55 protein-coding genes (1 of these 55 only partly in view) are annotated in these 57,671 nt (G+C 36.6%); 15 read left to right on the top strand and 40 right to left on the bottom strand.

Features of this window, described 5'->3' with window-relative positions; all coding sequences use genetic code 11:
* A protein-coding gene (locus AC1PU0_RS03160; RefSeq protein ID WP_479998688.1) for an HAD family hydrolase crosses the window boundary here: on the bottom strand, positions 1-46 show its beginning. It extends 620 nt beyond the left edge of the window; the window shows 46 of its 666 coding nt (coding positions 1-46); its start codon is at positions 44-46; its stop codon lies beyond the left edge, outside the window.
* 194 nt (positions 47-240) lie between these two features.
* On the opposite strand from AC1PU0_RS03160, the gene AC1PU0_RS03155 reads away from it, so the two are divergent.
* Positions 241-1,593, top strand: a complete 1,353-nt coding sequence (locus AC1PU0_RS03155; protein ID WP_069653931.1) for an aspartate kinase — start codon at positions 241-243, stop codon at positions 1,591-1,593.
* A 273-nt stretch (positions 1,594-1,866) separates the two neighbouring features.
* On the opposite strand, the gene AC1PU0_RS03150 is transcribed toward AC1PU0_RS03155, so the two are convergent.
* The 4 genes from AC1PU0_RS03150 to AC1PU0_RS03135 all read right to left on the bottom strand — a co-directional run bounded on the left by AC1PU0_RS03150 (position 1,867) and on the right by AC1PU0_RS03135 (position 5,189).
* Positions 1,867-2,385 carry a pyrophosphohydrolase domain-containing protein gene (locus AC1PU0_RS03150; protein WP_069653932.1) on the bottom strand — a complete coding sequence of 173 codons (519 nt, stop codon included), beginning with the start codon at positions 2,383-2,385 and terminating at the stop codon, positions 1,867-1,869.
* Positions 2,386-2,590: 205 nt separating this feature from the next.
* Positions 2,591-3,430: a Cof-type HAD-IIB family hydrolase gene (locus tag AC1PU0_RS03145; protein ID WP_479998687.1), complete on the bottom strand. Its 840-nt coding sequence runs from the start codon at positions 3,428-3,430 to the stop codon at positions 2,591-2,593.
* 41 nt (positions 3,431-3,471) lie between these two features.
* Positions 3,472-4,305 carry a DUF72 domain-containing protein gene (locus AC1PU0_RS03140; protein WP_479998802.1) on the bottom strand — a complete coding sequence of 278 codons (834 nt, stop codon included), beginning with the start codon at positions 4,303-4,305 and terminating at the stop codon, positions 3,472-3,474.
* Positions 4,306-4,430: 125 nt separating this feature from the next.
* The gene (locus tag AC1PU0_RS03135; protein ID WP_069653934.1) at positions 4,431-5,189 is read right to left on the bottom strand and encodes an acyl-ACP thioesterase domain-containing protein; all 759 of its coding nucleotides are present in this window, start codon (positions 5,187-5,189) and stop codon (positions 4,431-4,433) included.
* 419 nt (positions 5,190-5,608) lie between these two features.
* Between AC1PU0_RS03135 and AC1PU0_RS03130 the strand changes: the two genes are divergently transcribed.
* The 3 genes from AC1PU0_RS03130 to AC1PU0_RS03120 all read left to right on the top strand — a co-directional run bounded on the left by AC1PU0_RS03130 (position 5,609) and on the right by AC1PU0_RS03120 (position 8,355).
* Positions 5,609-6,454, top strand: coding sequence for a helix-turn-helix domain-containing protein (locus AC1PU0_RS03130; RefSeq protein ID WP_206849158.1), 846 nt, complete (start codon positions 5,609-5,611; stop codon positions 6,452-6,454).
* 236 nt (positions 6,455-6,690) lie between these two features.
* The gene (locus AC1PU0_RS03125; protein ID WP_069653936.1) at positions 6,691-7,275 is read left to right on the top strand and encodes a lytic polysaccharide monooxygenase; all 585 of its coding nucleotides are present in this window, start codon (positions 6,691-6,693) and stop codon (positions 7,273-7,275) included.
* A 30-nt stretch (positions 7,276-7,305) separates the two neighbouring features.
* Entirely contained in the window at positions 7,306-8,355 is a 1,050-nt protein-coding gene (locus AC1PU0_RS03120) for a chitinase (RefSeq protein WP_206849159.1), read from the top strand.
* Between the two features lie 62 nt (positions 8,356-8,417).
* Here the strand turns inward: AC1PU0_RS03120 and AC1PU0_RS03115 are convergent, their stop codons facing one another.
* From AC1PU0_RS03115 to AC1PU0_RS03090, 6 genes are all read right to left on the bottom strand, one after another.
* On the bottom strand, positions 8,418-9,038 hold the full coding sequence (locus AC1PU0_RS03115; protein WP_206849160.1) for a DUF7317 family protein: 621 nt from the start codon (positions 9,036-9,038) through the stop codon (positions 8,418-8,420).
* Positions 9,039-9,081: 43 nt separating this feature from the next.
* Positions 9,082-11,223, bottom strand: a complete 2,142-nt coding sequence (locus tag AC1PU0_RS03110; protein WP_479998686.1) for a peptidase domain-containing ABC transporter — start codon at positions 11,221-11,223, stop codon at positions 9,082-9,084.
* Between the two features lie 12 nt (positions 11,224-11,235).
* Positions 11,236-12,060, bottom strand: coding sequence for a lanthionine synthetase LanC family protein (locus AC1PU0_RS03105; RefSeq protein WP_479998685.1), 825 nt, complete (start codon positions 12,058-12,060; stop codon positions 11,236-11,238).
* A complete protein-coding gene (gene lanM, locus AC1PU0_RS03100) occupies positions 12,018-14,348 on the bottom strand; it encodes a type 2 lanthipeptide synthetase LanM (protein ID WP_479998684.1) in 2,331 nt (776 codons plus the stop codon). Before lanM ends, AC1PU0_RS03105 begins: the two co-directional genes overlap by 43 nt.
* Positions 14,349-14,453: 105 nt before the next feature.
* Positions 14,454-14,675: a mersacidin family lantibiotic gene (locus AC1PU0_RS03095; RefSeq protein ID WP_206849165.1), complete on the bottom strand. Its 222-nt coding sequence runs from the start codon at positions 14,673-14,675 to the stop codon at positions 14,454-14,456.
* 122 nt (positions 14,676-14,797) lie between these two features.
* Positions 14,798-17,545 (bottom strand): SpaA isopeptide-forming pilin-related protein, encoded by a 2,748-nt coding sequence (locus AC1PU0_RS03090; protein WP_479998683.1) that lies wholly within the window; start codon positions 17,543-17,545, stop codon positions 14,798-14,800.
* Between the two features lie 219 nt (positions 17,546-17,764).
* On the opposite strand from AC1PU0_RS03090, the gene AC1PU0_RS03085 reads away from it, so the two are divergent.
* Complete coding sequence (locus tag AC1PU0_RS03085; protein ID WP_206849168.1) at positions 17,765-18,637, top strand: helix-turn-helix domain-containing protein; 873 nt, start codon at positions 17,765-17,767, stop codon at positions 18,635-18,637.
* Between the two features lie 22 nt (positions 18,638-18,659).
* Here AC1PU0_RS03085 and AC1PU0_RS03080 read toward each other — a convergent pair whose 3' ends face one another.
* From AC1PU0_RS03080 to AC1PU0_RS03055, 6 genes are all read right to left on the bottom strand, one after another.
* Entirely contained in the window at positions 18,660-20,900 is a 2,241-nt protein-coding gene (locus tag AC1PU0_RS03080) for a vWA domain-containing protein (protein ID WP_479998682.1), read from the bottom strand.
* 31 nt (positions 20,901-20,931) lie between these two features.
* Entirely contained in the window at positions 20,932-21,597 is a 666-nt protein-coding gene (locus AC1PU0_RS03075; protein ID WP_479998681.1) for a hypothetical protein, read from the bottom strand.
* 16 nt (positions 21,598-21,613) lie between these two features.
* Entirely contained in the window at positions 21,614-22,477 is an 864-nt protein-coding gene (locus AC1PU0_RS03070) for a BsaA family SipW-dependent biofilm matrix protein (protein ID WP_206849171.1), read from the bottom strand.
* Positions 22,478-22,522: 45 nt separating this feature from the next.
* Positions 22,523-23,269, bottom strand: a complete 747-nt coding sequence (locus tag AC1PU0_RS03065; RefSeq protein ID WP_479998680.1) for a hypothetical protein — start codon at positions 23,267-23,269, stop codon at positions 22,523-22,525.
* A gap of 35 nt (positions 23,270-23,304) precedes the next feature.
* On the bottom strand, positions 23,305-24,354 hold the full coding sequence (locus AC1PU0_RS03060) for a BsaA family SipW-dependent biofilm matrix protein (protein WP_206849173.1): 1,050 nt from the start codon (positions 24,352-24,354) through the stop codon (positions 23,305-23,307).
* A 91-nt stretch (positions 24,355-24,445) separates the two neighbouring features.
* On the bottom strand, positions 24,446-25,198 hold the full coding sequence (locus AC1PU0_RS03055) for a signal peptidase I (protein WP_479998679.1): 753 nt from the start codon (positions 25,196-25,198) through the stop codon (positions 24,446-24,448).
* A gap of 454 nt (positions 25,199-25,652) precedes the next feature.
* Here AC1PU0_RS03055 and AC1PU0_RS03050 point away from each other — a divergent pair, with 454 nt between their 5' ends.
* Positions 25,653-26,222 carry a recombinase family protein gene (locus AC1PU0_RS03050; protein WP_479998678.1) on the top strand — a complete coding sequence of 190 codons (570 nt, stop codon included), beginning with the start codon at positions 25,653-25,655 and terminating at the stop codon, positions 26,220-26,222.
* A 202-nt stretch (positions 26,223-26,424) separates the two neighbouring features.
* Here AC1PU0_RS03050 and AC1PU0_RS03045 read toward each other — a convergent pair whose 3' ends face one another.
* From AC1PU0_RS03045 to AC1PU0_RS03035, 3 genes are all read right to left on the bottom strand, one after another.
* Positions 26,425-26,739 carry a DMT family transporter gene (locus AC1PU0_RS03045; protein ID WP_111246873.1) on the bottom strand — a complete coding sequence of 105 codons (315 nt, stop codon included), beginning with the start codon at positions 26,737-26,739 and terminating at the stop codon, positions 26,425-26,427.
* Positions 26,736-27,071 carry a DMT family transporter gene (locus AC1PU0_RS03040; protein ID WP_069653950.1) on the bottom strand — a complete coding sequence of 112 codons (336 nt, stop codon included), beginning with the start codon at positions 27,069-27,071 and terminating at the stop codon, positions 26,736-26,738. Before AC1PU0_RS03040 ends, AC1PU0_RS03045 begins: the two co-directional genes overlap by 4 nt.
* Before the next feature lie 707 nt (positions 27,072-27,778).
* Complete coding sequence (locus AC1PU0_RS03035; RefSeq protein WP_206849178.1) at positions 27,779-29,107, bottom strand: C1 family peptidase; 1,329 nt, start codon at positions 29,105-29,107, stop codon at positions 27,779-27,781.
* A gap of 144 nt (positions 29,108-29,251) precedes the next feature.
* Between AC1PU0_RS03035 and AC1PU0_RS03030 the strand changes: the two genes are divergently transcribed.
* From AC1PU0_RS03030 to AC1PU0_RS03020, 3 genes are all read left to right on the top strand, one after another.
* Positions 29,252-29,626 (top strand): GntR family transcriptional regulator, encoded by a 375-nt coding sequence (locus AC1PU0_RS03030; protein WP_069653952.1) that lies wholly within the window; start codon positions 29,252-29,254, stop codon positions 29,624-29,626.
* A gap of 14 nt (positions 29,627-29,640) precedes the next feature.
* Positions 29,641-31,029: a DUF5808 domain-containing protein gene (locus AC1PU0_RS03025; RefSeq protein ID WP_206849180.1), complete on the top strand. Its 1,389-nt coding sequence runs from the start codon at positions 29,641-29,643 to the stop codon at positions 31,027-31,029.
* 167 nt (positions 31,030-31,196) lie between these two features.
* On the top strand, positions 31,197-31,676 hold the full coding sequence (locus AC1PU0_RS03020; RefSeq protein WP_206849182.1) for a GNAT family N-acetyltransferase: 480 nt from the start codon (positions 31,197-31,199) through the stop codon (positions 31,674-31,676).
* A gap of 134 nt (positions 31,677-31,810) precedes the next feature.
* On the opposite strand, the gene AC1PU0_RS03015 is transcribed toward AC1PU0_RS03020, so the two are convergent.
* The 14 genes from AC1PU0_RS03015 to AC1PU0_RS02950 all read right to left on the bottom strand — a co-directional run bounded on the left by AC1PU0_RS03015 (position 31,811) and on the right by AC1PU0_RS02950 (position 43,050).
* Complete coding sequence (locus tag AC1PU0_RS03015) at positions 31,811-32,011, bottom strand: cation transporter (protein ID WP_069653955.1); 201 nt, start codon at positions 32,009-32,011, stop codon at positions 31,811-31,813.
* A 31-nt stretch (positions 32,012-32,042) separates the two neighbouring features.
* A complete protein-coding gene (locus tag AC1PU0_RS03010) occupies positions 32,043-32,489 on the bottom strand; it encodes a CopY/TcrY family copper transport repressor (protein ID WP_206849184.1) in 447 nt (148 codons plus the stop codon).
* Positions 32,490-32,691: 202 nt separating this feature from the next.
* Positions 32,692-33,231, bottom strand: coding sequence for a dihydrofolate reductase family protein (locus AC1PU0_RS03005; protein WP_206835057.1), 540 nt, complete (start codon positions 33,229-33,231; stop codon positions 32,692-32,694).
* A gap of 129 nt (positions 33,232-33,360) precedes the next feature.
* Positions 33,361-34,041, bottom strand: coding sequence for a uroporphyrinogen-III synthase (locus AC1PU0_RS03000; protein WP_206849187.1), 681 nt, complete (start codon positions 34,039-34,041; stop codon positions 33,361-33,363).
* Positions 34,038-34,946, bottom strand: coding sequence for a hydroxymethylbilane synthase (hemC, locus tag AC1PU0_RS02995; protein WP_206849189.1), 909 nt, complete (start codon positions 34,944-34,946; stop codon positions 34,038-34,040). The genes AC1PU0_RS03000 and hemC overlap by 4 nt, the downstream gene beginning before the upstream one ends.
* Positions 34,947-34,993: 47 nt before the next feature.
* The gene (locus AC1PU0_RS02990) at positions 34,994-35,779 is read right to left on the bottom strand and encodes a formate/nitrite transporter family protein (protein WP_206849191.1); all 786 of its coding nucleotides are present in this window, start codon (positions 35,777-35,779) and stop codon (positions 34,994-34,996) included.
* 132 nt (positions 35,780-35,911) lie between these two features.
* Positions 35,912-36,892, bottom strand: a complete 981-nt coding sequence (gene cobA / locus AC1PU0_RS02985) for a uroporphyrinogen-III C-methyltransferase (RefSeq protein WP_206849192.1) — start codon at positions 36,890-36,892, stop codon at positions 35,912-35,914.
* Positions 36,893-36,894: 2 nt separating this feature from the next.
* Positions 36,895-37,200, bottom strand: a complete 306-nt coding sequence (gene nirD, locus AC1PU0_RS02980) for a nitrite reductase small subunit NirD (RefSeq protein WP_206849194.1) — start codon at positions 37,198-37,200, stop codon at positions 36,895-36,897.
* A 1-nt stretch (position 37,201) separates the two neighbouring features.
* On the bottom strand, positions 37,202-39,604 hold the full coding sequence (gene nirB, locus AC1PU0_RS02975) for a nitrite reductase large subunit NirB (protein ID WP_206849196.1): 2,403 nt from the start codon (positions 39,602-39,604) through the stop codon (positions 37,202-37,204).
* A gap of 175 nt (positions 39,605-39,779) precedes the next feature.
* The gene (locus AC1PU0_RS02970) at positions 39,780-40,214 is read right to left on the bottom strand and encodes a precorrin-2 dehydrogenase/sirohydrochlorin ferrochelatase family protein (protein ID WP_069653964.1); all 435 of its coding nucleotides are present in this window, start codon (positions 40,212-40,214) and stop codon (positions 39,780-39,782) included.
* Positions 40,202-40,939 (bottom strand): sirohydrochlorin chelatase, encoded by a 738-nt coding sequence (locus tag AC1PU0_RS02965; RefSeq protein WP_206849198.1) that lies wholly within the window; start codon positions 40,937-40,939, stop codon positions 40,202-40,204. The genes AC1PU0_RS02970 and AC1PU0_RS02965 overlap by 13 nt, the downstream gene beginning before the upstream one ends.
* A 10-nt stretch (positions 40,940-40,949) precedes the next feature.
* Positions 40,950-41,597: a response regulator transcription factor gene (locus tag AC1PU0_RS02960; protein WP_069653966.1), complete on the bottom strand. Its 648-nt coding sequence runs from the start codon at positions 41,595-41,597 to the stop codon at positions 40,950-40,952.
* Positions 41,594-42,607, bottom strand: a complete 1,014-nt coding sequence (locus AC1PU0_RS02955; protein WP_240485857.1) for a sensor histidine kinase — start codon at positions 42,605-42,607, stop codon at positions 41,594-41,596. Before AC1PU0_RS02955 ends, AC1PU0_RS02960 begins: the two co-directional genes overlap by 4 nt.
* 14 nt (positions 42,608-42,621) lie before the next feature.
* Complete coding sequence (locus AC1PU0_RS02950; protein WP_206849200.1) at positions 42,622-43,050, bottom strand: GAF domain-containing protein; 429 nt, start codon at positions 43,048-43,050, stop codon at positions 42,622-42,624.
* 101 nt (positions 43,051-43,151) lie between these two features.
* Between AC1PU0_RS02950 and AC1PU0_RS02945 the strand changes: the two genes are divergently transcribed.
* From AC1PU0_RS02945 to AC1PU0_RS02925, 5 genes are all read left to right on the top strand, one after another.
* On the top strand, positions 43,152-44,666 hold the full coding sequence (locus tag AC1PU0_RS02945; RefSeq protein ID WP_206849202.1) for an amino acid permease: 1,515 nt from the start codon (positions 43,152-43,154) through the stop codon (positions 44,664-44,666).
* Positions 44,667-44,813: 147 nt separating this feature from the next.
* Positions 44,814-45,572: a MurR/RpiR family transcriptional regulator gene (locus tag AC1PU0_RS02940; protein WP_206849204.1), complete on the top strand. Its 759-nt coding sequence runs from the start codon at positions 44,814-44,816 to the stop codon at positions 45,570-45,572.
* A 166-nt stretch (positions 45,573-45,738) separates the two neighbouring features.
* Complete coding sequence (locus AC1PU0_RS02935; protein WP_206849205.1) at positions 45,739-46,158, top strand: effector binding domain-containing protein; 420 nt, start codon at positions 45,739-45,741, stop codon at positions 46,156-46,158.
* Positions 46,159-46,495: 337 nt separating this feature from the next.
* Positions 46,496-47,821, top strand: a complete 1,326-nt coding sequence (locus AC1PU0_RS02930; protein ID WP_111246859.1) for a PTS sugar transporter subunit IIC — start codon at positions 46,496-46,498, stop codon at positions 47,819-47,821.
* A gap of 170 nt (positions 47,822-47,991) precedes the next feature.
* On the top strand, positions 47,992-49,422 hold the full coding sequence (locus AC1PU0_RS02925; protein WP_206849207.1) for a 6-phospho-beta-glucosidase: 1,431 nt from the start codon (positions 47,992-47,994) through the stop codon (positions 49,420-49,422).
* Between the two features lie 825 nt (positions 49,423-50,247).
* On the opposite strand, the gene AC1PU0_RS02920 is transcribed toward AC1PU0_RS02925, so the two are convergent.
* From AC1PU0_RS02920 to AC1PU0_RS02910, 3 genes are all read right to left on the bottom strand, one after another.
* Positions 50,248-50,781: a DNA-3-methyladenine glycosylase I gene (locus AC1PU0_RS02920; RefSeq protein WP_206849209.1), complete on the bottom strand. Its 534-nt coding sequence runs from the start codon at positions 50,779-50,781 to the stop codon at positions 50,248-50,250.
* A gap of 237 nt (positions 50,782-51,018) precedes the next feature.
* The gene (locus AC1PU0_RS02915; RefSeq protein WP_206849210.1) at positions 51,019-51,453 is read right to left on the bottom strand and encodes a DUF2188 domain-containing protein; all 435 of its coding nucleotides are present in this window, start codon (positions 51,451-51,453) and stop codon (positions 51,019-51,021) included.
* A gap of 31 nt (positions 51,454-51,484) precedes the next feature.
* Positions 51,485-52,372, bottom strand: a complete 888-nt coding sequence (locus AC1PU0_RS02910) for an SDR family oxidoreductase (RefSeq protein WP_479998677.1) — start codon at positions 52,370-52,372, stop codon at positions 51,485-51,487.
* Positions 52,373-52,707: 335 nt separating this feature from the next.
* Between AC1PU0_RS02910 and AC1PU0_RS02905 the strand changes: the two genes are divergently transcribed.
* Positions 52,708-53,304 carry a LemA family protein gene (locus tag AC1PU0_RS02905; protein ID WP_069653978.1) on the top strand — a complete coding sequence of 199 codons (597 nt, stop codon included), beginning with the start codon at positions 52,708-52,710 and terminating at the stop codon, positions 53,302-53,304.
* A gap of 340 nt (positions 53,305-53,644) precedes the next feature.
* Here AC1PU0_RS02905 and AC1PU0_RS02900 read toward each other — a convergent pair whose 3' ends face one another.
* The 3 genes from AC1PU0_RS02900 to AC1PU0_RS02890 form a co-directional block, all read right to left on the bottom strand.
* Positions 53,645-55,093: a glycoside hydrolase family 32 protein gene (locus AC1PU0_RS02900; protein WP_206849212.1), complete on the bottom strand. Its 1,449-nt coding sequence runs from the start codon at positions 55,091-55,093 to the stop codon at positions 53,645-53,647.
* Positions 55,094-55,119: 26 nt separating this feature from the next.
* Positions 55,120-56,556 (bottom strand): PTS transporter subunit EIIC, encoded by a 1,437-nt coding sequence (locus AC1PU0_RS02895; RefSeq protein ID WP_069638981.1) that lies wholly within the window; start codon positions 56,554-56,556, stop codon positions 55,120-55,122.
* 117 nt (positions 56,557-56,673) lie between these two features.
* Positions 56,674-57,666 carry a LacI family DNA-binding transcriptional regulator gene (locus AC1PU0_RS02890; protein ID WP_111247585.1) on the bottom strand — a complete coding sequence of 331 codons (993 nt, stop codon included), beginning with the start codon at positions 57,664-57,666 and terminating at the stop codon, positions 56,674-56,676.
* Positions 57,667-57,671: the final 5 nt, after the last annotated feature.

Raw genomic sequence — 57,671 nt, 5'->3', positions numbered from 1 at the left:
ATACGCCGTCCATATCGAAAATAATTCCTTCATATCTTTGTATCATTATTGGTGCTCCTTTTTTGCTATTCTTATTCAGCTCTATCAGTCTAACAAAAGTTTGAAAAAAAATGAAGAAATTTGTTGAAAAACAACGGAAAAGATTAATTAATTGTCTATTTTACGGTTGCTTTTCGAAGGATATTTCGGTATTCTTTTACTATTATAATGAAAAATCTATTAAAATTAGGAGTGAAAAAAGTGAAAGTCACAAAATTTGGGGGAAGCTCGCTTGCTTCTGCAACACAATTAGAGAAAGTTTTACACATCGTAAAAGAAGACGTTTCACGAAAGTTCATCGTTGTTTCAGCTCCTGGTAAGCGTTCTTCTGAAGACATCAAAGTAACAGATATGCTTATTTCTTATTATCAAGCGTACGTCAATAATGAAAATACTACTGAAATCGTCGCTAAAATCGTTGCCCGTTATGAGGCAATTTTAGATGAACTAACCCTTACTAAAGATGTTTTAACTGATATTCAACATGCAATCCAACATTTAGCGACTTTGGAAAAAGAACATAACCCTCATCTTTTAGATGCTTTTTTAGCCAGTGGAGAGGACAATAATGCTAAATTAGTGGCTGCATTTTTCCAACAACGAGGCTTGAATGCTCGTTACACAAATCCTTTAGATCTTGGAATCATCGTTTCAGATGAACCTGGAAATGCTCGGATTTTGCCATCTTCTCTAAACAAGATCTACCAGTTCGCTACGACTGAAGAAATTTTAGTGATTCCTGGCTTTTTTGGTTTTACAGAAACTGGTGACATTTGTACATTTTCTAGGGGAGGATCAGATATATCAGGATCGATTGTTGCAGCAGGTGTAAAAGCTGATATTTACGAAAACTTTACGGATGTCGACGGTATTTTTGTTGCACATCCGGGGATTATTCACGAGCCAAAAACAATCAAAGAACTGACTTATAGAGAAATGCGCGAATTAGCGTATGCTGGATTTGCCGTCTTACATGATGAAGCGTTGATGCCGGCTTATCGGGCCAATATTCCGGTAGTCATCAAAAATACGAATAATCCTGAACACCCTGGCACATTGATCACGACTTCTAGAACGGTCAAACACGATCCAGTTGTGGGAATTGCCAGCGACCAAGGTTTTGCTAGTATCTACATCAGCAAGTATTTAATGAATAGAGAATTAGGTTTCGGTCGCCGCTTGCTTCAGATTCTTGAAGAATTAGGGCTGAGCTATGAACATATGCCTTCTGGAATCGATGATATTTCCATCATTTTAAGAGAAGGTCAATTGACAATTGAAATAGAAAAAGAATTAATGACACGCTTAGAACAAGAACTTGAGCCTGATGAGTTGCGGATCACGCATGGTTTGTCGATGTTGATGGTTGTTGGAGAAGGAATGCGCCAACGAATCGGGGTCATGGCTGACAGCACAGCCGCTTTAGCTTTTAATAAAATCAACTTAGAAATGATCAACCAAGGTTCCTCCGAGGTCAGCATTATGTTTGGTATTCGTGAGGATCAAGAGCAAAAAGCGATTCAGGCTTTATATCAAACATTTTTTAAATCATAACTAATAATGAGATTGGGACAGAAGAATTTCATTCCGAGAACCAAGTAGGTACTGTGTACATCAACTCGTCCTCGTTGTGTTTTACCGCAACAAGAAGGAATTTACGAAAATTGCCTCTTTTTACAGTAATCCTGTAAAAAGAGGACAATTGGGAACTACTTGATGCGCTTTAAATTTTTGTGAATTGCCGCTTTGCTTCTGCTCCCACCATTCATCTGGCTTCCTTATAGGGTGGGGTGTGACTCGTAGAGTCATGCCCCACCTCTGTTTCATTTAGTCCTCCGAAGCTTTACATTGACGTTCCAATTCTGCTTTAATTTTAGGTTCTGGCGCAAAATCAGCTTCCCAATTGTCAGGCTTCAATACCTTATGGGTCACTGGATGATAACGCGGAGTGCCATCTGGAAACAGCTTCCCCATATTTGCTTCATGAACAATAGAAAATAGTTCAGTAGGATCTACCCCTAGCAAAGAGAATGATCCATAAGTAAAATACAACAAATCAATCAATGCATCTACTTGCTCAACTAAAGGATCGGTCACTTCTTTTTCCTTATTGAGTACCTTTTTTTCTGCCTGATCGACAGCTACTTTCAGCTGACTTACTAATTCTTTAAAGACTGCTGGATCATTATTCGCTGCCCCGTATAGAAATTCAACTAATTCTTCGGCTTTAAAGCCAGCTCTATCTGATGCTTGTTTGGCAGAAAAGTGTGTTGGAATTTTAGGTTTTCTATTATCAAATCTTTCGTGAAACAGTTCAGTTTTTTCAAATGGGTTATCGATTTTCATTGGGTTCCTCCTAAACTTAAAAGCGGAATGGATTCTTGTAGATCCGCCTGAAAAATAGAAAGCACTGACTGAAATGCTTTTTGCCTCGCTCAATTTTTTCCTTTTTTTCAGCCGGAGCTAGCGGATCCATTTCGGCTCAAATAGAAAACAAGAAAACTTACCTGTGTCGTTTCTTGTCTCTTTAAATTTTAGCTCATTCCTGTAGCTAAACAATCACCCCATAATGTAATAAGGCTTGATAAATTCCGTCCTCTTCATTTGTACCGGTCACGTATTGTGCAACTCTTTTAACTTCCACTTCGGCATTGCCCATTGCAATACCAAGTCCCACACCTTCTAACATCTCTAAATCATTCCAACTATCACCAAATGCCATTACTTCCTCTAATTCAATATCAAACTGTTTAACATATTGTTGAATCCCAGCTAACTTTGAACCACCTGCTGGAATAATGTCTACCGTAAATGAGTTAGAGCGTGTGATATGACTATCCAACAGCTGTTCTTTTAACATTGTCTCCTCTGATTTCGGGCTTAAAAGCACACACTGATAAATTGGTTCTTTCAATAAATCAAGATCATGATAACGCTTTGTCTTCTTATGAATTGAAAAACGGCTGGTCAGATTTTTGAAAAGTGCCACTGGAAAACGCTTTGGCAAAAAGCGTACAACTTTTTTTGCCCATTTATTTTGACCAAAACGCATCAACGAACTTCCTTCTATACTACGTCTTGAAGCAAATATAATCTGCCGATGATGATAGTCGGAAAAAGAAATAATTCGACTCAAGGCTTCATCTGAAAAAGGATCAGCCCAAATGGTGGTCTCATTTGTATAAACCAATTGACCATTGTACGTTACAAAAACATCAAAATTTAGCCCAACTATTTGCTGGTTTAAATGAACAGGACCGCGTCCCGTTGCTATACCGCAAAGGATTCCTTGCGACTGTGCTAATGCGATCCCTCGTTTAGTTGATTCTAAGACCTTATCATTCTTATTTACTAATGTACCGTCGATATCAAAGAAAATAGCTTTTATCATAAATTCCCTTTCTTTGTTTGACTCATCCGTTTTACAATTGACTAAAACAAGCCCATTTGTTTTGGATTTAAATCTGTATATTCCAACCCAAGTGCAGCTTTCATTTCTAATAGATTCCCGACCGCATCTCCGCCGGAATTATTATTGAAAATCACACCCACTTCTTGCGTCTCACGCGCCACTTTTTCCACAGCTTCACTCAAGTCTGCAATTTCTTCTGCATTGTATCGATACAACGTTCTTTTTTTACGCCAATCTTTGTCATTTGCCATCCAACCTGCAGCATTACGCCCATGAAAACGGAATAACGTAAATTGATCATTGGTAACATAAGGGAAAAATGGAACGGGATTTGTCGGAATCTGCGGCTCATCGACAACTACTAATGAAAATGCATTGGTTTTCATAAACGATAGTGTTTGTTTAATATATTTAGCTGTATACCATGAACCATTTCGCAACTCTATCGCAATCGGAAATCCAACAAACCATTGTCGAATCTTTTCTAAATATTGAACATTTTCCTTCGTACAGCTAAAAGTTCCCGAAAATTGAATCAAAAAAGCAAACAACTTCCCTGTTTCGATTATGGGTGCCATACTTGTTAAAAAAGCTTCAATCATTTCTTCTTCACTTTGATAGTACTGTTGCCATTCACCTTGGCAACTGATGCCACTATAGACTTTCATTACAAAGCGGAAATTCTCTGGCACTGATTTAGCCCACTCTCTAACAGAGTCTTGTTTGGGAATACCATAGTATGCCGTATCCATCTCAACTAGCGGCAGATAACCTGCATACTCATATAAAGTAGAACGTTTTTTTCCGGTTAATTTGTCATGTTCATTAAAAGAAGTCAAACCTAAGCGAATCATCGTCATTTTATCCTTTCTCTTCACAAAACTACTATTATAGACATATCGTTAAAATGATTATTCTTCACTTATTTTATACTAAAAAAGACTAAGACAAAACAAAAAGTTGTCTCAGTCAAAAAAAATTAATTGCGCGAATCTTTTTCTTCGCTTTTTTTCCATTTCATGTTGGCTTCACAATAAACTTGACCCTCGATGCGGATTTCATGACGCGTCGTTTGTCCTTCATCTGTATTGAGCATGTCATAATGACTTTCTACTACCTGACCATATTCAACTTCCTTATCAAATTTGACATTGATAAAAGTCGGCTCATGTGTACTTAAGAAATCATAGCCTAATACGTCTAGCAACCAATTAAAATAAATGGCATTATTAACATGCTGATTGCCATCAATATCGAAATATCGGACACGGTAGGGTAAAAATTCACCAGCTTCCACTTTTTCGATTTTTTCACCGCGGTAAATTTTCTTGATTTTTTCACTTTCATACGGCTCGATGATTTCAGGTAATACACTACTCATTTTACGATTTTCTTTATCCATCAATACAAACGTTGACTTGATTAAAACGCATTCGTTTCCTTGTTCATCATGAATCCAAAAGTTTCGATAACAAAAGTATTTATTATACGCTATAGCTTGTGTCGTTACAGCAAGTTTTTCTCCAACTTTGGGTAATCGTGTGATATGGATTTCGTAATTGGTAATGACCCAGCCAAGACCAAACGAAGCCACAAAGTCGCTTCCTCTATCTAAGGCATCACTTTGTTCTTCAGATGTTTTGATTACAACAGCCAGCATTGACGGGATCGTCATTTTCCTTGTAATATCGCCATCATAATAAGCTACTTCATACGGGGTCGTAAATTTTTTTGCCACTGGATCTCCTCCTTTTCTATACTGATATGACTCGTTAAATTATACCATAATCTACCAAACCAGTGATAAAATAAAAATCTGCAAACGATTACTCTTGCTTAATATATAGCTCAAACCCGCACAAAAAAGCTATCACATGCACTATTTAAATACATTAAAAAAACTTTTCAACACAGAAGTAAAATTCCTCCTATTTTAAAAAGTTTTTCAGTCCTACCTATTTGTAAAAGAACAACCTTTAATAACTAATTTTTCCACTCTATACGTGACCTGTATTACCATAGCCAAATACTTCTCCTAAGACTTCAGAAAGCACTTCCATCTTTATCCCTCCAAAAAAAATTAGTTGATTCCAAAAGAATAATACCATACTATTATATAAACTAGTATTATAATGCATAAACATAGAGGGGAAAAATATGAGAATCAAAGGAGATATCATTCGCACAGTCAGAAAACAGAAGAAATTATCGCAAGTAACTTTGGCCGCTGGAATTTGTACACAAGGAACGGTTAGTAACATTGAAAATAAAAATGTTTGCGATAGCTTGGAAATCCTTGATGCAATCTGCAAAAGATTAAACCTCAGTCTCGAAAGCGTATTAGATGATAATGATGAAAAAAAGCTCACTTCCTTATTGAATCGCGTAGAAGACTTGTGTAATACTTTTAAACATAAAGAAGCTCATTTACTTTTAAAATCTACCTCAATCGATGTTTCTGATTTTCAAAATAGAGAATTAGAAGTTCGTTGGTTTTACTTTATGGGCATCACAAACTTGTTGGGCTATAACAATACAACGGATAGCTTGTTTTATTTTTACAGAGCTGATGAACTTGGTGACTCAAATTCGATATATGCAATCCTATCTGTCAATAGTTTAGGAATTGTATATGAAATGGCCAATGAATTGGATAAAGCACAAGTTTATTATGAGAAATCAATCGATATGCTGAACAAAATGACGGTTAAAATGCCCATTGAAGCAACTAAAATTTTCTTCAATACAGCTAAATTCTATTCATTAATCAAGAATTATGAGACAGCTTTTACGTTGGCTACTGAAGGAATGGCCTTGAACAGATCCTATCAATCATTATATATGTTAGATCTTTTAACGTACGAAGCCGCTTTTAATGATTTCATGAAATCCCCTGATTTAAAAGAACCCGATTTTAGCCACGCTAAAGTTTTTGCTACTTTTAATGATAATCAAAATTTACTCGATGTGATAGAGAATGATGAAAAAATTTTAACTCGTTAGATCGATCACAATTACAACCCGCAAGTTTAGAGTACAGGTTCTATCTGTACTCTAAACTTGCGGGTTTCACTTTTTTGTTTAAAAAAAGATAATTACGTTCTACTAATGCTATTTTTTGCAAAATATCATTATTTTATAACCGAAAAAATATAATCTTATTATTTGAATAATATAAAACGCCATGTTACATTATCTATTGTAAGCGCTATAAAAAAATACTTTTAGGAGGAATCACAATGAAAAAAACAATGCTCAAAGCTGTTTTAACACTTGGATTATTGGCAGGAGGTTTATCTCTTTCAACCACTGTCACACATGCTCATGGATATGTTTCATCCCCAGGGAGTCGTGCATACTTCGGTAGTACCCAAGGTGGAAAAATCAATAAAAATGTTGGTCGTGCTGAATGGGAACCTCAAAGCATTGAAGCAACTAAAAATACATTCACTCCTGGAAAATTGGCTAGTGCAGGCGTTAGCGGGTTTGAACCACTAGATGTTCAGACAATGGACCGCTGGTATAAATCTGATATTTCAACTGGTCCTCTTGCAATCAATTGGACTTTAACTGCTCGTCACAGAACGTCTACATGGGATTATTACATGACGAAACAAGGTTGGAACCCAAATCAACCATTAGATATCAAAAATTTTGATTTAATTGGCCAAGTCGATGACAAAGGGACTATTCCTGAAGCATCTGTGAAACATACGGTTACCGTGCCAAGTGACCGCAAAGGGTATCACGTCATTTATGCGGTTTGGAATGTTTTTGATACTACAAATGCTTTTTATCAAGCCATTGATGTTAACGTTAAATAATCAATCAAGGAAACCAAAGGAGCCATGCACATGAAAATCAAACAACTTATTCCAGCCTTTCTAGTAGTTTCAGGTATTGGTATTGCTAGTTTGTCTACTGCAACACCTACTATGGCTGCAGATTCTGCTAGTGAAATGGTCAGTGTAGCAAATAAAAAAGTCCTTGTCGGCTATTGGCATAACTGGGCTTCTAAAGGTAGTGATGGCTACAAACAAGGAACCTCCGCAACGATTTCGTTAGCCGAAGTGAATAAAGCCTATAATGTAGTACCCGTCTCATTTATGAAGAGTGATGGCGTCAGCCGCATTCCAACCTTCGCTCCATACAATAAAACAGATGCTGCATTTAGACAAGAAATTGGAACACTCAACAGTCAAGGTCGTGCCGTTTTACTTGCCCTTGGCGGTGCAGATGCTCATATTCAATTAAAAATAGGAGATGAACAGGCCTTTGCTAATGAGATTATTCGTCAAGTTGAAACATATGGTTTTGATGGCCTAGATATCGATTTAGAACAATCAGCAATTACAGCTGGGGACAATCAAACTGTTATCCCGACAGCGCTAAAAAAAGTCAAAGATCACTATAGAGCGCAAGGAAAAAATTTCATCATCACAATGGCACCAGAATTTCCTTACCTAAAACCAGGTGCTGCTTATGAAAAATACATTACTTCTTTAGATGGTTATTATGACTATATTGCACCTCAGTTATACAATCAAGGCGGAGACGGTGTTTGGGTAGATGAAATCAATAAATGGATTCCACAAAGCAATGATGCTTTGAAATATGAGTTCCTTTATTATATGTCTGACTCTATGATCCACGGCACGCGAACCTTCTTGAAAATTCCAAATGACAAACTTGTTTTAGGACTTCCTGCAAATGTTGACGGTGCCGGCAGTGGCTATGTGATCGATCCAACAGCTGTCTATAAAGCACTCGATCAATTAGCGAAAGATGGCAATCCAATCAAGGGGTTAATGACCTGGTCTGCCAATTGGGATGTTGGCACAAACGTAAATGGTGGATCTTATAATAATGAATTTGCGACACGATATGCTCGAATTTTACAATAAGTAATAATAGAAGAGACTGGCTAAAACTCAACGAGTTATTTTCAGTCTCTTCTTTCTGCTATTTATTTTTCTCCACTACTAACTAATACTTTATCACTTACTGATAGATCCGTTATCTTCTTCGTTCGATAAATCCCTTCTTTTCTTAGATGGTGGTAAATCGTCGAAGTAGAAATACCACAGCGTTTCGCTATTTCTTCTGTTGACAGGTCTGTATTATGATATAACTTGAGTGCTTCTTTAACTTGATTAACAAGTGGTGGTCGGCCTAAAATTACGCCATTTTTCTTAGCGGCACTTAAGCCCGCTAAGACACGTTCACGAATCAATTCAGCTTCCATTTCAGCGAATGCCCCCATGATCGTAAAAAAGAACCGTCCCATTGGGGTTGAGGTATCAATGTTATTTTCAATACTGACAAAATGAATGTTTCTTCGATCGAATTCTTCTAATAACCCTAAAAGTTGCTTGGTTCCTCTAGCTAAACGATCGAGTTTAAAAATCACAAACGTATCGCCTGGCTTCAAAATCGTCAATGCTTTATTCAACTCATTACGAAAACTTTTCCGTCCACTTTCATATTCTTTGAAAATTCTATCGACACCATAATCTTTCAGTGCCTGTTGTTGCGAATCAAATTTTTGATAATGTGTACTTACACGCATATAGCCAATAACTGCCATTTATTCTCCCCCTTATTCACCTTATCTTCCAACCGTTACTTTTTTAGATAGTACTTGTTGGTTCAAAATAGATCGAGTGATAATGACCTCCCAAAGCCAATAACTCTTGATGCGTTCCTTCTTCTACGATTCTTCCTTGATCCATTACCAAAATCCTGTCGAAATGTTTGATTGTATTCAAACGATGGGCCACGACAATACACGTAAAATCATAGGTCTTCAAACGGTTCATAATAAAGTTTTCTGAAATATTGTCTAATGAACTAGTTGGTTCATCCATCAGCAATAAACTAGTTTCTTTTACTAATGCACGCGCAATAGAAATGCGCTGCATTTGACCACCGGATAAATTCATCCCGCCTTCTGAAATTTGTGTTTCCAGTCCCAACGGTAAATTCATGATAATTTCATCAACTCTTGAATCAAAAATGGCTTGTTCTACTCGTTCTCTCTTTGCTTCTTCCTGATTCAACACGATATTCTCATATAGAGAAGCATTAAAAATCGTCGGTTTTTGATTCACAATACTAATACAGTTTTTTAAGGACACATCGTCAACCTGTTTTAGATCGATATCATTGAATTTGATTTGTCCTGAAGAGGTATCATATAAGCCAGCCAATAGTTTTAATAATGTGCTTTTCCCTGAACCACTTTTACCAACGATGGCAACTTTATCTCCTTGTTTAATTTGGAAGGAAACAGAATGTAGGATGTCTTCTTCAAAATAACTATATTTAAACGAAACATCTTCAACGACCACTGAATCGATGGTATTGATTGTTTTCCCGTCAATCGCGAGACGAGGATTATCAGATGCTTCTAAGATTTCATTTAATTTACCGAAGTAAGAACGCAAAAGTAAGAACTCCGTATACGAATCAAACACTGTAACGATTGGCGTAATAAATGCTCCTGATAATGCATTAAAACTGATTAGCTCTCCTAGTGTCACTTGACCTTTTGTGACTTGGAACAAGCCCACGTAAATCATGATGATCGGCAAAATAAATTGGATTGATGTTTGGATCGTTCTGACCCACGTAGAAAAGCGATTTTTCTCTGCTCGCAACATAATTTGATTTTTAAATTCATTACGCCATTTTGCATAGAATTGGTTTTCAGATCCTGAAGACTTTACGGTCTCCATTCCTTCGAATAATTCTACTAAAATCCGCTGTACTTTAGATTGAGCAATCAATTCTTTATTGGTAATACTTTGGACCCGTTTGGAATTGACAACTGAAATAGCTCCCATTACAAAGGCTCCAAAAATAGCGATCAAAGTCAAATTCAACGATAACTTGGCCATCAAAATCAAATAGACAAATACAAATAGAAAATCAACTGAAATCGTCAGCATCCGTTGACTCATAATTTGTTGAATGACCACACTAAGATTACCACGAAAAATCAAATCACCCGTTGAACGATTGACAAAGAAGCGTAAGGGTAAATGAATGATTTTTTTCATAAAGGCTTTCATCAACGTTAAATCAAATAAATTTTCTAATACGATCAAAACAAGTCCTCTAGAGACCTGAAGCAAATAATACGCAATAAAAAGAATCACGATTGTTGAACCGATTTGAAAGAAATTAGAGACTGCAACAGTTGAATTGTCGATGATTGTTTGGGTTAATCTTGGAATTGCGATCGTCACCATTTGAATCAAAAGCGTTAGAGCGATAAATAGCGCTACTTTCGCTTTTTGATCACTTAAAATGTCTTTTAGAACGGTCCATGTAGCATTTTTTTGTTTCTTTCGTTGTGCAATTGTAACGTCGACCCCAGTTAGTATCAAGGCAATATTAGAGAAACTAGCTTGAAATTCAGAGCGTTTGATTTTTTTTCGTCCACTTGCTGGATCAAGAATTGTTGCTTCTTTTGCAGTTAGTTTTTCTAATACAACATAATGACGTTCTTCCCAAAAACAAATTGTAGGAGCTGATTGTTCTTCCAAAATATCGAAATCTAGCACTCGAATTGCTTTTGTTTCGATCCCTCTATCCATTAAAATCTGATTTAAATTGGTCAGCGTATTACCGCCTTTTGGCACGCCATAAACGTCTCGAAGATGGCTTAGCGTTACATTATCATCATAATAGTTCAAGACCATCGCTGTACAAGCCAATCCACATTCACTATGTTCGCTTTGTTCAGTAAATGGTATTTTTTTCGTCAATATGCTCCCCCCTTATTTCTTTGGTAGTTCTAACGTTAATATATTCGCGGTCTGCTCATCAGCGTGCATTCGTAAAAGTTGATGACCAATACCTGATAATCCTGTAAATAAGCCATATTTTGGAATCGTCGGTAAGCCTTCAAAGGTATAGTGCTCCTCACGGATTTTCTGATTTACTTTTTGTACTTTTTCTTGAATCTGTTCCTTTTGTTTTTTTGTCGCTAGTGATGTTTTGCTGTAGTTCATCAAAAATTCTAGATCCCCAAAGTTTCCGTGACATAAACAGTCGTCTTTTTTCTCTTGTTCGATCAATCGTTGTGCTGCAATTTGAATTTCCTCTGCTAAGCGAGAATCTTCAAAACCACTAGTAAACAACTCTAAGTATGCTAAGCCGATCCCAGTAGAACCATAACACCACAAGTCGTTGACCACTGGCGGGTTTGGTCGAAAATCCAGCCAGCCCTTTTGAACAGTATCAAACGTCGTTCTTTCTTTGATTAGACAAGTTCTAATCACCCGCTCGATTTCAGGGGTTTCTTCTATTTGTGCTAAACTATTTGCTGCATGAATCACTCCTGAATACCCATGGGCAAAACCGCCTTGCGTGATTTTGGTAAGATCTAAATCCAAAAGCAATCGTTTCGCAAATGTAAAATAGCTTTCTTTATTTGTTAGTTGGTACAAATGAACAAAAATTTTAATAATTGAGGCTGTACCGCCGTTCCAATCATATCCCTCAATGTTTGCTTTATCATACTGTTCCATATATTTCATAGTTATTGATTCTGCTGTTTTTAATAATTTAGGATCATGATTGTATTTATAGGTGTACAGCAACGGGTAAACGGCTCGAAAGAACCGTAAAAAGCCGAAATACTTTCAATATACTCTTCATCCAGTTTTATCACTAAGGCTTCCGCCAACTCGTATGGTTTTTGGAATCGTTTATCCTGTGTGACATGATATAGTTCACTAAAATACAGATACATTCCTGTGATACCGTTATAAAAATTCTCATTCATGACATCAACCACATAATTATCCGGTGATGTTTCTTCGATATCTTTCCAAGCGATTGAATCTTCACCTAAAAATACAGCTTCAAGAATCACTTCTCCTACAGCTGTCGCACCCTCTAAAAAACTTGCTTGTCTGATCTGTCCTTTCAGTGGAACTGCTTTTTCCTGTAAGTCCTTGGCATGATACAATCCAAATGATGTTTTCAAGTAATCTAACTGCTGTTTTTCTTCTTCTTCTGAATAATTTTTCAACCGTAACACTTCAAGATCAATAGCGTTGCCTTGGTACATATCCGTGATAATCTCGCCTTGGCTTGCCATTAGATCTTTTGAACTTGTTGGGTTAAAGAAAATCGGTACATCATGCTGCAACATATCCCTTACTTCATAAGGTACAGGTTTTGAGTTGGAGTAGCCATGCATCCATAGATTTTCAAACAGTTTCTCTCGTTCAATATAATCGACCATACAAGTTGGATGAGTAGAATAATCCAACAAATCACCATAACTCTGCGTGGTTTTGATCACATTACGAACGAAACAATCCGAAAAGGTCTTTTCCGCTAAGAACGCTAATGTGTCTTTATTTTTCATAGCAAATGCTGAGAATTCTTTAAATCCAGCAATGATTGTGTCGATATACGGAACAAAATCAACTTTTTCACCTTTGAATAAAGGAATATTTTCAGCCCCATCCGTAATATGTTCTTGATACTTGAATTGCATATTGACTGAATCAAAATCAACCAATTTCAATACTTTATATGGTAATTTCTGCTCGCCGCCACTTAATGCACTAAGTTGAACCCCAATGCTTGCGCCTTCGACATCTGCTTCAGCTCGTTCTTCAAATAAATAGATAGGAACGAGACCGCTCATGACGACTGACTTAACATTTTCCTGCATTACCTTAACGAGTGCATTTTCGCTATTTGGCATAGGAAAATGATTTTGAATAATTGTTTCAAGGTCGATCAACACAGGATATTTACCAAAAGCCAGCACATTTTCTAAGTGAAAATCGTTTCCATTTAGTAAGTAAACCAACGCAATAGTTTGTCCAAATTGACGGTAATAATGCGTAATATCTTCAAAAGATAAACATTCAGAATGAATCAAACACTCTTCAAATGTATACTGTTCCTTCACTATTTTAGTGGTTAAATAAAAATCAAATTCTGGTGCCATTTTATTGATTTCTTGAACAAAACGATCAAAGCGTTGCCCGATCATTAAATTTTTGGGTTTAAAAACAACCTCTATTTCATGATGGAACGTTAGAATTGCAACTGATTTTCCTTGATCATGAGAATCACCAGCGCCCATTTTTAAGCCTGTAAGAGAAATCGGTTTTTCGACCTGAAACACTTGGTTCAGCTCTGTTTCACTTTCAGCAAGTGCGCTCATCAATTCCCGGAAATTAGTCAGTTGAAAGTCGATTGTTTCTGCGTAAAGTCTTGTCAGAACTGGATACTGATCAAAAAATGAAATCAGTTTTTCCTTTTTATCAAAGCGTGCAATCAAGTACCGTTGGAACCCTTCTTTTTCATCCATTGATGTTAAAACAGACATTTTCTCTTTTTCCACATGTAAATCATAGACAAAAGTCCGTAAACCAATGTCCATAAAGCGATTGATTATTTCCCCTATATAGTCTGCCATTGCTGTTACTTGAACTTGAATACTGGGGAAGTCCGCTGCTATTCCTTGGATTTGTTTTTTCAAATAATCAATATGCAGTCGCAAAGCATACGTAAAGTTCGCCTTGTTTTCGTCTAAGACATCTTCAACTAAGCGATCCTCTTGTTCTAAAATAAGGGTTGTCGTTTTCACCCACGATTCATTTTCAATCGCATCCGAAATATATTCTTTTTCTGCCGATGTTAGCTCTTTTACAGCCAAATCAAATTCTTCTTCCGTTAATGCTAGAGAGTCTAAAATCTCCTTAAAGCGTTCATCTGTCACAGTCGTTGGACGTTTACGCCATTTTTTATAATTTTCACGTTTTTCTCCAGAATAAGTCGTATGATGGTTTAAATAATAGTCACTTAAAAGATCATAGCGTTGCCGGATCGATGTTGCTTTTGCCAAATTTTTAAGACTCATGCTAAACTCCTTTTTTTGCTTTTATTTATGTAAAATTCCTTAGATTAAAAACAAGTGCTAGACGAGTTCCCCACTAAAAGGATCTCGTCTAGCAATCAACTTATTTTAATACCAGCCGCAACATCTTGAAGAGTAACAGTTATAGCTACATCCTGCAGAGTAACAGTTACTTGATGAAGATGATGATGAGGAAGATGATGACCAGCCCCAACCATTATTCCATCCATTGCCGTAACCGTAGCCGTAGCTCCCTTGCACTTTATTCATTTCTTCGGGCGTTAATTCTTCAAAAGATTTCCCAACTTTTTGTTCAGCTTGTTTATTCATAATTCTTGTTCCTCCTAAATATCTTTTGGATAATAAAGTGTGCACCTTTATTATCATTTATTTAAAATAGATTGTTGTTTAGACAATCTATCTTAAAACACTTTTTTATCTGTGGTTCTTGTTTAAATCGTCAATCGAACGATTGTGAATTTGCTTGCTTCTATCTTAAAGCTTTTTGCTTTAGAAGCATTTGAATAGCCTTTTACAACAGGCTCTATTTCGTATTCACCTGGTGGCAAGTAAGTACTGATTTGTCCAAATTTATTGGTTAAAACAGTTGTTTCGTATGCGGAACCTTTCGTACATCTGATATTATATTCCAAGCCATTTAGTACTGTTCTTGTATTGTTACTTGAAACATATACTAAGGCACGACCTAGTATTACTTTAGGTTTATTGTAGAAAATAGCTTCTGCAATTTCCCCTGTGATAATTGATTTAGTTTGAGTCGCTGTATCAATTTCATAGCCATCTGGGGCTTTTGTTTCAGTGATCGATACTTCTCCAACCGGTAGATCTGGGAAGAAAAGTTCTCCTTGGGCATCCGTTGTTCCTTTGTGAACATTTCCAGCTGAATCGGTTACTTCAAACTCAGCATTTGGCAAGACAATATCGGTTTCGAAGCCATCATCATCTATGGCAAATTTTGTGATTTTCAATCCACCTAAATTCTCCATTTTCTCATTCGCATGTCTTACTTCAGTTATTTTTCCTGATTCAACTATCACTTCATAAAAAACTGAATTTTCTTCATAACCTGGTGGTGCTTCAACTTCAATGACATAATACTTACCTGGTTCTAGATCATTTAATAAAATTTCACCATTAGCATCTGTCGTTTGTGTGCTTACAAGTTGAGTGTCATTATCATAGACTTCAAAAACTGCACCTTGTAGATAAACGATTGGGTCAGAGTCTTTTACATACTTAATAATTTTCAAGATACCTGTCTCTGGTAGTTTTTCTTTCTTATTGATTACTTCAACAGATAGTGTACCGTCTGGATCATTTTTAGCAATTGTAATTGTTTTTGGTGTCGTATCTAATTCATAGCCTTCCGGTGCTTTTGTTTCGATTAGGTTATAGTCACCGTATGGCAAGTCATTTAAATGACCTACTCCATTGGCATCTGTGGTAATAGTGCCAACGAGTTCATCTTTGTCGTTGTAAACTTCAAACTCTGCTCCCTCTAGAAGTGTGCCTTCTTCATCTTTTTTCACTACTTCTAGATTTCCAGTTGTTGTTTCTTTTTTATTCTCTACAATCACACTGACTACTCCATTTGGATCGTCTTTAGCGACTGTGATTGTTTTTGGTGTTTCGTCTAATTCATAGCCTGCTGGCGCCTTTGTTTCGATTAGCGTATAGGTTCCGAATGGTAAGTCTTTTAACTGACCAACGCCATTCACATCTGTTGTAATGTTGCCGATCACTTTATCGTTCTCATCACGAACTTCAAATTCTGCTCCAGCTAATAGCTTGCCACTCTCATCTTTTTTAATAACTTCAAGGGTTCCAGTTGATACTATTTTTTTATTTGAAATCGTAATGCTTGCTACTCCTCCTGGCGACGATGCAGAAAGCGTAACGTATTTAGGGGTTGCATCTAGTTCATAACCGTTTGGTGCTTGAACTTCGATTAATTTATACGTTCCAAACGCTAGATTACCTAGAGAAACTTCTCCATTAGCACCTGTCGGAACTCGTCCCATATATTGATTATCTGGGTTATAAATATCAAAAATAGCTCCAGCTAAAGTTTGGTTGTTTTCACCGGTTTTAATAATTTTGATACTGCCCTTTTTTACTATTTTTCTATTTGGGATTGTAATACTCGCTACTCCCCCAGGTGATGATGCAGAGATCGTAACATATTTAGGTGTTGCATCTAATTCATAACCATTTGGTGCTTGAACTTCAATTAATTTATACGTTCCAAATGCTAAATTCCCTACTGAAACTTCTCCGTTAGCACCTGTCGCAACTCGTCCCATATATTGATTGTTTGAATTATAGATATCAAAAACAGCTCCAGCTAATGCTTGATTATTTTCACCGGTTTTAATAATTTTAATACTGCTCTTGCTTACTATTTTTTTATTGGAAATCGTAATACTTGCTACTCCTCCTGGGAGCGATGGAGAGATCGTAACATATTTAGGGGTAGTATCCAGCTCGTAGCCATTTGGCGCTTGAACTTCGATCAATTTATACGTCCCGAAAGGTAGATTTCCTAGTCCCGCAACGCCATTGGCACCTGTCGTGATTCGACCCAAGTATTGGTTATTTCCATTATAGATATCAAAAGTGGCTCCAGGTAAAACTTGATTGTTTTCACCAACTTTAATAACTTTAAGGCCGCCTACTGGATTTTGTATAGGTCTATTACTTTTAGTTATACAAACAAGTTGGCCTCCTCTAAGAATAGTAAAACTTTGCATACTTGGTTCTAGCTGATACCCATTGGGTGCTCTTGATTCCCGAATAGTGTAGTAGCCGATCGGTAATGATCTTGTTTCTGCGATCCCATTGTAGTTTGTTTGAATGTCTTGGAGCGCACGCCCCCAGCGGTCATAAATCGTAAATTGTGCACCTGATAATCTTGCATTTGTACGTTCGTCATATTTAATTACTTGAACGCCCCCACATGATGGTGGAGCAAAATAGCGTTGTGTTGCACTCTTAGGTGTCACAAGTGGATTCTGTAATTGATTATTTGCTAATGTCGTTCCCAGCTGATTATTCGCACTTGCTCCAGTCGACCAAGACGAAGTATTCTGAACGGCTTCAGCCTGTTTTCCTCCAAACGCTCCTAAAGCCAATAAAACTAAAACGAAAGAAAATAATAAATAGCGGATTTTCTGTTTCATGTAAAATGCTCTCCTAACAATTGTTATTTTTAACTCTATAACGCTCTTTTAATATGTAATAAACCAAATAAATGATTTGGTCACCGCGCTCACCCCCTCTCTAATTCAAATAAAAACTATAAACATTTTATTATTTAATACTTTTGTTATAATAACATAAGCGTCACAAATTTTTTCACTAAGCAAAGTATTTTATACCCAAAGGAGTAGAAAGCCGTTTTGAAAGATTATGGAACATTATTGAAGAAAATCAGACAAGAAAAAGGACTTAGTCAAAAAGATATCTATGAAGGCATTATGACCAGGCAAACCTATTATTTAATTGAGGCAAATTCTAATATGCCATCGTTTGATAAATTTCTAATCATACTAGAAAAACTTTTTATTTCTGTTGATGAATTTTTGTGTTTACTTGATCCTGAAGCCTTTCCGACTGAGAATCATTTGTACTATCAATTAAGCCAAGCCGTTTTTAAACAGGATATGAAAAGAATCTCTTTGCTTGTAGAAGACTCCCAACAACTGTATACCTCAACAAATAACAAAAAATATCTCCATTTAAATTTAGTGGCTCAAGCAATGACCTATTTAAACTCTGAACCAACAAATCCAGACACTCTTGCTTGTTTAAACGAGTTAATGTTACCCATCAAACAATACTTAATTGGCATCGACAAATGGTATCTCTATGAATTGAGATTGTTAAATAATTCCTTATACTGTTTTGAACTTTCTGAAGCAATTGCTTTAGGAACTCTCGTCGGGAAAAAAATGGACGTGCTAAAGGACCTAGAACAATATCAAGAAATTAAATTAAGACTCTATCTAAATCTTTCTTGCTTATGCTTAAATCACCAAGATTATGACAATACCCTGCTTTTTTCGGCTTTAGCTAAAGAAAATGCTCAAAGCGATTACCGATTATTTGAAACCATCATTGCAAGCTTGAATTCTGAAATTGCTCAAACAGCTAAACAACAGCAAACAGAAAACCCGAAAATCACTCACTATCTTTCTATCTTAGAAACCTTGGATCAGTCCGCCACAGCACATGGCTATAAACAAATTCTCAAAACAAATGGTATCTCCTGAAGACTATTTATTTTGAGAAAGATTATGAACCAAACTTGTTTACTTTATAGTCCCAGCTATATGGTCTAGGGGAACTAACGGGTTCTCCATCATTATCTTTACCTAAATCTGGCGTAATAAACATCGTTACCCAATACTCATTATCTTGTTGATAATCTAAAACTGCTTCATTATTTTTGATCAAAGCAGAAGTGTTACTCGAAAGGTGTGTTACGTTTAAATCTACATTTGTCGTGGTTGCAATATAGCCGAAAAATGTATAATATTCTGGAACAAAATCCTTGATTTTAAGTTTCTCTTGTTGTTTTTCTAACGTAAATTCATACTTTGCAAAGAGTTCTTGAGATACCTCAACTGCTGAATCCTTTATTGTGCTTTCAGAAATCAAATTCATATTTTGCACTGTTTCATCGATCCTAGAATGATAATAGCCTTTCGATGGTATGACTAATTCTGAATTAGGATTAAGAACAGTTTGTCGAATATTCAAAACAACTGTTTTTCTTTTTGGCATGTTCTTATTCGTCACAATTATTTGTTGATGTTCATAGGTCTCCACTGGAGATGTGAAGTTGAAACTACTTTTTATGCCCGTGTTTGTTACGCCGTTTATATCGATCGTTGTTTCATACTCTTGATTCACTTGTAAGATTTCTTCTACAGTGTAGTTTTGATCTGCTTTCCACGGATGAACCATTTTTTTTACTTCATTTGAATAAAGAGAAAAGCGATCATTTGTTGTATATTGATCTTTACCATAGCTAAAATCAAACGTCTCAGTTTGATCATCCATCTCCTCGTCTTTTTCATTGAGTAATTTTTTTTGTAAACTGACAATGATTGGTTTGACTTTAGGAACGATGAATTCCTCTGCTGGTTGCATAACATCGTTGTAGTCCTTGTAGACAAGCGTTGTTCTGCCATTGGTTTTGGCTAATCCATTTTTGTCGATAATGTTTGGCTTTAAAACATTATCATCCGCATTAACACGGTACTTGATTTCAGCAAACATAACATCTTCATCCGGTTCTAGTGAGACGGGCGTTTTAAGTGCCCCTACATTCCAATTGATTGTCGGTCGACCAGTTACCTCCTTGACCTCTGTCGTTCCTTGAGTAGATTGGACGGACCCAACCATTTCAAACCCAACGCCCATTGGATCGACAACAAATCCTGATTTGATTGCCCCAACAATTTCCCCAGCAATGCCGCCAAGAATATCTTCTAAATTATCTGCTGTTGCAGCAAAGCTTTTATCCTCAGAAGACGCAATTTCTTTCAACGTTTTATTCCCTGTAACAATCCCATCATCTGAAGAGTTTAAATCCATATCCACTCCAATCGTATAAAAATCCGTTACTAGATTCTCTCCATTCGATCGTTTCTCGTTTTTTGTAATTGCCGCTTCTGCTATTGCGCTGTGGGCATGGTTAGACATTAAGCGATTTTTTGAATTAGGTGGCATTTGTTCATAATCTGGTGGAAGTCCACTATAACGATACGTTCCTTCTGCACCATTTCCAGTCGGCTTGTTGTAATTAAACTTCCCTTTAGGAATGGTTTTAACCGTTTCATAATAATTGTATCCATTTTTAACAGTATATTTTTGCATGCCGAACAGTCGGTTATACGGTTCGGTTGGCGGATAACTAAAGGTTGGGACACCATCCGATATCAAAACGATATTCCGTTTCTCTCCTGATGCATTCATTATTACTTCCGTGGCTGATTTTATCGCTGCTTGGGTAAACGTTCCACCTTCTGGTTTTAACGATTTGATTGTATCTAACAGTGCGTTCTTATGCATTGAATCAGCAAATTGACCACTCCACTCTCCTTCGTTAAAGGTATACTTTGTGACTTCTGTCCCATAGGTGATCAGCGAGATTCTATTAGCGTAATCTTTCCGTAAAATCATATTTACAAATTTTTCAGCGGCTGTCTTTGCTTTAGTCATACGATCGTAGTCTTTCATGCTTCCTGATGTATCGATAATCAATACAATATCTGTCGGAGGCGGGGGAAATTGATTACGTCCTTCAATTCGAAGTGTGATATCCCATTGGTTGACCATTCCAGTTACAGGTTCAGCTGTTTTGCTTATTTTAATTTGACCTGACCCCAACTCTGTTTTTTTAGCTGCTTTAATTGGGGCATTCGTATACGACAAGGAGGATTGTGCCATATAAACAGTAGCAATTAAGCAAAAAATCAGCATAAGCCATTTAATTATCGTCATTTGTCCTTTTGTCCTTTTTTTCAAAATGGCACCCACTTTCCTGTCTTTTGACTTTTTAAAGCGACTCATTAATGGTTTGTTTTTTTAGTTGCTTATCTATTTCTAAACTGGGATTGCCTCTTGGTATTTCCCCACCCCACCAAGCATCTCGATAAGCATATTTTGTTGTACTGATTCCTTCTACTTTAACTTCGAATGATAATAAGACATCTATATAGTCTTCCGTGATAGTTGCTTGGTTCATTTTGACTTTGGTAAATAGGTTCGTTGTACGTTCATCCTTGATTAACTTCTTTTTATAATAAAAATAGCCATCTTCACCATCTATCCAGTCATTTAAATTATAATCAATACTTAAAATTGGAGTGGGGCCATCAATCGTTACAGGTAATAATGTGGTTGACCCATTTGGCTGTTTTTTAGAGAGTATCGGCAATGACAAAACACGAATAAAACTTTCCTGATCACCTGTATTTTTTATGGTTACTTTTTTTAAATACTCTTTTTCAGGTTCGAATGTCTTCGGTGGCTCAAATTCTTCTTCTATTGAGGTTTGAAAATCACCGATTCTAAATTCGTTTCGCTTTTGGTCACTATCTGTTAAAGCTGCATACGTTTGATAAAGTCCAAAGGAAAGGCTGACAAGCACCACTAAGAATCCTGTAAATAAAAAGAGCTGTTTAACGGTGAGATACTTTTTTGTTGTCTGTTTTTTTTTCACGCTCTATCCACTCCTTTTAGTCACTTAAACGATCATGATACATGTTGTATAGCTCGCCAGAGTTACCGATATTCCACGTACTTAAAAGTCCTTTTGTCTCATCGTGTGCATCCATTACTGGGTTTAATTGATAAAGAGCAGCTTTAAATTTGTTGGGTGCATTCGGACTTAAACGAACATTTTTCATTACCGCTGCGCTTATTTCACCAGGCTGAAGTAACTCAGAGTAGTAAAAGTACCCGTCTTTATATAACCAATAGTCTTTAGTTCCAGTTGGAGGAGCTGAATGATGAACATTATCTGGAAAGCCCAATTGAAACCAACGTAGGTCTGTTTGATCTCTGCCACTATCTTTGAATCGATACATTTCAGTACCCGTACGAGGGTTCGGAGTGATTGCTTTTGCGGCAATCACATTTTTTCCTTCGTGTGCATAGGTTCCTCCAGCTTTAGCTGCTGGCTGCCAAGTTTCTGTGTTTTTTTGATTGACGGTCGGTGCTATCTCGTTAGGAGAAGTGGCTAAATTTCCATTACCTGTTTGATCTGCAGTATCTATCTTGAATGTTAATAAGTACTCGTATAAACTGATTCGAACAAAGGTAGGAATGTTTCCTGTATTTTTGACTTGGATGATTTTTTTTGTTGTTAGACCTGGTTGCCATTCAAATTCAGGTACAAATTCCTCTACGATTTCGGCTGATAATCTTGTTCCGACAAAATGATTGACCTCACTGTCTTCTGAAACAAACCAAGCGTATGTACTTCCTAGAACCATCAAACCAGAAAAAAGGAAAGTACAGGCTGTAATGATCATTTTCGTGTTGATTTTCGTTTGTTTCATTTTTCTTCTTTTAATCGAACTTTTTTTCTTCTTTTTCACACTGTACCGCCTCCCATCATTTGATCGTTCTAAAAAATCCAATTGCTATTTATGAAGTTTCTTTTCTTGTTTTTTATGCTTGATGATCAATAATGAAATTAATATCAAAAATAAGCCTATACATGAAAAAATTAATGCGTTGCGCCATTCTTCCCCAGTATGTGGTAGTTTTAATTTACTTAAGATATTTTCGATAAACGGTTTTTCTGGATCATCTGGGTCTTTTGTTTCAGGCAATGTCGTTTTAATAGCGTTAAAATACCAAATGTTTTCTACAACATTCTTTTCGAAGAAGTCTCTATTGGTATATTCTTTCCCATCTAATTCAAAGTATGCTTCTAGCATTTTGGTATCACCGCTTTTAAATGTACCTAGATTTAATGGCGTTGACTTGTCTTGTAGATTTAAGGATTTGTTTACGCCAGATAACGGACCTTTATAGACTTCTTTTCGCTCGTAGATCAATGTCATCTGAATCGCTTTCGATAAATCTAATGAACCTTCGACTATTGTCGGCTTACTTATGTGCATGGTTAAATGATAGGGGATATCTTTTTCCATATTGATGATTGTGATTTTTGTAAACCATTTTTTCCCCGGCGCAACATCCCGAATATCCACGAGATATTGACCATCATTCTTTATTTTGATGCCTTGATCATCACCAGCCACTATTCCAGGAGGAAGATTGGACTCAGAATTTACTTCAATTGGGTTTAAAGCAAGTGATAAACTAATTAGTAAATATAAGCCTACCACTAGCCATCTTGCTTCTTTGAATGTTCTTTCCATCCTTTTCCCCCCTCAAATAGATAGCTATTTTTCAATTATTTAGCTGGTACTAGTTCTTTTAATGCTTTAGCTAACGCATCGTTGACACCAGGTTTCAACCAATCATCAACCGCATCTTTATACGCTGCGATTCCTTGGCCTTTAATAACTAAGTCATAACTTAATTTACTGTATTCATTTCCTGCGGTACCTAATAATTTAACTGCATCCATCAATTGTGTTGTGTTTGCACCTGATTCTAGGACGCTTGTATAGTAGAAATACCCATCAGCTGCATTGAAATACCATTTATCCGCAACTGTTGGATCTGTTGTGATGTTGTTAAACGAAATTTGAATATTGCCATCGCCTGTTGCTGCTGGTGTATTCCAAATCAATGTACCATCTGGCGTGAATGTTGGTGCATAGACAGGATTTGTCCAATCTTTTATTTCACCAGGCTCATTGTATTCGAAGGATACATAGTTTAGTGATGGTGTTCCTGATTTTACGCTGATTTGATTTGCTTCATTACGAGCAAACCCATCAATTCCGCTGGCATAGTATAAAACACCATCTTTTTCAAAAGTGTAACGATACGTATAGGTTGTTTGTGTCCCAACTGTTTCAGCTTTTTCTTTGACTTTCAGTGTGTAAGTTCCTGCAAAGTCACCTTCTGCTACAGTGATTTTTGGTGCACCCTTGCTGTCAAAAGTAGAATCTTTGAATTCATCCGAAGCAGCTGTTCCTGGTAATACATAAACATCTTTAGTTTCTTTCCCTTCAAGCTCAGCTCCTGTTGTTGGTTTCGGTTTATGATCTTTCAAAAGTTTTAGTGTTTCTTTTAAAGAAACACGCGTCAATGTTTTGTATTTACCGATATTTTGAATCGCTACATCTTTATTTACTTCTGAACCTGGTTCCCATTCGGTTGGCGGCTCAAATGTTTCCACCACTTCTATGTCTTTTCCCGTCGCAACTTGCCCCTCAAAGTGGTTGGTTTTTTCGTCTTCGCTGGCAAACCATGCAAATGTTGCCGCAGCTAGTGCTGCAAGTGCAAAGGCGCTTGCCAACGCAAGGACTTTTTTCTTTCTGTTTTTATTCATTTCTATTGTTCCTCCCCAAAATTTTTATTATTAACTTTTTAACAACGATGAAGGAATCTCTCCTTCACTCCTTATTAAAAAGTAAATATCTTTATTTGTTTAAAATGTAGTACCTGATAATCGTGATAAAGCCAAAAACTGAGATTAAAAAGATAATCGAAATCAGTGCATTTTCACGTACAAAACTAAGAATTGCGCCTATTTTAGGAATAACTAGAACTTTTTTTCCGACGACTTGTTGTTCACTGACAGGTACATCTTCCGCTAAGTTGGCATCTCCTTGCGTGATATAATAGGTACCTTTTGTGTCCCCTAAATGATCCATCTTTTCTTTCACTCTATGGGTCAAAAAGGACTGGCTTTTGATACTTGGTCGAAAGGTAATAATATCTCCCACTTCAGCCTCATTCCCAGCAATATTTTTTATAATGATCACATCTCCGGAATGAAAGCCTCCTTTTTGTTTTTTAGGATCTCTCGGTACCATTGAATCGGTTAGTACCCCTAGGAGTCGATGACCCAACACACTCTTATCTGAATTTTTAGTCGTTGCAAAAATAGTTGATCCGATAACCATGAACAAAATAAAACCATAAAAAATAGCATTAAATAATAGGGTATAAACAGTTTTTTGGGGTTTATGATGGGCGACGATTTTTTTTCTTTTAGAAATAGGCGCCTGCTTGTTTTTCTTTTTTCTAACTTGTGGTTTCCTATCTTCCAGTTTGTCCGTTGCTTTTGAACGACTAGGTCTTTTTTTTCCAGTTACTGCTTGTTTTGCTGTTGATTGTGGCGTTCTTTTTCTTTTAGTCGATTGTTGTTTCTTGTTTCGCTCTTCCGCCATTTTTTTCTAAACCCTCACTTTGCCTCGAACTTCAAAAAACAATGCCTCCTCACGTTAACAACAAAAAATCAACTAATACAAGCTCAACAAAAAGGATTCTCACTAATGATTAGCTGTCATTTGGAGAGTCCAAAAAACTAATGATATTAAGAAAATCAACTAAAACGCAAAAAGGAAATACGCTTGAATGGCTAAATCCCTTCATAACGTATTTCCGGACTGTTTCCTCTAAAAAAAATCACAAGCGTTTCGGCTCTATAAAAATCATTAGTTTATTATAGAGGAAACTCAATGTCAATAGTATTTGAAAAATATCTTTTACTCTTTGTATCATTGATTAAATAGGCGGTGATTATAGTGTTTTAGTAATGTTCCTTCAGCTTTTTCCAACGTTCAATGATTAAATTTTTTTCTAGCTACAATCAAACTATCAAAAATTTAGAGGTGTTTATCAATGGCAGTGATCGGCTATATGCGTGTTAGTACGCATCAGCAAAAATTTGATTCTCAGCAAAAAGCGCTTGAACGTTATGGGGTAGATATTATTTACAAAGAACGTGAAAGTGGTCGAAAGACATCTAGAAATGAGTTAAACAAAGTATTGTCTAGTCTAAAATCAGGTGACACACTAGTTATTTTTAAGCTGGATCGATTATCGAGAGGAACGAAACAATTACTGAATTTATTAGAAGAATTTGATCGAAGAAATATTCACTTTGTCAGTATTCAAAATAATATTGATACTACAACAGCTATGGGGCGCTTTTTCTTTACTGTTATGGGGGCTTTTGCTGAAATGGAGGCTGAATTGATTCGTGAGCGAGTCATTGCTGGTCTTGATGCAGCCAGACAAAATGGCAAAAAATTAGGACGTCCCCCCCGAACAAAAGAGGTAAATGAAGCATTGAAACTATATACTAATTCAACTTTGTCTGTTCCTGAAATCGCTCAAAAATGTAATGTCTCAATACCAACGGTGTATAACCATATAAAAAAACAAAATTTAATCAGAAAAGTACACTAATGTAGAATGACCGCATAGCTAAACAGCTATGGGAAAACTAAGAAAGAATGAGGCTAGAACAGAAGCTTATTTCCGAAGAGATTACTTCTGCTCCCACCATTTATTCGCATTTAGGGTGTGAAACAAAAGTGATGTTTACTTTTGTCCCACACCCATTCCTTTTTTATAATGATTTACGTTTTCTCATCTAATGTTTAATTCATCAGCCGATCAATTTCAAGCCAATAACAGATGCTAAAATGATCCCAATGAAGACAATTCTACGCCAATCTTTTGATTCCCCGTAAAAAAGCATTCCTAAAATAGCGCCTCCCGCTGCACCGATCCCCGTCCAAATAGCATATGAAACCCCCATTGGCAAACGCTTCATAGCTAAGTAAAGAAAGATAAAACTACAGCCAAAAGTAAAGAATAAAAGGAATAAAGATGTTTTATTTTTGTTTAGATTAAAGCGGTTGATCGACCCAACGCCAAGCATTTCAAAAATTCCTGCCATCATTAAAAACACCCAACTCATTTTTGATCCACTCCTTTCTCTCCTGTTACAACTTTCAAGCCCATTACACCAATGAGCAGTACTACAATCAGCAAAATTTTAGATAGCTTAAATTCTTCACCAAAAAAGAGGATTCCTGTGAGTACTGTACCTGCTGTGCCTAACCCCACAAATACCGCATATGCCGTTCCAACAGGCAACGTTTCTCCTGCTTTTATCAACGCGTAAAAACTAATAAAAATAAAGACCACCGTCAATACTATTTCCCACCATGTATGACTATGTTTCATTCCAATGACCCATAATACTTCAAAAAAAGCACCAATCATTAATTTTAACCAATCTTTGTTCATATAAAAACCTCCTTATTTTATCTGGAACAACGTCCCGCTTTAGTTCACCTTGTGTCATACAACACAGGCTATTTCTTAAATAGTTCAAAAGAGAAAATAAAAAAGGTGTCAATCAACAATTCCATCTACGGCCTAAGAATTGTTGATCCACACTTTGACTGATAATCAGCCGGCGCTAATTATCAAAAGTTAGTTGATTTAGTTGTATTCATTCTCTTAAAACTGTTTCTCATTTTACGCCATAATAAACGAATTGGCAATAGCCCCGTTCTTTGTTATTTGTTAAATAAAATTTAATAAGTTAGAAAAACTATATAACACGCTATTTTACTTTATTAAGCATATAAATTGTCTAACAAAGCTATCATTTTTACCGATATATATTCTAATTGATGTCCTCATACCTTTACCTTCTTAGATAGGAAGTCTCATTCGATCAGATAATTCAGAAAATTTTTATCTGATGATTTTGTAAATCTAATCAACATATGATACACTTATCTTATCAAAAAAAGATTCCTAGTGAATCAGTCAACGTTGATATTACTTACTTTAGGCGGTAGTAATGTCAGCGTTTTTCTTTGCCTATACAAATTATAACACACTAAAATCTTTTTGAAAATATCAGCGTACTTAGCGTAATAAAAAAAATCTCACCCTATTTAAGGTGAGATTTTTCATTAAAAGTAGGCTCTATCACTCTCTTTTTATGCTAAAGCTCCCATTGGATCCCATGGGGCTAAGACAGTTGGCTCTTGTTTCCATATTTCCTGTAACTCCGGTGATAAGAATTCTTTACGAACAACGATTTGATAGGTGTATTCGTCCATCCAAGCGTCACTCATTACAAAGAACCCTTTGTCTCCGACTTTTTCACCCCAGCTATTCTCTACTTTCCATTTAGTAGAAGTGCCTTCGACCAAATCTACACCTGTTAAAACCATCGCATGAGTCATCAAACTTTCACCAAAGTCTAAACGTTCAGCTTTCGTCATCGTGAAATCAATATCGAATAAATCATTCATATCATAAGCATCTAACGACATAATTCCACTATCTCTTGTGGAAGACTGACCCACATCACAACCAAACCAAACAGATTCGCCTTGTTCTAACTGCGCAACTGCTAATTTCTTGAATGTTGTCATATCCACATTGATGTATTTCACTTCTTTGCCACCTACAACATTTCCTAACATTTCGACAGTATACGTTTGGTTGTATGGTTTATCAGCTGTTGGGGCATTGATCACACTTACATAGTCATCAAGATTCACACCCACATATTTTTCATAGAACGATTGCGGTGTTAACTGTTGATCCAAATGATATTTTTTCTCTTCGTCACGGTACTCAAAATCAAATGTATCTGGCGGTGTACCTAATGAAATCGCTAAAAAGTTATACACTTCTGCCAGCATTTCCTCTTTGGCTGTTTGAACGTCTCCCACTGTTTTCCCACTAGCGATTAACGCACGCAAAATCGTTGCATCTTTTCTTAATTTTTTATTTAAGTAATTGTTTAAGTCACGTGAATTTGAGCTATTACTACTTTCAGGCATGCCTGTTTTTGGCACAACCCCATATTTTTGGAAAAGAGAAACGATCATATCCCATTGTCCACCATCTTGTTGAGGTGTTGCTAATAGGAAAGCAACTTTACGGCTATCTAATGCTTGATCTGCTGTTGCAATAATATTTTCATAGAAGTAATTGGACTTTTCATATTTATCCCAGAAAAATGTATAGTTTTGAGAAAGTTCAAAATCTTTTAAATTAAAGCTGTTGATCATTTTATGTCTAAATGTATTCAACGCTGCAAACATCCAACAACGTCCGCTTTGTTTTTGATTGGCTACTTTTCCAGTTGCAAGATCTACTGAAAAGACGGGCACATTATTGACTTCAGCGATCTGATTTTGTGCGGAAGCCGAAATACCATTTTTAACTACTCCACGCTGTAGGGCATTTTGCTTATTATTTTCCACAAATGTATCGTGAAATTTTTGTGTTACTGTAGGGTCGATTACTGACATTTTGATTCATCCTTTCACTCATCGTATTTCTTTTTCATTATATGCCTCAATTTTCAAACTCACAAGTTTTTAATAAAATAAAATTGCTTTTTTGCATCACTTGTATTATCATATGTAATACAAAGAAGTAAAAGAGGTGACTATATGTTATTAGAAATAGATACTCAAAGCCAAACGCCGATTTATCAACAGATTTGTAATCAACTTATCCTTGGGATTGCAACGCATAAACTGCAGCCAGGCGAGCTCCTTCCCTCCGTTCGGCAAATGGCGGATGAAATCGGCGTAAATATGATGACTGTTTCAAAAGCCTACTCTCTATTGAAACATGATGGCTACATTTTAACAGATCGTAGAAATGGTACCAAGGTTGCTGAAAAGCAAGTACTCGATTCTTCCTTTCAGGAACGATTTATAAAAGATTTGGAATTATTACTAGCTGTAGCTTCTATTCATAAACTTTCAGAAAGTACCGTACAAGAAGAAGTCAAACGGATGTATCAAAAATTTGAACAGTAAAAGGTGTGTTGAAAATGAATTTCTTTCTCTATTTATTGCTTGTTGGGTTCAACTTTTTAATGGCATTTACCGGTAGAATCCCTGCAAATCCGCATAAAAATGTTATTTTAGAAACAACGTTACCAAAAGATAAACTTCAAGATGAACAGGTTTTACTCGTTAGTAAAACGTATAAGAAAAGATTAGTGCAATTGGCATTTATTTTCAGTATTATCGCTCTACCAATTCTATTGATTCCTTATGATTCTTTGACTTTGTTCTATTTTATGCTGATGACTATCGGATTGATTGGGGCTTCTTTTTACTTGGAGGTTGTTTATATTCGTAAAATGACGGCTGTTAAAGTCAAAAATAATTGGATTTTACCCACGAAACCGATATTAGTCGATACTCGACTAGTGGTGAATAAAAACCGCAAATTGATTTCTATTTGGTGGTTTTTACCAAGTGTTTTGATGACTCTAACTGGTTGTATTTATTCTGTTCAAACACTTGGTTTGTCTAATGGTACCTGGCTCATTTGTCTGATTTCCATTCTTATGACAGGAATGTTTTTGCTTTTCTATTACTTTATTGCTCGCTTTCCAGTCAAACCTGTCACGAGTGATGAAATGATCAATCAAAAGGTCAACGATCAAATGCGCCATCATTGGTCTGTTCTAATGGCTGTTTCAGCATTTGTTTTGAGTCCTTTCGCTTTTTTGCCAACAAGTTCAGTTACGATTCCTTATGAACGAATGATGGTATTTTCAATTGGCTATGCTGTGCTTATACTCGGATTTGTCATTTTCACTTTTTATTATTTATTTTCTTCTAGAAAAAAACAAGATTACTTGATTGCGCAAGCTACGGAATACCGCTACAGCGATGAAGATCAATATTGGAAGTATGGCATTTATATGAATCCAAATGACAAAAGAATCATGGTACCTGATCGTATTGGCATGAATATCTCCGTCAATTTAGGTAGACCTGCTGGAAAATTAGCGTTAGGCATCACAGGTATTTTGGTTTTGATTGCGTTAATTGCATCAAGTGTACCAATGCTGATCAGCGATTTTTCAAGTAATCCATTTGACTTAACGACAACCCACACTGGTATCTCCTTATCAGCGCCATTAAATCAGCGTAAACAGATTGCTTGGAGTGACATTGAATCAGTGAAACTAGTCGATAGCCTTCCTAGCGACAAACTCCGTATTTATGGAACGGCAACCGAAAATTATTTAACGGGAGAATTTCAAGTGAATGGTCAACCTGCTTATTTGCTTGTTTTAACAAATAAAAAACCGATTCTAGAAATCAAAACCAAAGAAAAGTTCTATTATTATACAAACAAAGACAGTATATTAACTAAAAAATACTATCAGAATATCCAAGCGATTCGAGAAAAAAAGCAATAGATTGGGACTGAAACTTCGCTCTTTAGATTGCTTGAAGCCCTAATACAGAGTGGCGTTAGTCAAAACAGTCATTATTTTGCCAAAAAATCCACTATTCTTTCATTTATACTTTGACATATTTCTCTTATGTGATTAAACTAGTCATAATGAATAGGAGTGAAGAAATAATGACTGTATTCAGTTTAAGAAAATACCAAAAATCTGATTTAGAAAACATACTTGCTATATTTAACGGAACTGTTCAAGCAATTAATAAAAAAGATTATACACAACAACAAATCGAACAATGGGTTCAGCTGGATCCTGATTATGAAAAATGGGATGCCAGACTCTCATCGACCTATAGTATTGTTGCGCTGAATCGCATGGAAGTGATTGGCTTTGGCAATATTACCGACACAGGTGAACTTGATTTATTGTATGTCGACAAAAAATGGATTGGGTACGGAATCGGTAAGATGCTAGCCCAAGATTTGATGGCTCATGCATTGAAAAGTGGCGTAAAAGAACTGACTGTCTACTCATCCATCACAGCGAAACCTTTTTTTGAATCACTTGGATTTGAATTAGTGGAGCAAAAAGTAAACTATCGCAATGGCGTAATGCTGATGAATTATTTGATGGTTTATCGTAAAGATAAACAGTAAGTGATTGTTTTATCGATTTGAAACTAGAGTTTTTTCTAGATTAAGTGCAGTGAGACCTCAATTTCAGTAATGTATGTTATTAAAAAAACATCTACCAAGAGTAAACTCTCAGTAGATGTTTTTTTGCTACGCTCCTACGCAACAGTAAATTTTGTTTCGGATAATGACTCTTGTAAAGTATCCTTTGAAACTTCTCTATCACTTGTTATTACGGCTGATTTTTTCGCCAAATCAACACTGACAGATTGAACACCTTCAATTTTTTCAACGTTTTCTTTGACGATAGTAGCACACCCCTCACATTTCATGCCGTTGATTGTTACAGTTTTTTCCATTGAGAAACACTCCTTCTAATTTTGATCTTATCTACTTTACTAAGTGACACTGACATTGACCTTGTATACAGTTGCAGGGCACTTCTTTTACGGCGGATTTTCGTTTTTCTTTCAATAGTCTTTCCAATTGATTGATATCATCGAAACTTAAAATAGTCTCATCAATTATTGAGGCAAGAACATTTCCGACCTTTTTACTACACACCTTGGTCAATAATTCTTCAGAAAGCGCCTCAATACTTTTGCGTTCTTCTACCAAAGGAAAATAGGTAAACTTATTGCCGTTACGAGTAGTTCCCAGCATCCCTTTCTCCACTAAACGACTCAGTAAAGTCTTGACCGTAGTACTTTTCCACTCCGTTTTTTTATTGAGAATATCTGTTACTTCTTTACTTGTTGTTTCTTGTGTCGCCCAAGCAACACGCATGACTTCCCATTCTGCGTCAGTGATAGTCAATGATTTTCTCTTATCTGACATAAAAAGTCTCCTTATTACCGAATTCTTCACAAAGGAACTACATATGTAGTCACCTTATACATTAATAATAATTCTTTTTTCTTCCATTGTCAAAAGGAAGATTTTTTCAGTCCTTTTCGAATACCATTCAGTAACGTAAAACAATATAAAAAACGTAAAACAGCGGTCGGTGTTTTACGCTTCTTACTCCTTTCATTGGAAATTAATGATTCTGATTTGAGTATGTTGTATAGACCATATCGTTTTTCACATACACTTGCTCTACTTTTAACTCTACAGATCCATTGAATTCATTAAATAACGGAATTCCTTTCCCTAAGATCTTTGGAATAGTTGTAAGAATATACGTGTCAATCAATTTTGCTTCTACTAATGGTGCAATGATACTAGCACCGCCCACGATCCAAACCGCCTTCCCCTCTTGTTTTTTTAACTCTTGGACCAAGGCTACAGGATCTTGGTTCGTAAAAATTAGTTTTTCAGCATTTTCCTCTGGATGACTTGTAATGATATAGGATATTTGCTCTTCATAAGGATATTGCTCCGGAGATAAGTCATTGACGACTTGATCGTAGGTTGTTCGACCCATCACGACTGTATCGATTTTTTCCATCAATTCTTGGTAACTAGTGTCTTCTTCAACTAATTCAATTCCACCGCCTAAAAAGTCAATACTACCATCTGCTTCTGCAATATAGCCATCAACGCTCGCTGCAATATATAGAATAATTTCTCTACTCATAAAAGAACCTCCATCTAGCTCAAAATAGGTTTAGCCTTTGAACTATTCATTGTACCTGATTTAGAACATTCGTCAACTCGTTTGACTGACAAAAAATAGAGCTGAAAGGCAACTCCATCATCCTTTCAACTATATGTCACTTCTTAAAGTTGCTTCATAACCGTCCTTTATAATAGCTTGCCTTGTTGTCTCACCTAAACAATAGAGTTTAGGCATTTCTTTTAATTCAGTCGTTCTAAAAACAGATAAAAATCGCTGCCACAACGACGGACTTGCTAGATAAACTGCCTTTAGTTTTGTCGTCAGTAAACACTCCTGTAGCAATCGTTGATTTTCTTTTGGAAAATAATTATCGTAAAGAATTGGTGTAAACAATTGATGCCCACTAACTATTAATTTTTTCTCTCCACTGTTATCTGCTAAATTGCTTTTGGGATAAAAAATTCTAGTTGGAACTACATAATTGGCTGTCCAAGCTTCAACTAAATTCTTTTTCGTCGGAGAGGTGGCCTGAAATGCTGGCTTTATATCACTGGCTAAAAGAACTTGTGCAGTCTTTTCACCAATTACAGCGAATTTCTTCATTTGAAGAGTACTTTTGCTTATTTGTTGCAAAAAAAAGACAGCTGCATGTTGGCTTGTTAAAAAAATCCATTCGCTTTGTTTTACCATTGATTCGAATGACGGTCCTACTTCTCGTTTTTCCAATCGAATCAATGGGATTTCAACTGTCTCAAATCCTTTTTGCTGAAAATAGAAACGATCTTCTTTATTATCTTCTATCAAACGGGTTAAAAGGATATTATTCATATTGATTCCCGATCCATTTCATTTAATAATTCTTCGGCTATTTGCTTTCCAACACCTACTAAATCTTGCACAACGATACTTTTAGTAAACGATTGTTCTAACTCTTTATCTCCTAAAAATCCCGAAAAACGATAGCCATTTTGTTCTTGGACCGCAAAAGCTCCGATAGGAATATCGCAGTTTCCGTTTAACATCGCCAAAAAATCACGCTCTTCCATGACCAAGCTTCTAGTTAACGAATCATCGATTGGGCTTAAAAAGTCCTTCATCGCGTGGTCTTGACCGCGACATTCCACAGCTAAAGCTCCTTGTCCGACGGCTGGAATACATTGTTCACAGGTTAAAAAAAGATAGGGATGTGTTGGTTCCGCAAACCAATCCAATCGTTTTAAACCAGCTACAGCCAACACAATACCATCTAAACCTTGCTCTTCCATCCGTTTTAAACGAGTTCCCACATTTCCTCGAATCGATTCTACTTGAAGGTCTTCCCGTAGATTTTTCATTTGAAATTCTCGTCGTAGACTACTCGTTCCAATTCTAGCGCCCTTTGGCAACTCGTCTAAAGAGGTTTTTTCTCTAAAAATCAGACAGTCAGCTGGATCACTTCTTTCTGGAATTGCGGCTAATGTCAATCCATCTGCGACTTTTGCTGGCATATCTTTTAAACTATGGACCGCAAAATCGATTGACCCTTTCAATAAAGCCTGCTCAACTTCATTGATAAATAGTCCTTTTCCACCAATCTTAGATAAGCTGACTGAAAGCATTTGATCTCCTTTAGTGGTCATCGGTACAATCTCAACCGGAAAATCTCCATGTACTTTTTTTAATAAATTTAGAACAATCGTTGTTTGTTTCATCGCTAAAGGACTATTTCTGGTGCCGACACGGACGATTTTCATTTCATTTACTTCCTTTTTCTTTTCTCATCTTTTCATCATACTAAATTTTATTTTTTTGACAACTGGCCTGTGCCAACCTTATATGCTAAAAAATACAGACCTGCTACAAAAAAGCCGCCACCAAGGATATTTCCCAGATAGACACTAACCATATTTTGTCCAAAAGCTGCCCACGTATTGCCACCTAATAAAATCCCCATTGGAATCAAAAACATATTCGCTACAACGTGCTGAAATCCACAGATAACAAACCCCATAATTGGTAGGAAAATCCCCACGATTTTGCCAATAAAATCTTTGGCTGTAAAATTTAAATACACCGCTGTACTCACTAAAAAGTTACAAGCGATCCCCGAAAGAAACCCTTGTAAAAACGTATCTTTGGTTCTGCCTAGCGAAACTTGAATCGCACGTTCAGCAAAATCCCCTTGTAAAGCACCGCTTAAATAACCAAAAAAGTAGGCTACAAATAAAGAACCAATCAGATTGAAAATCGTCACGATCACAATATTTCTCAACCATTCTTTCCCACTGATTTTTCTGGCAAACAGCGCCATTGATACGACCATCATATTGCCAGTAACCAACTCTCCTCCGGCTAATAATAAACAAATCAATCCAAATGGAAAAACAGCTGCACCAATCACATTTACTAACGACCCCCATTCTTTGGGCATCGTTCCCATTGCCCGGATCATCGCAATTCCTGCAACAGCGATAAAAACACCTGCTAAAAAACCTAACACTGCTAAAGTCAAAAAACTAGCCCGCGCTTTTTGAACACCTTTTTCAATTGTAACATCAACTATTTCTGGTGGTTGAAGTGAACCCATAATATTTATCTCCTTTACTTTAAAAGCGTAGCGGGCTCGTTTAGATTCGACTAGAAAATAGGAAAAATTGACTGTGGCGCTTTTTGTCACATTCCATTTTTATCTTTTTCTCGAGAATCTAGCCCATGAAGCTTACTTAATTTGTTCATTTAAAACAGACCATTGATCTTTGTACATTGTCATTAAATCTTGATCCAAATATACCATTTCATCAAAATAATGATCATTCAAATACTGTTTATGCACCTCATCAAACCGTAGGTCACGATTGTCACCCACTTGAATCCCATACACATCTGCTCCTTTTTGCGTATAAGTAAGAATCGTTTCAAAAGTGATTTTCTCAGTATCAAGCAACAAAATCTTATGCCCAAACAACGGCAATTGCTCATACCAATCCGCGCCATTCCGACAAGAAACGACATCACCCAAAATAATTAGGGAAGGGTTTTGGATTTTATTTGCTTCGATTACTTTAGTCATCGTTTGAACGGTTGCTGTGACTGTACGTTGACGACCTAAAGTTCCCCACTCAACGATTGCCACTGGTAATTGTGGCGCAACATGTTGCTCTAAAAGCTTTTGTTGTGTGCTCTTCACTTTTTCGACACCCATATATAAGCACATCGTCCCGTTTTCCGTCAGTCCTTTAAAATCAATTGTTTCACCTACTTGACGATGAGCCGTTGCAAGCGTTACTTTACTACTGTGCTCACGATGCGTTAAAGGGATGCCACTGTAACTACTAGCAGCAGAAGCAGCGGTAACCCCTGGAACGATTTCATAGCTGATTCTTGCATTTTGAAGTGTGTTGATTTCTTCTCCTACACGACCAAAAATACCTGGATCACCGCCTTTTAACCTCACCACGATCTGATCTCGTTTTCCTTCTTCTAGCAATAATTGATTGATATTTCTTTGCTTTAATACATGATGTTTGGGATATTTCCCACTATAAATAAAACGCGCCGAATCTTTGGCAAGGTATAATAAAACTGGATGAACCAGCCGATCGTAAATGATTATATCTGCTGATTCCAGTACTCTTTTCCCTTTTAGTGTTAGTAATTCAGGATCGCCAGAACCTGCTCCAACAAAATAAACTTTTCCCATCGCTACACCATGACATAAACAAGGGTATCTTCGACAATCGTTTCATAGGCGCGAACACACCCTTCATCTGGCTCTTGGACTTGCCCATCATCCAAATTGATTTTATAGTCATGTAATGGACAAAATACATAGTCACCAGAAACGGTTCCTTCAGCTAACGGTCCTTGTTTATGGGGACAAACATTTTCAATTGCTTTAACACGATTATCGCTTAAACGAAATACAGCAATTTTCTGCTGTCCAACGATCACTTCTTTGCCCATTCTAGGTGCTAACTCTTCTAATTGCCCAACATAAATTTTTTCCATTTTATACTCTCCCCACTGTGTATAACTCTTGCTGTGTTTTATGATCTTCAACCACTTCGTCCCAAGGATTTCCACGACGTCCTGCAACTGCTTCCTCAAGTGCTTCTAGCAATTCTTGACGTTTTTCAGCATCTAACAATACTTCTTTTACAACCTCAAAGCCCATACGTTCTAGCCACGGAGCAGTTCGTTCTGCATAGATACCCGTTTCTCGGTAATATTGCAGCATAGCTCCACAAATATCGATCACTTCTTGCTCTGTCTCCACAGTCGTTAGTAATACCGCTTCTTTGACTTCTGTTCCGCCGTTTCCGCCAACATAGATTTGGAAGCCATTTTCCACGCCGATGATGCCAAAATCTTTCACACCACTTTCCACGCAACTTCTTGGACAAGCAGAAACACCCATTTTGAATTTATGTGGTGTATCAATAAACTCATACCGTTGTTCTAGCTTGATTCCAAGTCCCATTGAATCTTGCGTACCAAAACGACAGAAATTCGCACCCACACAGGTTTTCACTGATCGAACCGCTTTTGCATAAGCACCTGCTGCTTTCATATCTAATTCTTCCCAGATTTTTGGCAAGTCTTCTTTTTTCACACCGTATAAGCCAATTCGTTGGCTACCGGTTACTTTGACCATCGGTACATCGTATTTTTCTGCAACTTTGGCAATCAACAGTAATTGCTGAGGGTTGGTTTTTCCACCACGCATTCTTGGAATCACCGAAAAAGTACCATCATTTTGGATGTTAGCATATAGCCGTTCGTTGACATAACGAGATTCTTTTTCATCCTCGTGTTCTTTAGGCCATGCAACATTTAAATAAAAATTGATTGCAGGTCGGCACTTTGGACAACCTTCTGGATTAATAAAATTCAGTTCACGATAAACTTCTTCAGAAGAAGTTAATTCTTTTGCGTAGATTTGTGTCACGATTTGATCTCTCGTTAAATCTGTACATCCGCAAATTCCAGTTGGCGCTGAAATGACTTCGCCACCTAATGCATACCCTAAAACATCGCCAATCACTGATTTACATTTTCCACAAGAACCGCCTGCTTTGGTGTGTTTGGTCACATCTGCCACAGAGGTCAAGTCTTTTTCATTGATTGCGGTCATGATTGTCTGTTTATCGATGCCGTTACAGCCACAGATCACTTCATCATCTGGCCATTCACTCACATCCGCACTCGCTTCTTCACCCACCATATGCAAGAGAGAAACCGGTGTATAGTCTTCAATGCTTTCGTTTTTCTTTAGAATATTATAATAGCGATTGCCTTCACTTGTATCTCCATAAAGAACAACACCGACAATTTGATTGTCTCTCACAAAAATCTTTTTATACGTGTAATTGATTCCGTCAAATGCTTCAATACTGTTGATGCCTTCTGCTTCTCGAATAGTTCCGGCAGAATATAAATCACAACCAGAAACTTTTAGCGAAGTAAATGTAGTACTGCCTTGGTATGGTTTGGTTTCTTTGTCTGTCAACACATCAGCCAGCACTTTTCCTTGTTCGAATAACGGTGCAACCAAGCCGTAAACATTGCCATTATGTTCCGCACATTCACCTACTGCAAACACATCTGGACTATTGGTTTTCATAAAATCATCCACAACGATTCCACGATTTACTTCGATCGTTGTTGTTCTTGCTAGCGTTGTTTCTGAACGAATTCCGATCGACATTACGACGATGTCGGTTTCGATCGTTGTTCCGTCACTAAATGCTAATCCTGTAACACGAGTGTCCCCAAGAATTTTTTGAGTTGCTTTTTCCATTAAGAATTTTAATCCTTGTTTTTCTAAATCAGCTTGTAGCATTTTCCCTGCTTTTTCATCTAATTGCGTTTCCATCAGCCATTTTTCTAAATGAACGACTGTGACTTCCATTCCTTGATCTAGCAATCCTTTTGCCGCTTCCAAGCCCAGTAACCCACCGCCGATAACAACTGCTTTTTGGTATTTTTGAGCCGCTTCAAGCATATTTTCTGTGTCATCGATTATTCTAAACCCAACAACTCCTGGCAATTTAGCCCCTTCAATAGGTAAAATAAAGGCTCTAGAACCTGTTGCCAAGATACATTTATCATAGGGTATTTCTTTACCAGATTGTGTGGTGATTTTTTTATTGTTTGTATCCATTTGAACAGCAGGATCATGATTGATTAATTCAATCTGATTTTCTTCATACCATTCGAGTGGATTGGTGATAATTTCTGAAACCGTCATTTTCTTTTGTAAGACATTGCTTAGCATGATTCGGTTGTAATTCGGGTATTGTTCTTCCCCGACGATCGTGATTTCATAGCGATCAGGATCACGGTCTAAGATTTCTTCAATCGTACGGACACCAGCCATTCCATTTCCAATTAAGACAAGCTTTTCTTTCATTTTATGTAAACTCTCCTTTTGTGATTTTTTGAGCAATATAATCGATGCGTTGTCTTTTTTAGAATAGCAAGAATGACAGACCTTGACTATTAGGGAATTACCTAATAACTCACGAGCATGTACTAAAAAAATACTTCGCCAAAAGAAGCGAAGTAGCTTGGTATCAAATAGATACTTATTTTTTTTCAAGAATATGCATCAACGCTTTTCTCAAATTCTTTGTGGACTCAGGATCTTTTCCATAAGAAGATAAGGCAATCATATGCTCTTCTTGTTCAATCGTACTCATATTATAAAAATCACTATTTTCTTTTTGGCTACAGTCATTGACCCATTGATGTTCAGAGGCATCGTTGACGATTTGATGATTGACTGCTTTAGAATCTGTGCACGCAAAAATTAGATGGGCTTCTTTGATCTGTTCAGCAGTGTACGTTGCTGTGATTAGCATGACATTTTCTAATTCATAAAATGCATCCAGAAATTCAGGTGCAACCAGGGTTACTTTTCCATTAGCGTTTAAAATCCTTTTTGTTTTTCGTAAAGCGATTTGCCCACCACCAATAATAACGATTTTCTTCCCTGTTAGTTCGAGCATTATTGGATACATGAGACTGCCTCTGTAACGATTTGTTCCAAGTCACTTAAAATTCGTGGATCGAACTCTAGCGTTCGCGTGATCGTAAATTCAGTTGTTGGGAACGCTTCGCTTAATTTATTTTTCATACTTGTTATCAAATGTCCATCGAATAAAAAGAAAGGCACAATCACTATTTTTAGTTGCTTCGATAATTGTTTTTTGATATCTGCTAGAAAATCTTCTTGCCCTTTTAGACTTGTCGGGATAATCGAAAATCCAACTTGTTGCTGAATGTCTTTTGCGATTTCAGTTAAAACGTTTTGTGGTTCAGTAGTTTGTTTGGTGCCATGGACCACTACTATTCCCACCAACTCTTCATCTGGATAAGAAGCCGCTACTTCTTGGAATCGTTCCAGTAAAACTTGACGACTGCCTACCTTACTACCAAATGTTTCTGTTTGACTAAATTGAATAGTTGGATACTTGTTTTTTACTGGTTCAAGTTCAGCTGGAATATCCACTAAAGCATGTTTAGCACCAAATAATAGTACTGGCACAACGATCACTTTGGTTACGCCGTTTTTGATCATGTTTTCAGCAATACTGGCAATCGTATCCGGGTGGTTTTCTAAAAATGCCGTTGCTTGATACAAACGTGGATCAAGTCTATTTTCTAGTTGTTGAATAAATGTCCGTGCAGCCTGATTTTTTTCGTTTTTTTGACTGCCATGAAATACATAAAGAATACCAATCATTTTTCTCACCTCATAAGTCGATTAATTGATGTTTCATACTATATTGCAATAATTCACTGAATGTTTCAACTTCTAATTTTTTCATCACATGGGATTTGTGAACTTCGACTGTTTTCACGGAAATAAATAATCGTTCCGCAATTTCTTTGTTGCTGTAGCCTAAAGAAACGAGCGGTAAAACTTCCCGTTCTCTTTTGGATAGACGTTGGTATTTTTCATCCTGTTCCTCATTATCCGCTTTTTTTAGCCAATGGTCTTTAGTATAAGAACCAAATAGTGGGTCGATTGAAATGTTTCCTTCCGCCACTTGTTTGATTGCCTCTAATAAAACAATATCTTGCGAACTTTTGAGAATATACCCTTTTGCACCGTATTCTAAAGCTGTGCGAACGTATTCTTCTTCATCATGCATACTCAAAATAATCGTCTTCACCTTTGGAAAATGTTCTTTGATCCGGCGTGTTGTTTGTAAGCCATTTTCACCTGGAGGCATCCTCATGTCCATTAAAACCACATCCACTGGATATTTTTCAAGAAGTAAAAATGCTTCGGTGCCATCCGCTGCATCTCCTACGACGGTGATCTCTTTTTGACTTTCTAGCAACAAACGCAGACCACTTCTAACGACTGCATGATCATCTGCTATTATAATGTTCATTGTACGACCTCCCCTTGGATAGGCAACCATAATGTCACTGTAGTTCCTTCTGCTTTTTCGGAATGAACGCTTAGGCGTCCGCCGATTGATTCTGCTCTTTCCTGCATATTTAAAAGACCTAAACCTTGGCTGTTCTCTTTTACTTTTTGAAAATCAAAGCCTTTGCCATGATCCCGAACGGTGAGTACCACATGACCGTTTTGCTCACTCAAGGTTATCCATAACTCCTCAACTGCAGCGTGCTTTACACTATTCATCACACTTTCTTGTACTACACGATAAGTGATTGTTTCTACACTGTCAGGAAATCGTTTATTTTCAATCATCGGAATAAAATGAAGCGCCATTCCAGTTGTTTCTGTCAAACGATGTAATAACGTTTCAACTGCTGGAATCAAGCCTAAATCATCTAAAGCTGTCGGTCTTAAATCAATAGCGAGTTGTTTTACTTCCCCGAGTAACGCAACAAAATCTTCATCGATTTTTTGTAATTTGGTGGACAAGACTTCTGATTGATCCTGCCATTTTAATTGTCTCGTTTCTAGCATCAGGCTATAAATACTTTGAGCTAAGCCATCATGTAGTTCTTGAGAAAGGGCGCGGCGCTCATTTTCGTGGGCTTGATTGACGTATTCAATCAATCGTTTGTTTTGGATCACTTGCTGCAGACGATCTTGGACTGCCAGACGACGAATACTTAACAATGAAGTATGCAGATCAATGACCGTATAACTGCCACTGAATTGTTCCTGTCGCCCTTTTAAATCCTCCAAAATCAAAGGAAATGCAGCTTGATCCCAATCAGCTTTTACTTCACAGTCTAAACATTTTTCCATCGTTGAATGCAGCATACAGCCTTCCCCTTTGGCTATATCCAAAACTTTTTCTAACGTAAACGGGTAGGTTTCGGCTAATTCAGATGCCGCTTTATTTTTTTTGATGCATTTCGTGACTTCAATCAAAAACAATGCATCTTTTGCTTCTTCAAATACTTTTTTCATTATGCTCATTTTCATTTTTTCACCTATAAATAAACAGTGATTTCATCTGTTTTGCCTTGTGCAACTGCCAAAAAATCATCATTAATAATTGTTGTTTTTCGATACCCTATTAGCAAAACACCTTTTACCTCACCACGTTCTAGCGCTGGAAAAGCTGCAATGGTCTCTAATTTTTCCATCCGAGTAATGGGTAGTTCAACTAATTTCCCTGGTTGTTTTTGTAGATTTGTCGCTTGGTATGCTCTGCCCGTTCGCCAAACGATGCCACCAATTCCCTTCCCAACTTGTAGCCGAATTCGTTGATATTGTTGATTGGTGTTGCCAGATACATACTTCCAGCGGATCATACGTACTTTTGTCATTTCATTGAGTGTAGATAGCGCTAAAGCGATAAAATCAACTTGGAGTTCCTCTTTTAGTTGATCGATTCTTTGTTGAATTTGATCCGTCATTTGACTACTCCTATTCCCTAATTTTTGATAAAAAGCTTGTTTTTTACGAATGATTCTCTTATTCTTAAGCCAACATCATCTTATTTTTAGAAGGATTTTTTATGAAAACGACAACTACTTTTAGTCCCAAACGTTTGGTCATGATCATTACTATGACTGTTTTTTCATTTTCAAGTATGACGACTGCCTTTTTCTTAATGGGTATCAAAGCTTTTCCTTATTTTATTGGCGCGGCTTTATTCTACTTTATTCCCTACGCTATTATTATAGCAGAATTTACAGGGGTTTATAAAAATCATATTGGCGGATTATACCAATGGCTCGCGGGTCATCTCTCTGAAAAAATTGCTTTTATTGCTGCTTTTTTATGGTATTGCAGTTATTTTATTTGGATGATCAGTCTGTTTATGAAAGTTTGGATTCCCTTATCCATTTTACTTTTTGGTGAAGATTTAACAAAAAAAAGCACCTCTATACCAAATATATCGACGTCTATTCTCATTGGTCTTTTCGCTATCTTTGCTGTTGCTGTGATGTTGTTTTTTGTCAGCAGAGGATTTAAAGGCATTGCTTCTACGTTATATTTCAGCGGGATCTTGATGACTATTTTGATTGTTACCAGCCTTGGCGGTAATTTGTTGTTATGGCTCACCAATCGGTCGGATATTTTACCAAATCTTACTGCTAGTTTTAAAGGAATTGAAATAGATTCTTCCTCTGAACAAACATTGGTCAGACAGTTATCTTTTCTGATTTTTGCCATTACCGCTTTTGGCGGTTTAGATACGATTGCAAGTTTAGTTGATAAAACAGGAAAACAAAAGAAACAGTTTCCTAAATTATTGATCTATAGTAGTTTGTTCGTTGTTGCTTGTTATTTTTTAGGTATCCTTTTATGGAGCGGTGGAACGGATCTAACTAATTTAAAAGCCAATCATACGATTCATTTAGGAAATTTAATGTATGAATTAATGGAGAATTTGGGGTATGCTTGTGGTCAAGCTCTTTCATTGTCTTCTGCTCAGTCTCAACTTCTAGCTCAACTATTTACTCGATTTACAGCTTTAACCTTATTACTCTCTTATATTAGTTTACTATCGACTATTTTTTATTTGCCGATTCGAACTCTTGTAGAGGGAACGCCAAACCATTACTGGCATCCTCGTTTAAGACAAACGAATAAATACGATATGCCGATTTATGCTTTACTAATTCAAGGTATTCTAATCAGTTTATTTATCTTAGGCATTAGCTTGTGTAGTCAATATGTTGTCTTTTTGTATAATCAATTGACTTTGATGACCAACATTTCACGAGCCATTCCTTATTTATTAGTAGCACTTGCCTATCCAGCATTTAAGAAAAAACAATTAATAGATGATCCAACATCCATTTTGGTTCAATCCCCTCTCGTAGCAACGCTTATTAGCAGTAGTGTTATTTTTAGCATTGCCTTAGCGATCGGCTTTCAACTTTACCACCCTCTTTCCGAAGGGAATCTACTGCAAAGTTTCACGTTATTGATTGGGCCCTTACTATTTGCATTGATTGCTTATTTATTGTATCAACGCTTTCATAAGCGAAAAGAATTGACTCGAAACAGTTGGGAGAATTAGTTTCCCCTCACTGTTTTATTTTTATTGATTTAAAAATAGTCATCACAAGCGAAATAAAAAGGTTTCCTGTACAATATAACTTGAATACATGTTTGTTTCTTCTTTATACACTGAAGAGAGAATAATCTTTGCGCAGGAGGGATCTTTTTGTTTGATTTAGAAAAAGTGCAGTCGTTAAATGAGCTTGAAATGCTTGTTTATCAATATATATTAGAACATATGGACAATGTTCCGATGTTAACGATTCGTCAACTTTCTACAAATTGTCACGTGTCTACCTCAACGATTTTACGGTTTTGTTCGAAAATGGGATTTGATGGGTTTTCAGAATTAAAATATGCTATCAAAAAAGAAAAACAGCAGGAACATTCCTTTGAACAATACTATGATGCTACGGTTCATGTTGATTCTTTTTTAAAACGCCTGAATCAACAAACCTTTTACGAAACATTAAAACCCGCAATCACGATGATCGCCTCTGCTCGCCATATCGTTTTTTCTGGTATCGGGACAAGTGGTATTTTAGGAAATTATGGTAGCCGCTATTTTGCTAACATGGGTATTAATGCTTATAGTATTGATGATCCTTTTACACCGATTCCACAAAGAGGCTTTGAAAATACAGTAGCAATCATTCTCTCTGTTTCAGGAGAAACCACCGAAATCATCAAACAATCAACTGATTTTAAACGTTCTGGGGCTAAAATTCTAAGCATTACTAATGATGAACATTCAACGATTGCTCGTTTAGCTGATTACAACATTTCTTATTACATGCCTGATGAACGATCGATTTATATTGATCCATATATCAACATCACGACGCAAATTCCTGTTATTGCCTTGATTGAACTCCTGGCCCATCAAGCAGGTAAAGAATTTGCAGAAAAAGCGAGTCAAAAGTAGAACCGACCAGACTAACCTATTTAATGCTGATCGTGATACCAAAATTTTGACAAAATGCTGAAGTGTGGCTATGGTTTTTGAGATGAGATTTCACCTATCAAACACCAAGCACAGTCAAGCAATGCTAGGATATCTGGCCTATTAAAAAAGAGGAGTGTGACTATTCATGTCATTTACCATCGACTATTTGAATACAGAAGTGATCACTGGAAAACAGTACAAATTTGCTATTCCTAAAACACCAGAAGACTTTATTGAAGTGAATAACCAGAAATTAGAGATTCTCCCAACTGATAAAAAAAACGTCAGAGCAATCATTATCAATGACCCTGATGAACGCAATGGCACATACAACTATTTTATCGAAGCGAATGAAGGAAATCGTACCTTTACGCTTGAATCTGGCGATTATGCTGTCTTCACAGGAACTTGGGACACTTTAGCAGATATCGATAACTTTATTGGTGCTAGTTATGGCGAACTGTATCAATCCCCCGAATATGGGATCGGCGGCACACATACTATTCAATTACTTGATTTTGACCCTAAAAAAATCATCTTGAAATTACCAGCGATTCGTAAATAAATGTCCAGGATGTCAATCTGAATAAACGCGTAAAAAAGTTAGGTTCCTCAATAATTCCCTAAAAAAACCACAATGCATAAACCGCATTGTGGGGTTTTTTAGGCCAATTATTTGAACCTAAATGCCTTCGGTCACCACTGCATCTTTTTGATGATTTTGTTTTTTTACATGGTACATGTTTCTGAACATGCTTTACCTATTTTAAATAGGAAGGATTTCTTTTATAGTATGAATGTAAACGTATTCAGTAGATTCAAATTAGAGCGGCCGTTCAATTGAACTACTACTACACGCACTTATTTTTCGTTACGTTAGATAACCAAAGGAGAGGTTTAGAATGAATGAATGGATCAATGAAAAAGTTCTACCACCCGTTTTAAAATTCGTCAATACTAAAGCGATTACAGCATTAAGAAATGGTATGTTGTATACCATGCCTTTTACGATCGTCGGTTCGATTTTTCTATTATTAGCTAATTTACCGATCGAATCTGTGGCAAAATGGATCACTGATAGTGGTTTAGTTGTTTATTTTAATCAGGCGTATGGTGCCTCTTTTGCTATCATGTCCGTTTTTGCAGTGATCGGGATCGCCTACTCGTATGTAAAAACTGAAGGTTTCGAAGGCTTACCTGCTGGAATGATTTCACTTGTTGTCTTTATTTTATTTATGTCTTCTGAAATGACAGATGCAGATAGCGGTGTGACGATCGGAAACATTATTAACAAAGATTGGACTGCTGGTAAGGGTATGATCACAGCAATTATTGTTGGATTGATTGTTGGTTGGGTTTACAGTTGGTTCTTGCGTCATGATATTCGTATCAAATTACCAGAAGCTGTTCCTGAAAACGTAGCAAACTCATTTACAGCGTTGATTCCTGCTGGTGCTTTGATTACCGGTGCGATGTTTGTGTATATTTTCTTTGACAAAGTCTTTAAAACAACGTTCTTTGATTTCATTTATGATGTTTTACAATCGCCACTTCAAGGGGTGACCGACTCCTTGGGTGGGGCTTTAGTTCTAGGATTCCTAGTTCCTTTATTTTGGTTTTTCGGAGTACACGGTTCAACAATTGTCGGCGGAATCATGGGACCCATCTTACAAGCAAACTCTTTGGAAAATACAGATATCCTAAATTCAGGAAAAGAATTAACAGTGGCAAATGGTGGACATATCGTGACACAACAATTCTTAGATCAATTTTTAACTGTTACAGGAGCTGGTATGACAATGGGATTAGTCGTATTTATGGTTTTTTTTGCAAAATCAGCTCAATTCAAACAACTAGGTCGTCTATCAATTGGGCCTGCTATTTTTAATATCAATGAACCAATCGTTTTCGCTACGCCAATTGTAATGAATCCAATCATGGCATTGCCGTTTATTATTACGCCAGTCGTGTCTTCAGTCATTACTTACTTTGCCTTGTATACCGGTTTAGTGCCATTGTTTACAGCGGTTCAAGTACCTTGGACAACACCTCCAATCATCTCTGGTTTATTAGTTGGTGGTTGGCAAGCAGCTTTACTTCAATTATTTGTCTTAACATTAGGATTCTTTATTTACCTTCCTTTTGCTAGAAAAATGGATGCCATCAACTATGCACAAGAAACAAATCAACCGATTACAGAAGAAGTCTTGGAAGGGATAGAAGCTTAGCTATTTTGTTCTAACATAATTCAAAAAACACTGTATAGCTGACTCCGTTCAACTAATTCCTCCCAACTATGCAGTGTTTTTATACTCAAATGTTTCGATCTTTACGCATTTCATGTGCTAAGGCACTAGTTGTTGAAGGTCGGACATACAATTTTAAAGGAGAAGAGAATATGTCAATTTTAAGAGAGAATTTCCTTTGGGGCGGCGCGGTTGCTGCTCATCAATTAGAAGGTGGTTGGGATCAAGGTGGTAAAGGTGTAAGCGTTGCTGACGTGATGACCGTCGGTGCCCATGGCGTACCTAGAAGAATCACAGATGGCGTTTTACAAGGGGAAAATTACCCGAATCATGAAGCCATCGATTTTTACCATCATTACAAAGAAGATGTAAAATTATTTGCCGACCTTGGGTTAAATTGTTTCCGGACATCCATTGCCTGGACACGGATTTTTCCGATTGGAGATGAAGCGGAACCAAATGAAGAAGGATTGCAGTTTTACGATGATTTGTTTGATGAATGTTTAAAATATGGGATCGAGCCTGTAATCACTTTATCTCATTTTGAAATGCCTTATCATTTAGTTACTGAATATGGCGGCTGGCGTAATCGTAAAATGATTGATTTCTTTGCGAAGTTTGCACGTGTTTGTTTTGAACGTTATAAAGATAAAGTTAGGTATTGGATGACCTTCAATGAAATCAATAATCAAGCGAATTACGCTGAAGACTTTGCGCCTTTTACCAACTCTGGTATTAAGTACCAAGAAGGTGAAAATCGTGAAAAAATCATGTATCAAGCGGCTCACTATGAATTAGTAGCGAGTGCTCAGGCAGTCAAGATCGGTCATGAGATCAATCCTGATTTTCAAATTGGTTGTATGATTGCCATGTGTCCCATTTATCCGTATTCTTGTGATCCAAAAGATATGATGATGTCAGTCAGTGCGATGCAAAAACGATACTGGTTTACAGACGTTCATGTTCGTGGTCATTATCCTAGCTTTATGGAAAACTATTTGGCGCGTAAAGGCTTTGATCTGGATATTACAGAACAAGATTTGACTGATTTAACCCAGGGTTGTGTGGATTATATCGGTTTTAGTTACTATATGTCATTTGCAATTAAAGATCATGAAAAAGGACCTGCTTTTGATTATGATGAGTCGAAAGATTTAGTGAAGAACCCTTATGTAGAAGCCTCTGACTGGGGTTGGCAAATTGATCCGTTAGGCTTGCGTTATGCCATGAACTGGTTTAATGAGCGCTATGAATTGCCGTTGTTTATTGTGGAAAATGGCTTTGGCGCAATCGATGAAATTGAACCAGATGGCACAATCAACGACCAATATCGCATCGATTATTTGAAAGCGCATATTGAGATGATGAAAGAAGCGGTTGAATTTGATGGGATTCCATTGATTGGTTATACACCTTGGGGCTTTATTGATTTGGTTTCTGCAGGAACTGGTGAGATGAAGAAACGATATGGTTTTATCTATGTGGATAAGGATAATGAAGGACAAGGGACGTTGAAGCGTTCTAAGAAAAAATCATTTGACTGGTATCAGCAAGTGATCAAGAGTAATGGTGAAGCGTTGTAAGATTTTTTGATAAAAAAAGTGAGTGGATAAAACAAACGAAAATTGTTTGTTTTATCCACTCACTTTTAGCTAGTTACGCCTTTTTATTACCCATTTAAATACAAGATAAAGACTTACTAAGATAAAACAAACTTCACTGATTTTAATCAGAAGTATCCCCAGATCATAATGAATAGAATACTCTTTTTGAGCTTCTACTTGTTGAGCATAAGTTAGCGTTCCAAAATCTTGTATAGGCATTAAATTCAAGGTCAATATAATACCTATAAGCCATAGAATAAAAATAGTGATATATACATATTTGAATACTTTTTTATTAAACAACGCTTTTCCCCTCTAAATGTTTTTTTTACAACTTTGATTTGTAATACAATTGTTAATCTCCCAAGTTGTTCCTCTGCCTCTTTTATTCGTCTATAGAATCTATAGCCTCATTAAATTTAGAATAAATGAGATTTCCACCGATATTTACCAAACCCACGTGCTTGCATCATAGGATTGAAGCCTTCCATTGCTAAATAATAATCAACTGCTTGATCAATTTCCACTTCATCTTCTGGTGTGAGTGTGTCTATTGAAAACGATGAGGTGCCGGTCTGATTGTTTTTTGTTTGCCTATCTAGTTGGATTTTTGTGGTTTATCAAAATTTTGGCGCATTATTGGTTGAGACTGGGGAACGATTGAATAAGATAATTTAGGAACTATAACTGAATAGTTCCTGAAAAATGAAAAACAACTTGTGTAGGTTAGATGTTTTACACAAGTTGTTTTTATTCTTAAAAAACCTAAGTTTCGATTTTATAGACTTAAAACGTTCTGCCTTGCTATTTTAATTCCCGATTCAACACTTCATCTTGAATCATCCCACTGGCTTTCATAAACATATACGTCACAACCGGTCCGACAAAGGTGAACCCATGTTTTTTCATATCCTTAGCGACATGTTTAGATAACGGTGTGACATTTAAGACTTCATATGCTTCTTCATACACATTCAACCGAGGAACACCTCCAACAAAATCCCACATATACTCTGCGAAACTACCATATTCATGTTGCACTGCTAAAATCGCTTGAGCATTCTGAATTGTCGCGTTTATTTTTCTTGGGTTGCGAATCATTTCAGGGTCTTGCATGATTTTTTCCACATCATCCGGCATCATCCCAGCAACTTTTTGAATCTCCATACTATGGAAGTTTCGTAAAAATACATCTAATTTACCAGCAGCTGCCTTCCAACTTAATCCTGCTTGAAAGGTTCCTACAGTAAGCAAAATAAAAAGTAAACGGTCATCATGTGTGGGGGTCCCCCATTGATTATGGTACCAATCAAATTTTGACGGTTGATTCTTTTTCATCTTTGTCTCCTACACTCAATTATTTCTTTTATCATAGCACAAAAGAAACTATCGATACGAATTCGTCAAATTCCACCTAAAAAAGAACGCAAAACAAAACCAAAAGTCAGTTTTGTTTTGCGTTCTACATCCGAATAAATGGCGAGAAAAAAGCAGCTCCCTCTTATTTCTCGGAGCTAAACGCTTTTGTTTCTGCCTGATTTTATTTGTCCTCTTTAAATCTCAGCTCTTACATGCTCAACTAGTAGGCTTTTCATCTTTCTTGTAAGCAATAACTTTAGACTCTTTATTTCCAGCAATTTCTTTTGCTCTTTTCATTGCTTGTTCTTTCGTATCAAACGAGTCGGCTGCTTTTTCAGCTTGTTTTGTCTGAACATGCCATCGATTTTCCTGATAATAAACCAACACATCATTATCCAACAAATCTGTGTTGATTTTTTTACCGCTGTGTTTGTCCGTTTTTTCAGGATCAGCCTCTTTCTTAAAAACAGCTTTTTCAGTGTCCGTTGCTTCACCTAACCACTTCTTAGCTTGAGAGATGGCAATCGGAATCACCTTGTCCTCTGGATAGTCTTCACTGACTAATGCATTGGCAATCTCAATGGCTTTCTTTTTTAACAAAGGCTCAAAGTTTTTAAACGAACTTGGATAATCTTTTAAATCCCAAGGCATTATCATTCATCTCCTTAAATAACGGAATCAATTAAGCAAAGAAACTTCCGCCTGTAATTGAATAGACTTGTCCTGTGACATAACTTGCTTCATTAGAAGCTAAAAATACATAAACAGATGCCAATTCAACAGGTTGCCCAGCTCGTCCAATCGATTCTTGCTGTCCAAATTCAGGGATATTTTCTGGTGGTTGTCCACCACAAATTTGTAACGCTGTCCAAATTGGACCTGGTGCAACAGTATTGACACGAATTCCTGAAGAAGCTAATTGTGCCGATAAGCCTTTACTAAATGAAGTGATGGCACCTTTTGTCGCAGCATAATCTAATAAATTTGCACTTGGTTCAGCACTTTGAATCGAAGTTGTTGTGATAATGCTCCCGCCTTTTGGCAAGTAATCCAAAGCTTCTTGCACTGCCCAATACATTGAGATAATATTTGTCGTATACGTATCCATGATTTGTTGTGTTGATAGGTCTTTGATATGCTCTACAGCCTGCTGCATTCCTGCATTCAAGACTAAAACATCCAACCCACCTAGCTCTTTTGCTGCATCATGAACGAGTTTCCGTGTAAATGTTTCTTCTTTTAAATCACCTGGTAATAAAACCGCTTTGCGTCCTTCTGCTTCAATCAAGGCTTTGACTTCCTTCGCATCTGCTTCTTCAAAAGGTAAGTAATTGATTGCTACATCCGCGCCTTCTCTTGCATACGCAATGGCTGGAGCACGCCCGATTCCAGAGTCTCCCCCTGTGATTAACGCTTTACGTCCTTCTAATTTGCCTGATCCTTTATAAGATGTTTCTCCGCAATCAGGTACAGGAGTCATTTTTTGTTGTAATGCAGGTGCCTCTTGTGATTGTTTTTCAAATTTCCCATCGTAGAATCTTGTTAACGGATTTTCAATTTTTTCTGTCATCTTGATTCCTCCTCTAAATTTGTTGCCAATAAAAGTAACTACCAGCTTACTCTTTAACACTAATACAAAATATAAGTGCTGACAAATCATATGTTTTATACTTTAAGAAACGTTCATAAAAGTGGATTTCTTTGGCTGATACGTTAAAACCTCCTATAATTAACTGTATACAACCATTTATTTATAAAAAATAGGTCTTAAGTTGGATGCCAAAAGATTGCAAAAACATTACAATAACATTACATTGAATTAAAAATGCTCGTTGCATTAAGTATTTATCACTATCTAGCGTCACGAGCTATCCTGTTACAATTTAAATTTTAGGAGGAAAAGACATGAAAAACAACAAAACAAGATTTGGCTTGATTGCTGTAATCGTCATTGTTTTATTAGGCGTTTTCGGGGTCAGTCAATACAACGGATTAGCCAAGAAAGAACAGTCAGTAGAGTCTCAATGGAGTCAAGTTGAAAACGTGATGCAGCGTAGAGCCGATCTCGTTCCAAACTTAGTCAACAGTGTAAAAGGCAGTATGCAACAAGAACAACAAGTCTTTGGTGATATTGCTAAAGCACGTGAAGCATACGGTTCTGCGAACAATGATTCAGATAAAATAAAAGCTAGCCAAGAGTTAGACCAATCTGTAGGAACGTTGATCAATGTCATCAATGAAAATTATCCTGAACTAAAATCAAATAATAATGTACAAACATTAATGACCCAATTAGAAGGGACTGAAAATCGTATCTCTGTTGAGCGAAAACGATATAATGACGTTGTAAAAGAATACAACGAGCAAGTGGTTTCTTTCCCTAAAAATATCTTTGCAAATATGATGGGTCTAGGTAAGAAGGATTACTTTAAAGCTGATCCAACAGCAAGTACTGTACCTTCTGTAAATTTTGATAATTCGACTAGCACTTCCCAAAAATAAGTTTCATAAGATATTGCCAAAAATTAGAGGGCACTATCTATTCGTTGATATAAAAATGTTTAGCCAAATGCGGACAATAAAGGAGGTGTTTTTACATGATAGAATTATTTGCTTGGTGGTGGCCATTTAAACCAGGTGGTGGATCTTCTGGTGGAGGTGGCGCAAGTATTTAGAGCTGAAACCATTCATCTGGTAAGCCCAGCCTTATACTCCTCTCAGACAGATTTAATTTCTGCTGAACACAAGGACAGAATAAAAAATGTTACGCATATAAAAAGTTGCACAAAAAACGCTATACACATCTTGATGAAATCTATCAAGATGCGTATAGCGTTTTCTATTATTCAAAATATGCCCACGTGGCTTCAGTTTCTTTCGAAAACGAAATAGTGGTTTGTTCTGATTCTAAGAAGACCCTAAAACTAAAAACGCGTTCGCCTTCATTCAAATACAGTTCTATAAAACTATTATCAACAAACACATCAACTGTGATATTATCTGCTAATTCAGCTATTTCACATGTTCGTTTCATGCCATATTCGGTATCAATTTTTTTAGCTAAATAGCCACGATCAATCGTTATTGTCTCTTTTTTTTCATCTAAATTCAATTGCCAAAAATCATCTTTTGTACCAAAGCAAATAGTCGAATCTTGTTTTTTGTTCAATTCAAATTGAAGATGATAATAGGGGTATTCTAAAAGAAGTTGGTCAGTTCTTATTGTTTGTTTATCGGCAAACTGTTTTTGTACTTCTTCTGTTGGAAAACGTCTTAATTTTCCATCCACTACTCTCATTTCTTGTGCAGTCGTTAATCCATGTTTCCAACCTTCAGTGTCAATTGGATATACTTGCTCACCACAGCCAAACCAACCAAACGTTAATGGCAACTGATTCTTTCCATAAAATGATTGAGGGGCATAATAATCAAAGCCAGCATCCAACTCATCCACATGCTCTAATTCAAACGTTCTTTTTTCAACATCCAATTGTCCTACTAAATAAATGGAAGAAAAACGATTTTGGTAACGATACGTTTCTTTCTCATAGCCCATCGGTGATAGAAATAAAACATCTTTTCCATCAATCGTTACAAGGCTCGGACATTCTAACATATAACCTTTATCGATGGGTAAATCAATCGTTCCTTGATACGTCCAATCCACTAAATTAGTACTCTTATACAAAAGCAATTCACCAATGTCGCCAAAACCCGTTTGTTCTCCCTTCACAAAACGACCTCCGCCAAGTAACATATAAAAAGAACCGTTACGCTCAAAAACAAAAGGATCTCTTAATTCTTGACTAAATCCTTTCGGTGCACCATCAAGGATTGGATTCTTCGGATATTTCGTAATAGTCCCTTTTTTATCCATGATCGCCAAAGCTTGTTTCGCTAACTTCCCTGTATCTGTTTTATAGTTCGCTGTATAAAACAAATAGAGTTCGTCATTATATTCGAAAGCATTACCAGAATAGGCACCATTTTTTTCATATTCTTCATTGGGAATAAGAGCAAAACCTTCATCTTTGAATTTAACCAAGTCTTCGGAAGTAGCATGTCCCCAATGTTTCATTCCATGAAAAGAGTCAAATGGAAACCATTGATAAAATACTTGATACTTGCCATTAAAATAGCTCAAACCATTTGGATCATTCATCAAGCCTGTCTTGGGATATAAATGATACTTTGGGAGATAGGCGCTCTCGTTTATTTTTTCTTCTAATTGACTTAAATATTCTTGCCATTCCGTCGTATAAAATGTATATTTTTCAATTTTTTTACTCATCAATTGCTCTCAGACGTCCCTTCTTTTTATAAGGTACTACCTTTCCCTATTTCTGCTCCTTTTACCCCTTTAACGCGATTCCAAACAATCAAAATAATAATCGGTAAAATAAATGCCATTAAATTTCCGATGATATAAAAGATCAATCTAGGTGGGTATACGATCGTCAAACCTGGTAGACCTGTTAAAGCAAAACTTGTTGCTTTGACATCAAATATTTTCATAAAAGCACCACCGATCCCTGCTGAAAATGAAGCAGCAAGAAATGGAATAATCGAGTCACGTAAATTGACTGCAAAAATTGCTGGTTCTGAAATACCAAATAATGTTGGAACAAAACTAGACATTGCTGTTTCACGACGCTTAGAATTTTTCTTCGCAAGGAAAAACATACCCAATGCTGCTCCACCTTGTGCGATGATTGAAACGGACCATAATGGTTGAATGTAGTTGAATCCTGTGGCCACAACTAATTGCGCTTCAATGGCCTGGATCGCGTGTTGCGTGCCCGTTACAACAAGTGGCTGAAGCAATGCTGCAAAAACAAAGGCACCCACAAATCCTGTTTTGTTATATAGAATATCAATGATCCATCCTAATCCCGTGCCGATTGCATTACCGATTGGACCAAATACTAAGAATAAAGCAAGAGCAGAGAATAAAATAGTAACTGTCGGTACCAAAATAAAACTCAACGCTTGTGGTGTTTTTTTCTTCGCAAATGCTTCTGTTTTTGATAAGAACCATGCTGTTAAAATTGCTGGAAACACGCCACCTTGGAACCCAACTTGTGGGATGGATAACCCAAATACATGCCAAGAGGATAAGGTATCATAATTGCCCAAGACAAAGTCATTACGATTCATCAAATCTGGTGTAATCATCACAAAACCTAACACTAAACCTAAGATTGGATTTCCACCAAATCGTTTGGTTGCTGAATACATGACTAAGACAGGAAGATAAGCAAATGTTGTCGCAATAACGCCTAGAAAACTAGCTAAATCTTGCGCCCAAAGCCATTCCTCCGCCATTGAGCCACCTAAAAAGCCAAATTGTGTCGTTAATAGTGACTTCAATCCTAAAATCATCGCCGCCCCAACAAAGGCTGGAATGATTGGAATGAATATATCAGAGAATACTTTAAATGCTTGTTGTAATTTATTCTGTTGCTTCGTTCCAGAGGCTTTTACATCTTGCAATGAAGCTTCCTTTATCCCTGAAACTTCTTGAAATGCAGCAAAAACCTTTTCTACTGTTCCTGTACCAAAAATAATTTGTAATTGTCCACTATTAAAAAATACTCCTTTAACGCCTTCGATATTTTCTAATGTTTCTTTATTATAATTATTACTATCATTCAATACTAAGCGTAAACGCGTAACACAATGAGCAGCATTCGCTATATTTTCTTTTCCCCCGACACCTTCTAATACTTCTTCAGCAATTTTTTTATAATCCAAACTATTCATCTCCTTGATTATTTTAGAAAAAACCGTTTTTGGAACGTTCCATATATAATTATTATAATACTTGGAACGTTCCAAAAAAGCAAGGGCTTTCAAACAAAAAAATTGGATTTATTTTTCATCCAATTTTCTAGTCGTTTTAAATGCTGTAAACTTCACTGGTAATATATGTTTCTTTTGTATAGCTAAGCTATCATCAAATTCCACTAACTCTTTCACACTTAAACGAGCAATCTCACGCACATCCTGAGACATTGTTGAAATAGTCAATGACTGATTAGAAAAGCTTCTAGCACCATCGAAACCAACTAATTGTACATCTTCTGGAATCGACCACGGTAAATGTGCAAATGTATTAAAAACAAATTCTGCATATCGATCTGTTACAGTAAAAATCCCATCAAAAGGACAATTCTCTGAAAATTTTTCAGTTAGAAATAGATCCAGTCTTTTGGGAAAATCAATTGAGTTTCCTTTATCTAAATAAACTTCATATTCCAATTCATTATGAGTACAATAATCAATAAAACCATTCATTCGTTCAAAAATACCTAAATTATTGGGTAACTCTCTTAAAATTAACAGCAGTCGTTTTGACCCTCGTTTATGCAATTCTTCTGCTGCTTGTCTAGCGCCACCAAAATTGTCACTTGTTATAAATGGAATAGCACTATTAAAATAACGCTCAATTGAAACAATCGGTATGTTTGAAATAAGATAGGGTTCTATATCACTGTAGGAAATAGTCAAAATTCCTTTGACTTTCTGTTCTTGCGCCATTTTTATATAGTCTAACTCTAAATTATAATCATTTTGAGAATTACATAATAACATTTTAAAATTTTGAATTTGCAATTCTAACTGGATATAATAGGCCAATTCAGAAAAAAATGGCGTCCATATCGTTGGTAATATAAATACAATGATGTCACTTTCTTGTTTTTTTAATGATCTAGCCGCTTGATTTGGTATATAATTCAACTCTTCAATTGCTTTTTCTACTCTAGCAGCTAATTCTGGCTTGATTTTTACGTGATTGACATAATTGGATACAGTTCCTCTAGAGACGTTTGCTTTTTTTGCAACATCATTCATATTGACCATTCACC

Source organism: Enterococcus sp. XAF26B05_ASV22 (assembly GCF_056727285.1).
This window is presented reverse-complemented; position numbering and strand designations above follow the sequence as displayed.

Coding starts and splice junctions, on each gene's coding strand:
- AC1PU0_RS02905 (WP_069653978.1), top strand. CDS start 52,708: ATGAAAAACAACAAAACAAGATTTGGCTTGATTGCTGTAATCGTCATT.
- AC1PU0_RS03065 (WP_479998680.1), bottom strand. CDS start 23,269: ATGGAAAGAACATTCAAAGAAGCAAGATGGCTAGTGGTAGGCTTATAT.
- AC1PU0_RS02915 (WP_206849210.1), bottom strand. CDS start 51,453: ATGCCTTGGGATTTAAAAGATTATCCAAGTTCGTTTAAAAACTTTGAG.
- AC1PU0_RS03020 (WP_206849182.1), top strand. CDS start 31,197: ATGACTGTATTCAGTTTAAGAAAATACCAAAAATCTGATTTAGAAAAC.
- AC1PU0_RS03035 (WP_206849178.1), bottom strand. CDS start 29,107: ATGTCAGTAATCGACCCTACAGTAACACAAAAATTTCACGATACATTT.
- AC1PU0_RS03150 (WP_069653932.1), bottom strand. CDS start 2,385: ATGAAAATCGATAACCCATTTGAAAAAACTGAACTGTTTCACGAAAGA.
- AC1PU0_RS02910 (WP_479998677.1), bottom strand. CDS start 52,372: ATGACAGAAAAAATTGAAAATCCGTTAACAAGATTCTACGATGGGAAA.
- AC1PU0_RS02955 (WP_240485857.1), bottom strand. CDS start 42,607: ATGAGCATAATGAAAAAAGTATTTGAAGAAGCAAAAGATGCATTGTTT.
- AC1PU0_RS03095 (WP_206849165.1), bottom strand. CDS start 14,675: ATGAATAAACAAGCTGAACAAAAAGTTGGGAAATCTTTTGAAGAATTA.
- AC1PU0_RS02945 (WP_206849202.1), top strand. CDS start 43,152: ATGAAAACGACAACTACTTTTAGTCCCAAACGTTTGGTCATGATCATT.
- AC1PU0_RS03090 (WP_479998683.1), bottom strand. CDS start 17,545: ATGAAACAGAAAATCCGCTATTTATTATTTTCTTTCGTTTTAGTTTTA.
- AC1PU0_RS03140 (WP_479998802.1), bottom strand. CDS start 4,305: ATGATTCGCTTAGGTTTGACTTCTTTTAATGAACATGACAAATTAACC.
- AC1PU0_RS02960 (WP_069653966.1), bottom strand. CDS start 41,597: ATGAACATTATAATAGCAGATGATCATGCAGTCGTTAGAAGTGGTCTG.
- AC1PU0_RS03045 (WP_111246873.1), bottom strand. CDS start 26,739: ATGAGTTGGGTGTTTTTAATGATGGCAGGAATTTTTGAAATGCTTGGC.
- nirD (WP_206849194.1), bottom strand. CDS start 37,200: ATGGAAAAAATTTATGTTGGGCAATTAGAAGAGTTAGCACCTAGAATG.
- AC1PU0_RS02950 (WP_206849200.1), bottom strand. CDS start 43,050: ATGACGGATCAAATTCAACAAAGAATCGATCAACTAAAAGAGGAACTC.
- AC1PU0_RS02900 (WP_206849212.1), bottom strand. CDS start 55,093: ATGAGTAAAAAAATTGAAAAATATACATTTTATACGACGGAATGGCAA.
- AC1PU0_RS02930 (WP_111246859.1), top strand. CDS start 46,496: ATGAATGAATGGATCAATGAAAAAGTTCTACCACCCGTTTTAAAATTC.
- AC1PU0_RS02935 (WP_206849205.1), top strand. CDS start 45,739: ATGTCATTTACCATCGACTATTTGAATACAGAAGTGATCACTGGAAAA.
- AC1PU0_RS03130 (WP_206849158.1), top strand. CDS start 5,609: ATGAGAATCAAAGGAGATATCATTCGCACAGTCAGAAAACAGAAGAAA.
- AC1PU0_RS03000 (WP_206849187.1), bottom strand. CDS start 34,041: ATGAATAATATCCTTTTAACCCGTTTGATAGAAGATAATAAAGAAGAT.
- AC1PU0_RS03040 (WP_069653950.1), bottom strand. CDS start 27,071: ATGAACAAAGATTGGTTAAAATTAATGATTGGTGCTTTTTTTGAAGTA.
- AC1PU0_RS02965 (WP_206849198.1), bottom strand. CDS start 40,939: ATGATTGGTATTCTTTATGTATTTCATGGCAGTCAAAAAAACGAAAAA.
- AC1PU0_RS03030 (WP_069653952.1), top strand. CDS start 29,252: ATGTTATTAGAAATAGATACTCAAAGCCAAACGCCGATTTATCAACAG.
- hemC (WP_206849189.1), bottom strand. CDS start 34,946: ATGAAAATCGTCCGTGTCGGCACCAGAAATAGTCCTTTAGCGATGAAA.
- lanM (WP_479998684.1), bottom strand. CDS start 14,348: ATGAGTCTTAAAAATTTGGCAAAAGCAACATCGATCCGGCAACGCTAT.
- AC1PU0_RS02920 (WP_206849209.1), bottom strand. CDS start 50,781: ATGAAAAAGAATCAACCGTCAAAATTTGATTGGTACCATAATCAATGG.
- AC1PU0_RS03015 (WP_069653955.1), bottom strand. CDS start 32,011: ATGGAAAAAACTGTAACAATCAACGGCATGAAATGTGAGGGGTGTGCT.
- AC1PU0_RS03005 (WP_206835057.1), bottom strand. CDS start 33,231: ATGAGTAGAGAAATTATTCTATATATTGCAGCGAGCGTTGATGGCTAT.
- AC1PU0_RS03115 (WP_206849160.1), bottom strand. CDS start 9,038: ATGGCAGTTATTGGCTATATGCGTGTAAGTACACATTATCAAAAATTT.
- AC1PU0_RS02925 (WP_206849207.1), top strand. CDS start 47,992: ATGTCAATTTTAAGAGAGAATTTCCTTTGGGGCGGCGCGGTTGCTGCT.
- AC1PU0_RS02970 (WP_069653964.1), bottom strand. CDS start 40,214: ATGTATCCAATAATGCTCGAACTAACAGGGAAGAAAATCGTTATTATT.
- AC1PU0_RS03145 (WP_479998687.1), bottom strand. CDS start 3,430: ATGATAAAAGCTATTTTCTTTGATATCGACGGTACATTAGTAAATAAG.
- AC1PU0_RS03010 (WP_206849184.1), bottom strand. CDS start 32,489: ATGTCAGATAAGAGAAAATCATTGACTATCACTGACGCAGAATGGGAA.
- AC1PU0_RS02890 (WP_111247585.1), bottom strand. CDS start 57,666: ATGGTCAATATGAATGATGTTGCAAAAAAAGCAAACGTCTCTAGAGGA.
- AC1PU0_RS03050 (WP_479998678.1), top strand. CDS start 25,653: ATGGCAGTGATCGGCTATATGCGTGTTAGTACGCATCAGCAAAAATTT.
- AC1PU0_RS03055 (WP_479998679.1), bottom strand. CDS start 25,198: ATGGCGGAAGAGCGAAACAAGAAACAACAATCGACTAAAAGAAAAAGA.
- AC1PU0_RS03025 (WP_206849180.1), top strand. CDS start 29,641: ATGAATTTCTTTCTCTATTTATTGCTTGTTGGGTTCAACTTTTTAATG.
- AC1PU0_RS03060 (WP_206849173.1), bottom strand. CDS start 24,354: ATGAATAAAAACAGAAAGAAAAAAGTCCTTGCGTTGGCAAGCGCCTTT.
- AC1PU0_RS03120 (WP_206849159.1), top strand. CDS start 7,306: ATGAAAATCAAACAACTTATTCCAGCCTTTCTAGTAGTTTCAGGTATT.
- AC1PU0_RS02990 (WP_206849191.1), bottom strand. CDS start 35,779: ATGGGTTCACTTCAACCACCAGAAATAGTTGATGTTACAATTGAAAAA.
- AC1PU0_RS03125 (WP_069653936.1), top strand. CDS start 6,691: ATGAAAAAAACAATGCTCAAAGCTGTTTTAACACTTGGATTATTGGCA.
- nirB (WP_206849196.1), bottom strand. CDS start 39,604: ATGAAAGAAAAGCTTGTCTTAATTGGAAATGGAATGGCTGGTGTCCGT.
- cobA (WP_206849192.1), bottom strand. CDS start 36,892: ATGGGAAAAGTTTATTTTGTTGGAGCAGGTTCTGGCGATCCTGAATTA.